Genomic DNA, 57,671 nt, shown 5'->3' on the forward strand with positions numbered 1-57,671 from the left:
CCACGGCAGCAGCTCGCAGTCGAGGAGCAGCCAGTCGGTGCCCAGCTCGGCCCAGAGGCCCGCAGCGGTGACCGCCGCGCGGACCCGGGCCAGCACCCGCTGGGGCGCCCGCCGGCCGCAGGGCATCCTGCTGTACGGCCCGCCGGGCACCGGCAAGACCATGCTGGCCCGGGCCCTGGCCAACGAGATCGGCGCGGACTTCGTGGAGATCCGCACCCCGGAGATCCTCGACAAGTTCCTCGGCGGCTCCGAGCGCAACATCAAGCGGATCTTCCGGGAGGCGCGCCGCTACCGACGGCCCACCGTCATGCTCTTCGACGAGTTCGACAGCATCATCAGCTACGCCGGCGCCGGCGGCGACGCGGCCAGCCAGGCGGTCAACGCGGTGGCCGGCATCTTCAAGCAGGAGATGAACACCCTGTTCGAGGAGAACCCGGATGTCATCGTGGTGGCCACCACCAACTTCCCGCAGCGGGTGGACGCCTCGCTGACCCGCTCCGGCCGCTTCGACCTCAAGATCGCCATTCCGGCGCCGGACGAGGCCGGCCGCGCGGAGATCCTCGCCAAGATGATCCGGGAGCTGATCGACCGGCACGAGCGGCCCGGCTTCCGGATGTTCGCCGCCGACGTCGACGCGGCCGCGCTGGCCGCGGCCACCCCCGGGCTCACCGGCGCCGACCTGCGGGAGGTGCTGCGGCGGGTGCAACTCGCCAAGGCGCTCCGGGAGGCGACCGAGGGTGCGCCGCCCGCCCCGATCAGTCAGGATGACCTCCGAGAGGCCGTCGCCGGGCTGCGCCGCGGCTGACGACGGTCGACGGAGGGAGTCCCGTGTCGTCGTCCACCCTGCTGTCCCGTCGCGATCTGGCGTTCCTGCTCCACGACTGGCTGGACGTCAGCCGGCTGACCGAGCGGCCCCGCTACGCCGAGCACTCGCGGGAGACCTTCGACGCGGTGCTGGACCTCGCCGCACAGGTCGCCGCCGAGCAGTTCGCGCCCCACAACCGGGCCGCCGACGCCACCGAACCGAGCTTCGACGGGCAGCGGGTCCGCACGATCCCGCAGGTCAAGGCCGCCCTGGACGTGTTCGCCGGCACCGGCCTGCTGGCCGCCACCATGGACGAGTCGGTCGGCGGCATGCAGCTGCCGCACGCCGTGGCCGCCGCCTGCTTCGCCTGGTTCCAGGCCGCCAACGTGGCCACCGCCGCCTACCCGTTCCTCACCCTCGGCAACGCCAACCTGCTGCTCGCCCACGGCAGCGCCGAGCAGATCGACACCTGGGTCCGGCCGATGGCGCAGGGGCGGTTCTTCGGCACCATGTGCCTCTCCGAGCCGCAGGCCGGCAGCTCCCTGGCGGACATCACCACCCGGGCCGTGCCGCAGGACGACGGGACGTACCGGCTGGTCGGCACCAAGATGTGGATCTCCGGCGGGGAGCACGACCTGGCCGAGAACATCGTCCACCTGGTTCTCGCCCGGATCCCCGGCGGGCCGCCCGGGGTGAAGGGCATCTCGCTGTTCATCGTGCCGAAGGTGCTCCTCGGCCCCGACGGCGCGCTCGGCCCCCGCAACGACGTGGTGCTGGTCGGGCTCAACCACAAGCTCGGCTACCGGGGCACCACCAACACGCTGCTCAACTTTGGCGAGGGCGTGCACCGCCCGTACGGGCGGCCCGGGGCGGTCGGCTACCTGGTGGGGGAGCCGCACCAGGGGTTGGCGCAGATGTTCCACATGATGAACGAGGCGCGCATCGGCGTGGGCGCCGGCGCCACCGCGCTCGGCTACACCGGCTACCTGAAGTCCGTGGCGTACGCCCGGCAGCGCCCGCAGGGCCGGCCGGCCGCCGACAAGGACCCCACGGCCCCGCAGGTGCCGATCGTGGCACACGCCGACGTCCGCCGGATGCTGCTGGCGCAGAAGAGCTACGTGGAGGGCGCGCTCGCCCTGATCCTCTACTGCGGCCGGCTGCTCGACGAGGAGAAGACCGCCCCGGCCGAGGCCGACCGCCGCCGCGCGCACCTGCTGCTGGACCTGCTCACCCCGATCGCCAAGAGCTGGCCGTCGCAGTGGTGCCTGGCCGCCAACGACCTGGCCATCCAGGTGCACGGCGGGTACGGCTACACCCGCGACTACGACGTCGAGCAGCACTGGCGCGACAACCGGCTCAACCCGATCCACGAGGGCACCCACGGCATCCAGGCGCTGGACCTGCTCGGTCGCAAGGTCACCATGCGCGACGGCGCCGGCCTGGAACTGCTGCTGGAGACCATCCGGGCCACCGTGACCCGGGCCTGGAAGGCCGAGGGCGAGGCGGCCGAGCTGGCCGGCCGCCTCGGCGCGGCGGTCGACCGGATCGCCATGGTCACCCGGCGGCTGCACGGCGCCGGCGACCCGGAGCTGGCCCTGGCCAACGCCAGCGTCTACCTGGAGGCGGTCGGGCATGTGGTGATCGCCTGGATGTGGCTGGAGCAGCTGCTCGCCGTCGAGGCGCTGGGCAGCCCGGACGGCCCGGACGCCGACTTCCTGGCCGGGAAGCGGCAGGCCGCCCGGTACTTCTTCCGGTACGAGCTGCCCCGGACCGGCCCGCAGTTCGACCTGCTCGAAAGCCTGGACCGGACCACCCTGGACACCCGGGAGACCTGGTTCTGACCGGCGGCGGACGCCCTAGGACCTGCGGCGGGCGAGCAGCGTCGAGTCGTGGACGTCGACCGTCACGCCGTCGCGGGTCATCGTCCGCGGCCGCTGCTCGACCACGAGGGCCTCGAAGTCGTCCGGCAGCGCGGGCAGCAGTTCCTCGGCGACGAACATGGCCCGGCGCTGGCTCGCGGTCAGGTGGGTGAAGACCTCGGACGGCGCGTGGCCGACGACGAGCAGGCGCCCGCCGGGCGCGACGGCGTCGGCCAGGCGGCGGGTCACCGCCACCATCCCGCCGTCCGGCGGGTGCAGGAAGTGGCTGGTGACCAGGTCGTAGGACCGGCCGTCCGCCGCGAAGGTCCGGGCGTCGACCTGCCACCAGTCGGTGCGGTCGGCGACCCCGGCCTGCTCGGCGTGCCGGGCGGCGCGGGCCAGGCCGTTGGCGGAGAAGTCGGCGCCGGTGACCGTCCAGCCCTGGCGGGCCAGCCAGATCACGTCGCCGCCCTCGCCGCAGCCGACGTCGAGCGCGGTGCCCGGCACCAGCCCGGCCACCTCGGCGACGAGCTGCGGATTGGGGTTCCCGCTCCAGATCTTCTCCGGGCCGGAGTACCGCTCCTCCCAGGCCGGCGGCTCGAACATGGCGGCCGCCTCCTCCTCGGTGAGCTGGTGTCCGTGTCCACTCATGCGGCGGCGTCCTTCCGGTGCTCCGCGGCGGTCAGGTCGTTGGACCCGTTGACGTCCATGCCCACCAGCATCCTGACCGCTCAGGTCGCCGACAACGTTTCTTGCTGATTCGGCAAACGTCAGCGATGGCCGGTGTGGCGGCGGTCGCCCGAGGATGTCGGTGCCGGACCGTAGGGTCCGCGCTGTGAGCGACACCGCCGTGACCCGGCAGACTGCCCAGGACTACGTCGATCGTCTGGAACGCCGCGACTGGCCCGGCGTGGCCGGCCTGCTCACCGACGACGTGGTCTACGAGATGCCGCAGACCCGGGAGCGCATCCGCGGCAGGGATGCCTTCCTGCAGTTCAACGTCGAATATCCCGGTGACTGGCACCTGCGGGTGCGGCGGCTGGTCGCGGACGGCCGGCTGGCTGCCCTGTGGCTCGACGTCCGGGTGGGCGTCGAGCAGCAGGACGCGTGTGTCTGGCTCGAGGTGTCCGACCGTGGACTGATCAGCCGGATCGTCGACTACTGGCCCGAGCCGTACGATCCCCCGCCGGGTCGCGCACACCTCGTGGAGCGGTGGTGAGCGCCGCGAGTGGCCGCCGATTCCCGTGCGAGCATGCGTCCATGAGCAGCGACGTCCCCCTCGAGGTCAGCGCCCTGGCCATCAACGTCACGATCCCCGAGGGGCTCCGCTGGACCGACACCCGACGCGGTGCGGAGTTCACGCTGACCACGCTCAACGTCCGGCTCCTGCCGGACGGACGCCTCGCGGCGAAGGCCTACGGCCGGCCGACCGCCGGCGGCCGCGGCACCTACGTCTCGTTCCCCGTGCCCGACCGGCCCGAGCTGGTGGCCCTGGTCGACGAGGCCGCCAGCCGCGCCGGCGCGCTGTGGGCCGCGCACCGCGGTCTCGGCTGAACCCCTTTCCCACCGGCGAACTCGGGCGGCGGCGGGGTCGAACCACCGGGGCAGGGAGGCTCGCGTTACCCGGTGGCGGGGCCGGCGGCGCGCCGTGCAGGATGACGCGGTGACGCCGCCCGAGCTGGTTCTGTCCGATCTTCGTGACGCCTGGCGTGCCGCGCTGGCCGGCCGGCTCCTGGGGCTCTACGTGCACGGCTCGCTGACCGCCGGCGACTTCGCGGCGGACCGCAGCGATCTCGATCTGCTCGCGGTGCTCGACACCGACCCGGACGAGCGTCTCCTCCACGTGCTCGCCGGACTGCACGCCGACCTCGACCGGCGGCACCCGCGGTGGGCCGGCAGGATCGAGGTGGAGTACGTGTCACTGAACGCCGTGCGCGACGCGGCGCGCGGCCGCATCGGCCACGACCATGTCGTCGCCCGGGTCAGCCCCGGCGAAGCGCTGCACCTGCTCCCCGCCACCACGCACCGCATCGTGACCTGGTCCACCGTCCACGACCACGGCCGTAGCCTGCTGGGACCACCCGCCGACGCGCTGCTGCCGGCCGTCGACGCCGACCTCGTCCGCTCGGCTCTGCTGGACCACGTCCGCGACTGGCCGACCTGGGTGACCGGGATGAACAACCCCGGAGCCCAGTCCTACGCCGTGCTCACCCTCTGCCGGGCCTGGCAGCGCCTCCAGCACGGCCGGCAGCTGTCCAAGCGGCGGGCCGCCGACCGGACCGTCGCCGACCGTCCCCGATGGGCGGACCTCATCGGCTGGGCCCGCGACTGGTGGTACCACTCCGGCCAGGACACCGACCCGGGCCGGGCCGACGACGTCCGGGAGTTCGTGACCGAGCTCAGTGCCGCCATCCTGGCCTCGGAGCGCGGCAGCCCGGCCCCGTCCGAGACCTGCCGGTCGTAGAAGCGGTGGTCGGTCGTTCGCGAGCAGGCGGTCGCGGACCCTCGCGGCGGAGCGGCCGGCTCAGAGCTCGGCGAACTCGACTCCGGCGAGGGAGACGCCACGGTACGCGGCGAGCCGTTCAGCCTGCTCGACGATCGCCCTGCGCCGGGCGTCGGACAGCTTTCGCCAGGGCTGGACGACGGGCTTCAACGCCTTGCCCGACCTGCGGGGACGCCAGCTGCCGACCAGTTCACCGTCGACCAGGACGGCGCCGGGCCGCCCCAGCACCGGCCACAACTCCTTGGCCCGGGCCGGGTCCGGCACCAGGGTTTCCCGGTCCTTGGCCTGCAACAGCAGGTCGAACGGGCCGAGCAGGCGGGTGGCCGGGGCGCCGGCCGACTCCAGCGCCGGGGCGTCGGCGGCCAGGAGCGAGCGCGTTTCGCCGTCGACCGTCACCTCGACGACATCCTCCGGCCAGTGTGCCTTCACCTCCTTGACCGGGGCGTCGAGGTAGCCGGCGACGTGCTTGGGGGTGGCCGGCCCGAGCAGCCGGAGGTAGGCGCGGATGAGGTCGAACCGGTCGCCCGGCGCGGCCGCCTTCGCGAAGCCGGTGATGCGCTGCAGGACCGGCGGCGACGTGTCGAGTTGCAGCTCCAGCCCGGCCCGCACGGCGGCCAGCCGGAACGGCATCTCGTACAGGTGGGTGGCGTTGCACGGTCGGCAGAACCGTAGGTACGGCTCGGGCAGCACCTCGGCCAGGCGGCCGGAGACATCTCCCTTGACGGTCGGCTCGCGGACGACGGCGCGCATCTGGGCGGCCACCTCGTCGAGCGCGGCCAGGTTGCCGATGCCGGCCGCCTTCAACGGCTTGGCGGCGTCGTAGATGCGCTTGCCCGCGTCGGCGTCGGAGAACGGCTCGACCGCGGCGGCCGCCTCCGCCACGTCGGCACGGCGGTAGAGGTGGGGCGCGCCGCGCACCGTCCAGAGCAGGACCAGATCCTCGTCGGACAGCGTTGCCACGTCGACCCCGCGCACGGCCAGGGCCCACCGGCCACCGTCCGGGCCGGTGTCCTGCACGCCGATGTCGAGCACGGCGGTGTCCGCGAGCGTGCCCTCGGCCCGGTCGAGCTGCTGCGCCCGGACGCGGAAGTTCATCACCTGGCGACCGTCGACCACGCTCCCACCCTACGTAGCGGTCAGCCCTCGGCGAGCAGGCGGTCGCGGACCTCGCGGCGGAGGACCTTGCCGATCTGCGAGCGGGGCAGGTCGTCGACCACCACCACCCGGCGGGGCACCTTGTAGCCGGCGAGGTGCTGCCGGCAGGCGGCGCGGACCGAATCGCAGTCGGCGCCCACCCCCGGGTCCAGCACCACGGCGGCCACCACCTCCTCGCCGTCCGCGGCCGGCAGGCCCACCGCGGCGGCCTCGCGGACGCCGGGGATGCGGCGCAGCGCCTCCTCCACCTCGGACGGGTAGACGTTGAACCCGCCCGTGATGATCAGCTCCTTGATCCGGTCGACCACCGTGACGAAGCCGTCGGCGTCCATGGTGACCACGTCCCCGGTACGCAGCCAGCCGCCGGGCAGCAGCACCCGGGCCGTCTCGTCGGGGCGGTTCCAGTAGCCGGCGAACACCTGGGGGCCGCGGACCAGCAGCTCGCCGGCCTCGCCGGGGGCGCGGTCCCGGGTCGGGTCCTCCGGGTCGACGAGGCGCACCTCGGTGGAGGGGAACGGCACCCCCACGGTGCCCGGCCGGCGGGTCGGTGCGACCGGGTTGCCCAGGGTGATCGGGGACGTCTCGGTCATCCCGTAGCCCTCGACGAGCAGGCCGCCGGTCACCGACTCCCACAGCTGCACGGTGGCCGGCGGGAGCGCCATGGCGCCGGAGATGGCGTAGCGGACGGAGGTGAGGTCGACACCGCGTTCCCGGGCGGCGGTGGCGAGGCGCGCGTAGATCGGCGGGACGGCGGGCAGGAAGGTCGGCGGGCGGCGGCGCGCCGCGTCGAGCACCTGGTCGAGGTCGAACCGGGGGAAGAGCACCAGGGTGGCCCCGATGCTCACCGCGAAGGTCAGGCAGAGGGTCAGCCCGTACGCGTGGAACAGCGGCAGCACGGCGTACACCGTCTCCGCGCCGTCGCGCAGGCCGGGCACCCAGGCGCGGCCCTGCGCGGCGTTGGCCCGCAGGTTGCGGTGGGTCAGCACGGCGCCCTTCGGGACGCCGGTGGTGCCGCCGGTGTACTGGAGCAGCGCGACGTCCGCGGGCCGGGGCGCGGGGTGGTCGGCGGCCACCGGGGCGGCGTCGGCGACCAGTGCGGACCAGGAGAGCGCGCCGGGGGCCGGGGCGGTCATCGCGGCCCGGGCGGCGCGGACCTTGGGCAGCGGCAGCCGCAGCGCCCAGCGCTTGAGCGGGGGCAGCGCCCCGGTCAGGTCGACGGCCACCACCGTCCGCACCGCGCCCCGCCCGGTGACCAGCGGCGCCACCTTGTCCCAGACCACCGCCACCCGGGCGCCGTGGTCGGTGAGCTGGTGGGCCAGCTCGTCGGCCGTGTAGAGCGGGTTGTGCTCGACCACCACCGCGCCGAGGCGCAGCACCGCGTAGAAGGCGACCACGTGCTGCGGGCAGTTCGGCAGCACCAGGGCGACCCGGTCGCCGGGGCCGACGCCGAGCCGGCGCAGCGCCTCGGCCGCGCGGGCCACCTGGTCGGCCAGGTCGGCGTAGGTGGTGGTGGCGCCGTAGAAGTCCAGCGCGACCCGGGAGCCGAACCGGCGGGCGGCGTCGGTGAGCAGGTCCACCAGCGAGCCGGCCGGTTCCGCGATCTCGGCCGGTACACCGGGGGCGTAGCTGCGTGTCCAGGGCCGCTGCGCGGTCGCGTCCATCGCCGTCTCTCCTCGCTGCCGGATGACGGCCCTCAGCCTAACTTAACCACCCGGTAACTTACGGCGGAGTAACTCGCTGAGTTCGTCACACGGCAGCGGTCAGCGGCGTGGGGCGCCGCGCTGCACGACCCGGCGGCCGCGCGCGAAGGCCAGCACGATGAGGACGACCACCGCGATGGCGCCGATGATGAGCAGCCAGCGGGCCGCTTCCAGGAGCAACCCGAGCAGGATGAGCACGCCGGCCACGACGCCGACGATCCAGAGCAACGACCGCATGGCACCCTCCCGGGAGTACGGTGGGCCGCCCGCTTTCCCGCTCCGACGCCCGCCATGCCCGCCCGGCCGCGGCTCAGTGCCGGGCCACGTACACGGTGTTCGCGGCCTCCCGGCCCTGCAACGGGTTGGGGAAGCGGACGACGTGCGCCACCGAGGTCGGGAACACCTCGGTCAGCGTCCGCTGGAACGCCTGGTCGGGCGGGTCGTTCGACCAGAGCGCGAACACCCCGTCGGGGTGCAGCAGCGCGGCGAGCCGGCGCAGCCCGTCGACCGTGTAGAAGTCGGCGTGGCTGGGGTGCAGCACCTGCCGCGGGGAGTGGTCGACGTCGAGCAGCACCGCGTGGAACCGGCGCCCCGGCGCCTCCGGATCGAACCCGGCGCCGCTCGCCACGGCCGCGAAGAAGTCCGTCCGGACGAACCGGGTACGCGGGTCGGCGGCCAGCCCGGCGGCGAAGGGCAGCAGGTCCCGGCGGTGCCAGTCGATCACGTCCTCGATGGCCTCGACCACCAGCAGCGAGCGCACCCGGGAATCCTCCAGCGCGGTGCGCGCGGTGTAGCCGAGGCCCAGCCCGCCCACCACCACGTCCAGGGGCCCGCCGGCCAGCGGGGCCAGCCCGAGCCGGGCGAGTTCGATCTCCGCGACCGGGAAGAGGCTGGACATGAGGAACTCGTCGTCGAGCTTCACCTCGTACACGTCGACGTCGAGTGACGGGTCGCGGCGCCGGCGCAGGCTGATCTCGCCGATCGGCGTCTCCCGCCAGGCCAGTTCCTCGAAGCGTGCGCCCACGGGTGTCCTCTCCGCCGGTCCGTGACCGGATGCTACCGGCCGGTCGCCCGGCGGCCCGAGGATATGGGCCGCGTGGCCGTTTTTCCCGGCCCGGTGGCATCGGCGGGCCGGCGGCGGGTACGCCACGACGACTCCAGCTCGGCGTGCGTCGACCTGGAGCCGTCACCGGTCGAGGAGGCCGGAGAGGGGAGCGAGCGTGGCGGAGATGCTGGCCGGACGGCTGCACGTGGCCGAGCGGGCGCTGCGGATGGAATCGGTGCCGGTGCCCGAGCCGGGGCGCGGCGAGGTCCGGATCCGGGTGGCCGCGGCCGGGGTGTGCCTGTCGGACGTGCACCTGATCGACGGCACCCTGACCCCGCTGTACCTCGGCGGGGACGTGGTGACCCTCGGTCACGAGGTCGCGGGCACGGTGGACGTGCTCGGTGAGGGGGTGCGGGACTGGCAGCCGGGCCAGCGGGTGCTGCTCCAGGCGGGGGAGCGGGACCGTTTCGGCCTCGTGCTCACCCGCGGCGTCGACTACGACGGCGGCTGGGCCGAGTACGCCCTGGCCCGCGAGGACACCCTGGTCCCCGTCCCGGACCTGCTCCCGTTCGAGCAGGCCTGCATCATCCCCGACGCGGTCTCCACGCCCTGGGCGGCGGTGACCGAGACGGCCCGGGTCCGGCCGGCGGAGGCGGTCGCGGTGTGGGGCGTCGGTGGCCTCGGCGCGCACGCGGTGCAGTTGCTGCTGCTCGTCGGCGCGGCCCCGGTGATCGCCGTGGATCCGCTGCCGGCGGCCCGGGACCGGGCGGTCGCCCTCGGCGCGGACGTGGCTCTCGACCCGGCGGACGGCGGCTTCAAGGACGCCGTGCTCGAACTGGTCGGCACTCGGGGGCTCGACGTGGCGTTCGACTTCGCCGGCGTCAACGCGGTCCGCGAGCAGGCCATGACCGTGCTCGGCCGGCACGGCCGGCTGGTGCTCGCCGGCATCGCCAACCAGCCGATCAGCATCCCGTCGGACAGCCGGTTCAGCTACAACCGGCAGGCGGTGCTCGGCCACTACGGCTCCGAGGCCGAGCACGTCGGGCAGTTGGTGACGCTCACCGGGCTGGGCCGGCTCGACCTGTCCGCGTCGGTCAGCGACGTGCTGCCGCTGGTGAACGCGCCGGAGGCGGTGCGCCGGGTGCAGGCCAAGGAGGGCAACCCGATCCGGCTCGTCCTGTGCCCGTGAGTCGGGCGCCGTACCCGCCTGACGTCGGCCGGAGTGTGCCGGCCGGGCCGGTCAGTCGACCGGCCGGGTGGCCACGACGACCGTGTCGAGCGCGTCGACGGTGCCGCCGTCGCTGGTGGCCACCGGGCGGCGGGCGGTTTCGGCGCGCCGGATGTGCAGCCCGGCCAGGCCGTCGACCACCGCCTCCGGGGTGAGCAGGACGGTCGGGTCCTGCGGCCCGCCGGTGCCTCCGGTCAGGTTCGCCAGGTCGTGGCCGATCACCACGAGGCTGCCGCCGGGGCGCAGCGCCTGCTTGGCCGCGGCCAGCACCCGGGCGAGGTCGTCGGCGGCCAGGTGGAGGTAGCTGATCAGCACCAGGTCGTAGCTGCCCGGCACCGGTCGGTACGCGGTGACGTCGGCGACCCGCCACTCGACCTCGACGCCGCGCCCGGCGGCCAGTTCGCGCCCCCGGCCCACGGCGACCGGCGAGAAGTCCACCGCGGTGACCCGCCAGCCCTGCTCGGCCAGCCAGACCGCGTTGCGTCCCTCACCCGCGGCGAGGTCCAGCGCGGCGCCGGGGGTGAGCCCGGTGACGGACTCGACCACGAAGCGGTTCGGGTCAGCGCTCCACACCAGACCCGGCGTGCTCGCGTACCGGCTGTCCCAGGCGCTGCTGTCCACTGTGTCTCCTTCTCCGGCGGCCCCGCACCGCCATGGTGACCGTACCGGCTGCGGCGAGCCCTCCCAGGGTGAGTCCCGCGAGCGGGGACAGCTGCTGGGCGAGGACGAAGATGCCCATCACCACCACGAACCAACCGAACGACCTGCGCAGGACGTCCGCGGGGATCTTCCCGGCGAGGCGACCGCCGAGGACGCTGCCGACGATGGCGGCGGCGGTGACCGCGAGTGCGAGGCCCCAGTTGATGGTCACGCTGGAGAGGTAGCCGGCCAGGCCGGCGAAGGACTTCATCGCGATGACCACCAGGGAGGTGCCGACGGCGACCGGCATCGGCAGGCCGCCGAGCAGGGCCAGGGCGGGCACCACCAGGAAGCCGCCGCCCGCGCCGACCAGGCCGGTGACCAGCCCGACGACGATCCCGTCGAGGATCACCCGGAACACCGGCAGCTCGTGCGGCACCGGCCGGCCCTCGGTGGCGCGCCGGCCTCGGATCATCGCAATCGCGGTGGCCAGCATCATCACCGCGAAGCCGGTGAGCAGGACTGCGGCCGGGACGAACTCCGCGAGCCGGCCGCCGGCGTACGCGCCGGTCATGCCGGCGAGGCCGAAGATCAGCCCGGTACGCCAGCGGACCCGTCCGGCGCGGGCGTGCGGCAGCACGCCGACGGCGCTGGTGGCGCCCACGACGAGCAGGGAGGTGGCGATCGCCTCCTTGGCCGGCAGGTCGGCGACGTACACCAGCAGCGGAACGGCGAGGATCGACCCGCCGCCGCCGAGCAGCCCGAGGCTCACCCCGATCAGCACGGCCAGGCCGAGGGTGAGCAGCAGGGGAGCGGTCATGCCCGCTCCCCGTTGCTCTCGCGCAACTGGCCGACGACGGTGTCGAGGTCGCAGCCGGCGCCCCGGTTGTACGGCAGCTTGCTGAGCAGCATGCCCATCGCGCAGGTGTTGGTCACCGCGGCGAAGGTGAGGCCGGCGCCGATGAACGCGGCGACCCACTTGAGGCCCGGGACGAACACCGAGCCGACGACGCTGAGCAGGACGATCGAACCGGCCACCAGGCGGACCTGACGCTCCAGGTCCCAGCGGGCCGCGCCCTGCTTCGTCGGCGCGTCGGCCGCCTGCCAGGCGAGCATGCCGCCGTCGAGCACCTTCAGGTTCGGCAGGCCGACCCCGGCCAGTGCCTGCTCCGCCTGGTTGGCGCGGGCGCCCGAGCGGCAGATCAGCACCACGTCCACGTCGAGGTGGTTGCGCAGCTCCTCGCGGTGCTCCTTGAGCAGGTCCAGCGGGACGTTGTAGGCGCCGGGGATGTGCACGGTCTCGAACTCGGCCGGGGTGCGGACGTCGAGCAGTCGGGGGGCGCGCCCGGAGTCGATCAGTTCCCGCAGGGAGGTGGCGTCGAGGGTGGCCGGGCCGGTGGTCTCGGAAGTGCTCATTTCTCCTCGTTCTGGGACGAACCGCTGTGGCGGCGGCAGGGTGGGGCGCCGGCCGGCGCGCGGTGGCGCCGGCCGGTACTCGGATACGGGTCAGGCGTTGTCGGCCATGGCGACGCCCGCCGCCTCGGCCCGGTCGAACCTGTCGTCGATGACGACAACCTCGCGACCGGCGTTGGCCAGCAGCGACGCGGCGGCGGTGGCCCGGTAGCCGGAGCCGCAGTGCACCCAGACCGCGCCCACCGGCACGTCGGCGAGCCGCTTGGGCAGGTCGGGCAGCGGGATGTGCACGGCGCCCTCGACGCGGCCGGCGCGCCACTCGTTGGTCATCCGCACGTCGAGGACGACGTCCGGGGCGGGCAGGCCGGCCGGCGTGTTCCCGGTGCGGGCCGCGGCGAGGGCCGGGAAGTCGGCCATCCGCAGCTCACGGAGCTGCCCGGGCTCGGTGGTCCACCGCTCGGCCGCTCCGGTGGCCTGGGCGGCGGGCCGGTCGATGCCGATCCGGACCAGTTCCCGCTGGGCGTCGGCGACCTGCTCCGGCGTTTCGGCCAGCAGCGTGATCGGCGTGCCCCACTCGATCAGCCAACCCAGCCAGGTCGACATGGGGCCGTCCAGCCCGAGACTGACCGTGCCGGCCAGGTGCGAGGCCGCGTACGCCTTGCGGTGCCGCAGATCCACCACCCACTCCCCGGCGGCGATCCGGTCGCGGAGCTGAGCCGCGTCGGCCCGGGTTACCGGGGTGAGGTCCAGCGGCGCGGGCCCGGCCTGGTTCGCCACGCCCATGTGGGCGTAGTACGCCGGGTAGGCGTCCAGGCCGGCGAGGGTCTGGGTGACGAACTCGTCCGCGGCCAGCCGCAGCACCTCGTTCGCCTGCTTCTCCCGCCCGATGGTCGAGTCGGGGGCGTCGGCCTGGCTGGCCGAGCAGAAGCTGCCGAAGCCGTGCGTGGGCCACACCTGGGCCCCGTCGGGCAGCAGGTCGGCCAGCCGCCGCGCCGAGGCGTGCTGGTGGTGGGCCAGCTCGTGGGCGTGCTCCTGGCCGAGCAGGTCGGTGCGTCCGGTGGTGCCGAACAGCAGCGAGCCGCCGGTGAAGACGCCCGCCGGCTGCCAGCCGCCGTCGGTGGCCTCGTCGAGGACGTACGACAGGTGGTGGAAGGTGTGGCCGGGGGTGGCGACCACGCGGAGCCGCAGGTTGTCGGAAACGGGCATCGTGTCGCCGTCGGCGACCGGCATCCGGTCGAAGTCGACCTCGTCGGCGGCGGCCACCAGATACCGGGCGCCGGTGATCCGGGCGAGTTCCAGGCCGCCGGAGACGTAGTCGTTGTGGATGTGCGTCTCCACCACATGGGTGATTCGCACCCCCTTGGCCCCGGCGAGGTACAGGATCCGGTCGATGTCGCGCTGCGGGTCGACCACGATCGCCACCTGACCGTCGGAGGCCAGGTAGCTGCGGTCGCCGAGCGAGGACGTCGCGATGACGGACACCTCGACTGACATGCGTTCTCCTTCCTTTTCCCATATACCCCGGGGGGTATGTGGGAGACAGACTCCGGCCCGGGTCACGGGCGTGGGTTACCCGCCCTCGCCGCGATCACGCGGCGAGGGCGGTGAATTCCTCGGTCAGGCCAGGGCGAGGAAGAGCTTCTCCAGCTCCTCCTCGGTCATCTCCGGCTCCTCGCCCCGGTCCCGGGCGGTGCCGCAGTGCCGCATGCCGGACGCGATGATCTTGAAGCCGGCCCGGTCGATGGCCTTGGACACGGCCGCGAGCTGGGTCAGGGCGGCCCGGCAGTCCTCGCCGTTCTCCATCATTTCGATGACGGCGTTGAGCTGGCCTCGGGCTCGCTTGAGCCGGGTCAGCGCCTCGCTGGTCATCTCGGGTTGAAGCTTCACCGTGCACCTCCTGGAGCCAACATACCCCGGGGGGTACCCGGTCCGCCACCACGTCCCCGGAACCACTCCGACCCGCCGGTCGGGCGGCTGAGGCGCCGGCCGGACACGGAGGGTCCCCGGGGGATCGACGGAGCGCTTATCCTGTGCGCCGACGATCGTTCTCGGAAGGGATCCGATGCCGTCCCGGCAGGACCAGCTCCACTCCTACCAGTTCACCGTCCAGCGGGCCGTCGCCGCGCTGGTGATGCGCGAGACCGACCCCGCGCAGTCGCCGTTCCGCCGGCTGGCCGGCGCGGGCCTGGCCAGCGTGCTGGTCGCGGTGATCGCGCTCGGCGGGGTCGCCCTCTACGGCCTGTTCGCCGGCGGCGGCAGCGCCTGGCGCGACCCGGACGCGGTGATCGTGGAGAAGGAGTCCGGGGCACGGTTCGTCTACCGGGAGGAGAAGCTGCACCCGGTGCTCAACTACGCCTCGGCGCTGCTGATCATCGGGGCGGAGCGGCCGAAGACCGTGCTGGTCTCCCGCCGCTCCAACGAGGGGGTGCCGCGCGGCCTGCCGCTCGGCATCGCCGACGCACCCGACTCGCTGCCCGCGCCGGGGCGGCTCGTCCACGGGGCGTGGACGGTCTGCTCGGTCGCCGCCGCCGAGGCGGGCCGCGTTGAGGCCCGCTCGGCGCTGCTGATCGGCCGGGACGCCACGGGCGGCCGGCCCCTCGGCGACCAGGGCCTGCTGCTGCGCGACCCGGACGGCAGCCTGCACCTGCTCTGGCACGAGCGGCGCTACCTGCTCCGCGACACCGACCGGGTGCTCGCCGCGCTGGCCGCCACCCGGGAACGGGCCGTGCCGGTGGCCCCGGCGCTGCTGCACACCGTGCCGGCCGGCGCCGACCTGGCCCCGCCCGCGCTGCGCGACCTCGGCGCCCCCTCCGAGGGGGTCACCGGCGCGACCGTCGGCGACGTCTACCTGGTCCGCAACTCCGGCGGCGGCCGGCAGTACGCGGTGGCCGGGCGGGCCGGGCTGGCCGGCATCACCGAGTTGCAGGCCGCCCTGCTGCTCGCCCGCACCGGCCAGGGCGACCCGGAACCGATCACCCTCGGCCGGTTCGCCGCCCTGCCGAAGCTTCCCGACCTGGTGCCCACCGGGCCGACCGCCCCGCCCGCCGTCCCGCCCGCGCTGGCCACGACGGAGGGCGGCGCGCTCTGCGCCCGGGCCGACGACGACACCGGCGCACGCGAGGTCCGGCTCGGCGTCGTCCCGCCGGATCTCTCCGCCGCCGCGCGAACGCCGGCCGGCCGGGGTGGGCTGGCGGACCAGGTGCTGGTGGAACCGGGGCGGGGCGCGCTGGTGGAGTCGGTGGCGGCGCCCGGCGCCACCGGCGGGGCGGTCTGCGTCGTCACCGACCTCGGCCGGCGCCACGTGCTGGCCGGCGCCGACGTGCTCGGCATGCTCGGCTACTCCGGTGTGCGTCCGGTCCGGCTGCCGGCGGGCCTGGTCAGCCTGGTGCCGGCCGGCAGCCCGCTCGACCCGGCCGCCGCCCGCACGGTCGCCGCCCCGGCCTGACCCCGCATTGCGGGCGCGGTGCCGGGCGGGATCAGGAGGCCGGCTTGCGGAACACGGTCACCGCGAACTCCGCGTCGTCGTGCCAGGGGCGCAGGTCCCAGGTGGCGAAGCGGTGTTCGAGGCGGAGCCCGGCGGCCACCGCGTCGGCGTCCAGCTCGGTGACCGGGTAGCCGCGGTCGGTGCCGAAGCCGACCACCACCCGGCCGTCCGGCCGGACGTGCGCGGCGATCCGGGTCAGCACCGCGCGCTCGGTGCCGGGGGCGACGAACACCATCACGTTGCCGGCCACCACGGCCGCGTCGAACGGCTCCGGCTCGCCCTGCCCGGCCAGGTCCAGCTCGGCCAGATCGGCGACCAGGAAGCGCGGGCCGGGGTGGTCGGCGCGGGCGGCGTCGATGAGCGCCGGATCGGCGTCCGCGCCCACCACGGTGTGGCCCCGGGCGGCCAGCGCGGCGGCCACCCGGCCGGTGCCGCAGCCGGCGTCCAGGATCCGCGCGCCCGGCGGGACGAGCGCGTCCAGCAGCCGGGCCTCGCCGGCCAGGTCCGCCCCTTCGGCGGCGAGGCGGCGGAACCGGTCGATGTACCACTGCGAGTGTCCCGGATTGGTCTCGGTCACCCAGCGGGTCGGCTTGCCCATGCCGCCACCGTAGCTGATCTTGTGCGAGCGGTCCGCGGAACCTCAGCCGAGGGCCAGGAAGGCTCCGGCGGCGAGCGGGGCGCCGGTGACGGCGCCGGCCACCACCTGCGGCCAGGTGTGGTCCCGCAGCACCACCCGGGACCAGCCGACCGCGGCCACCAGCAGCCAGCCGACGTGCAGCGCGGGGCCGAACAGCAGCACCAGGACCGCCATGGTGGCGGCCGCGACCGCGGCGTGGATGCTCAGCTTCCACCAGTGGTTGACCAGGGTGCAGGCGGCGCCGACCACGAAGATCACCACGATCACGGCGAACAGTTCGGCGGGGGCGCGCAGCCCGGCCAGCAGGGCCGTCCCGACCGCCACCGAGGCCAGGCCGGTCAGCAGGGGTCGGGCCCGCTGGGTACGGTCGCCGACGTGCCGGTCGGTGAGCCGGCCGCGGCGTACCCCGTGGACGATCACGCCGACCGGGACCACCGCGCAGAACAGCAACGCCGTGCCGCCCCAGAGCAGGAACTGCTGCGGGGAGCGGCTGACCCGGGCGGCCGCCACCAGCGGCAGGGCGGTCACCAGGACGCCCGGTGCGAGCACCTCGGTGACCAGCCGGGCCAGCCGCCCGCCGACCGTCCGTTCCTCAGCCGCCCGCACCCGGGTCATCCTGGTCCCGCCGCCTGCCCAAGGTCAACTGCGGGCAGCGTGGCGGTCAACCGGCGGTCAGGACGAGCTGGGCGGTCCGCTCCGGCTGGTCGACCTGCACGAAGTGGCCCGCGTTCGGCAGCAGGTGCAGGTCCGCGCGGGGGAAGAGCTGCGCGAAGCGGCGCGCGACCCGGGGGTTGAGGGAACGGTCCTCGACACCGAAGATCACCCGCACCGGCGGGCCGAACCGGCGCAGGTCGGGTATCCGGCGCCGGCGCGTCAGGACGGTGCCGAGCAGGTCGTCGTTGAGCCGCCAGAACGCCGGCTGGACCGCGACGAAGTCGTCGCACAGGCGCTCCACCACCGGGCCCCGGCGGCGGTCGTCGCGGATGAACCTGCCCACCTGCCAGGTGTAGAGGCGTCGAGCGAGCTCCGACCCGCGGCCCGCCAGCTTCCGGGCCGCGATGCGCAGCAACGGCGTCGAGTACAGCGCGATGACCGGTGGTCGGCGCAGCGACGCCGTCTGGTGGTAGTAGGTGTTGAGCAGCACCAACGCGGAAACCCGGTGCGGGTAGAGCAGGGCCCAGTCGATCGCCGGCGGCCCGGACGCGTCGTGGGCCACCAGCACGACCCGCCGCAGCCCGAGGTGGTCGATCACCGCCGCGAGGTCTCCGGTCATGTTGTCCGCGGAGTACGGGTAGCCCGCGGGCTTGTCGGAGCGGCCCCAGCCCAGGAAGTCGAAGCGGACGACCCGCCGATCGCCGAGGTGCGGCATCAGTTCGTCGTAGAGGCCGAGGTTGTCGGGGAAGCCGTGCATCAGCACCAGCGGCACCCCCGTGCTGCCGCTCACCTCGACGTGCAGCAGGTGCCCGGCCCGGGGGACCTTGAGTGTCTCGCGTGCGTCTGGCATCCCACCCCGATCCCCGATGACCGAAGCGACAGTAACCCACGAATCGGGCATCTCGTGCCGAGATGCGCCGCTGCCAGGTGCCCGGTGGGAGCTCCCGGCACCTGGCAGCGGCGGATCAGCCCTTCTCCGCGCCGCTCGTCAGGCCCTCGGTGAGCAGCCGCTCGCTGGCGAAGAAGAGGATCACGATCGGCAGCGTGAGGATCACCGAGCCGGCCATCAGCACCGTCTTCGGCACCTCGACGCCGTCGGAGAGCAGCGACAGGCCCAGCGAGACGGTCCACCGGTTGGGCCGGTCGACCAGGAAGAGCAGCGCGAAGAGGAACTCGTTCCAGGCGATCATGAAGTCGTAGAGGGCGACCGCCATCACCGACGGCGCGGCGAGCGGCAGGCTGACCCGGCGGATGATGCCGAGCCGGCCGGCCCCGTCGATGGCCGCGGACTCCTCCAGGCTGACCGGGATCGTCTCGAAGTAGTTCTTCAGCATGTAGACCGAGACCGGCAGGGTCTGCGAGATGTAGACCAGCACCAGCCCGACCAGCGACCCCCGCAGCCCGGCGCGGGTGAAGACCACGAAGAGCGGGATCGCGATGACGATCGACGGGAACAGGTAGACCGCCAGGAACAGCGCGCTGACCTGCCGCCGGCCGAAGAACCGCAGCCGGGACACCGCGTACGCGCCGGGGATGGCGATCACCAGGGTGAGCGCGGTGGCCGCCAGGGCCACGATGCCGCTGTTGCGGATGAAGGCGAGGAAGCCCTGCCCGCCGTCCTCGACGGACTTGAGCACCTCGGCGTAGGTGGCGACGGTCAGCTCGCCGAACGGCACGAGCAGCGAGCCGGGGTCGAGCAGCAGCCGCTCGATGGGGCGTACCGACAGCACCAGCATGTACCAGAACGGCAGCAGGGTGACCAGCAGGAAGCCCGCGATCACCAGCCGGCGCAGCCAGCGCAGGCTCACCGTCTCGATCCGGTCCCGGTCCATCACGCCTCCTCCCGTCGGCCGCTGAAGAAGCGCAGGTAGATCGCGACGAAGACGATCAGCACCACGGCCAGCACGACCGCCTGCGCCGCCGCCGCGCCGATGTCGGTCCGCGCGGTGAGGAACTGGTAGACCCGGACGCTGACCACCTCGGTGCCGGCCGAGCCGCCGGTGAGCAGGTAGACGTCGTCGAACTTGTTGAAGGTCATGATGAACCGGAGCACCCCGATCAGCGCGATCACCGGCATGAGCTGGGGCAGCAGGATGTGCCGGAAGCGCTGGGTCGGGGTGGCCCCGTCGACCCGGGCGGCCTCCTCCAGCTCGGCCGGCACGGCCTGGAGCCGGGCCAGCAGGAACAGGAAGGCGAACGGGAAGTAGCGCCACGCCTCGAACGCGATGACCGTCCAGAGCGCGGTGGACTCCTGGGACAGGAACGGCACGGGCGCGTCCCAGCCGAGGAACCGCCGGCCCCAGTCGTTGACGAAGCCGATCTGCGGGTCGAGCATCACCTGCCAGACGAAGGTCATGGCGACCACCGGCGCCACGTACGGCAGCAGCATGGACGCGCGGACGATCGTGCGGCCCCGGAACGGCCGGCGGACCACCAGCGCCGCCACCAGGCCGACCAGGATCGAGCCGACGGTCCCGCCGGCGCTGTAGACGACGGTGGTCCACAGCGTGTCGGCGAAGCCGGGGGTGTGCAGCACCCGGTCGACGTTGTCCAGGGTCAGCTCGCCGAAGAGGCCGGTGCGGCGCAGGGTCGCGAGGCGTACCCGTTGGAAGGCCAGGACCACGGTCCAGACGATGGGGATGCCGATCACCGCGACCACGACGAGCAGGGTCGGGGTGACCAGCGCGAGCCCCGCGCGGGACTCGCGGCGGCGCAGGGTGAGCGGGCGTCTGCCGGGCCGGCGCGGCCGCTCCCGGGTGGGGGAGCGGCCGGCCTCCGGCGCGGTGGTGGTCAATTCACGCCCTTGGCGATCGCGTCGACGTCCTTCTTCGCCCGCCCGGCGGCGGCCTGGGCGTCGGACTTCCCGCCGATCACGTCGGCGAGCGCCTTGGGCACCGGCAGCTCGCCGAGGATCGCACCGACCAGCTTCCCCTGGCCCTGGGTCAGCCCCCAGCGCTGAAAGGTGTCCGGGCTCTTGCGCAGGGTGGCGAGCACGTCCTCGCCGTAGACCGCCGACAGCGGCTGCTTGCGGTCCACCCCGGCCTGGCTGGTGTTCCAGGCGGTGAGGAACTTCTGCTTGTCCTCCGCGGTGCCGGTACGCACCGGGAAGCGCCCCTCGGGGGACATGCCGAACCAGCGCGGGTAGCCGTCGGAGAGCATGTACTCCACGAAGGACGACGCGGAGTCGCTCGCGCCGTCGAGCACCGCCCAGGAGCTGATCTCGCCGTACTGGGCCGGCTCGGCGCCGTTCGGCCCCTTGATGGCGGTGACGAAGCCGCTGTTCTTCGCCAGCCACGCCGGGTCGGACTGGCACTGCGGGCAGGTCGGCTTGGCGTCGTTGCGCAGCCCGGCCAGCTCGTCGAGGATGAACGGCGACCAGATCAGCATGGCCGCCTTTCCGGCGAAGTAGGTGGCCCGGGTGGTGTCCACGTCCTGCGCGCCCTTGACCGAGTTGTTCCGCATCAGGTCGCCGTAGAAGCGGAACGCCTCGACGCACTCGGCGGAGTCCAGCGTGACCTCGCCGGCGTCGTCGGTGAGCTGGCAGTTGTTGGCCAGGGCGAGGTGCTCGAAGGTCTGCTGGGTGAAGACGTCGCCGGGAGCGGTCGCCGCCGTGATGCCGGCGACGCCGCCGGTGTTCAGCTTCGCCGCCGCGGCGGCGATCTTCTCGTACGTGTCGGGGGCGGCCAGGCCCGCCGCGGCGAACAGGTCCTTGCGGTAGACCAGCAGCTGGCCCCACCCGTCGCTGGGGACCGCGAGCTGCTTGCCGTCCTCGCTGGTCAGTTCGAGGGCGCGCGGGGAGAACGTGTCCCGGCCGAGCTTGTCGACGACCCGCTTGTTGGCGTCGGGCTCGAGCAGGTCGTTGCCGGCGAGCGTGCGCACCCCGGCCAGGGAGACCGAGCCGACCACGTCGGGCAGGTCGCCGGCGGCGGCGCTGGATGCGATGAGGGAGGGGAACTGGTCCTCGTTGACGGTGACCAGGTTGACCTTGACGCCGGTCTTGGCGGTGTAGTCCGCGATGATCGCCTTGGTGGCGTTCACCCGGTCCGCCACGTCTTCCAGGCTCCACACGGTTATCTGGGAACTGTCGGATTTCGGCTCGTCGTCACCGCAGGCCAGCAGGGATGTCCCGGCAAGTGCCATGATCAGGGTGGAGGCGAGGATCCGCATCGAGGGTGATGGCATCGGTGGCACTCCTCTCGAAGGGTACAACAGGGATTTAACGCCCTCGATTGATCGTTTACAAGACAATTACCAATATTTCGGTTTAGAATTGGCTCCGGCACTTTCCTCGGAGCGACGCCATGGCCAACTGGGTTGTCTCTCTGGCCGGGCCCCGGCGGGTGAGCCTGGAGCCCTGCCCCCCGGATCCGCTCGGCCCCGGCCAGGTCCGCGTCCGCACCTGCTACTCCGGCATCTCCGCCGGCACCGAGCTGACCCTCTACCGGGGCAGCAATCCCCGGCTCAGCAAGGACTGGGACGACGCCACCCGGATGTTCGTGCCGCGGCAGGCCGCGCCCGCGTACCCGGTGGTGGGCTTCGGCTACGAGGAGGTCGGCGAGATCGTCGAGGTCGCTCCCGACGTCGCCGACCGCCTGCCCGGCCAGGTCGTCTGGGGCATGTGGGGGCACCGCGCGGAGGCCGTGCTGGCGTCCGGCGCGGTCACGCCGCTGCCGCCCGGGCTCGACCCCCTGGTCGCCGTCTTCGCCCGCCCCGGCGCCATCGCGCTGACCGCCGTGCTCGCCGGCGACCTGCACCTCGGCGACTGGGTCGGGGTCTTCGGGCAGGGGGTCATCGGGCTGCTCGGCACCCGGCTCGCCGTCCTTTCCGGAGCCCGGGTGGTGGCCGTCGACCGGGTGCCGGACCGGCTCGCGCACGCCACCCGACTCGGCGCCCGCCGGGTGGTCGACGCCACCGTCGACTCCGCCGCCGCCGCGCTGCACGCGGCCACCGGCGGCCGCGGCGCGGACGTCTGTCTGGAGCTGTCCGGGTCGTACCCGGCGCTGCACGAGGCGATCCGCGCCACCGCCCACGCCGGCCGCGTCGTGGCCGCCGGCTTCTACCAGGGGTACGCCCACGGGCTGGGACTCGGCGAGGAGTTCCACCACAACCGGATCCAGCTGGTGGCGGCCCAGATCTCCGGGCCCACCCCGGCACCCGGCACGGCCGGCCGGTGGACCGGGACCCGGATCGCCCACACCTTCATGGAGCTGGTGGCCGAGGGCAGCGTCGACCCGCTGCCGCTGGTGAGCCACGTCGTCGACGCGGGCGCGGTGGCCGACGCGCTGGCGTTGCTCGACCGCGGTGACGGTGACGTCCTCCAAGTCGTGCTGAGGTTCTCATGACCATCCCACTCGCCTGCCAGGAGCAGTTGCTCCCCGGCGCCGGCCTGTCCGAGAAGTACGCCCTCGCCGTCTCCCTCGGCTACCAGGGCATCGAGCTGCGCGGCCGGGGCGACCTGGCCCTCGCCCGGCGGCTGCCGGAGTTGCGCCGGGCCCGCGCCGAGGGCGTGGTCATGCCGACCGTCTGCGTCGAGATGGACCACTTCATCGGCGACTTCGACCCCGAGCGCTCCCGGGACGCGGTGCGCAACCTGCGCTCCCAGCTCTCGGTGATCGCCGAGCTCGGCGGGATCGGCGCCATGACGCCGGCCGCCTGGGGGATGTTCTCCCGCCGGCTGCCGCCGTTCGAGCCGCCCCGCCCGCCCGAGGGCGACCGGCAGGTGCTGGTCGACGCCCTGGGCGAGCTGGGCGAGCACGCCCGCGCCGAGGGGGTCGCCCTCTTCCTGGAACCCCTCAACCGGTACGAGGACCACATGGTCAACCGGCTCGACGAGGCGGTCGCCCTGTGTCGGGCCGTCGGCCTGCCCTCGGTCCGGGTGGTCGCCGACACCTACCACATGAACATCGAGGAGGACGACGCCGGCGCGGCGCTCCGCGCGGCCGCGCCGTACCTGGGGCACGTGCAGGTCAGCGACTCCAACCGCTACCAGCCGGGGGCCGGGCACCTGGACTGGCGGGCGCTGCTGGCCACCCTGGACGAGATCGGCTACACCGGCTGGCTGGCGCTGGAGTGCCGGCTGCGTGGCGAGCCGGTCGCCGCCCTGCGCCAGGCCGCCACCGTCCTGGCCCAGGCTCGGCCGCGGCGGGCGGCGGCGTGAGCGCGGGCATGCCCGGCGGCACGGCCGGGGTGCGGGCCGGCGACCCCGGCCGCACGGACGCCGAGCGGGCCGCCCGGCTGCGCCGGCTGGCACTGGCCACGCTGGACGCCAACTGGGAACACGACCACACCGTCCCGTCCCGCACCCTCTATCCGCACCAGTGGAGCTGGGACTCGGCCTTCATCGCGGTCGGGCTGGCGCACGCCCGCCCCGACCGGGCCTGGCGGGAGCTGCGCACCCTGTTCGCTGCGCAGTGGGCCGACGGGCGGGTGCCGCACATCGTGTTCAACCCGGCGCTGCGGGTCGGCGCGTACTTCCCCGGGCCCGAGTTCTGGGATTCGGCCCGGGCCGACGGCGCCCCGGCGCCGGCCACCTCGGGGATCGTCCAGCCGCCGGTGCACGCCCCGGCCGCCTGGCTGATGCACCGCCGCGCCCCCTCCGAGACGTCGGTCGCGGCGCTGCGCTGGCTCTACCCGCGGCTGGTCGCCCAGCAGCGCTACCTGACCGGGCGGCGGGACGTCGGCGGCGGCGGGCTGGCCGCCGTCGTGCACCCGTGGGAGTCCGGCCTGGACAACAGCCCCGCCTGGGACGCCCCGATGGCCGCGGTGCCCGCCGACGAGGCGGTGATGCGGGCGTACCGCCGGCACGACACCGCGCACGCCGACGCGGCGCACCGCCCCACCGACCTGGACTACGCGCGCTACGTCGCGCTCGTGGACTCCTACCGGGCGGGCGGCTACCGGGACGAGGGGCTGCTGGGCCGGCATCCGTTCCTGGTGGAGTGCCCGCTGGTCAACGCGGCGCTCGGGGTCTCCGAGCGGGCCCTCGCGCGGATCGCCAGCGTGGTCGGCGCCGACCCGGGGCCGCACCGGGACCGCGCGGTGAGGATCACGCAGGCCCTGGTCGACCGGCTCTTCGACCCGGTCACCGGGACCTTCCGCCCGCGCGACGTGCGGACCGACCGGCTCGTCCCGGCCCGCACGGTGCTCGGGCTGATGCCGCTGATCCTGCCCGACCTGCCGCCCCGCCAGGTGCGGGCCGTGCTCGCGGAGGCGTGCTCGCCCCGGTTCGGCCTGGCCGCCCGGATGGATCGCCCGCTGCCCACCCACGACCGCACCGCGCCGGACTTCGAGCCGCTGCGCTACTGGCGCGGCCCGAGCTGGCTGAACACCAGCTGGCTCCTGTGGCGCGGCCTGCGCGGCCACCGCCGCGGCGACCTGGCCGCCGGGCTGCGGGGGTCCATGCTGGACCTGGTCGACGGGGCCGGCTGCCACGAGTACTTCCACCCGGACACCGGGGCCGGGCTCGGCTCGCCGGCGTTCAGTTGGACCGCCGCGCTGGTGCTGGACGTGCTCGCCGAGGGCTGAGCCGCCGGCGGCGCCGTGGGCGGCGACGCCGGCGGCCCTCCCACACGGCTGAGGGCTCATCCCTGCTTCGCCGATGGCGGCGGGAGTGTTCGCGGTCGCGCCCCGGTTCCTCGGTTGCCGATCGGAACATCGACGGCTGCCACGGCGGCTCATTGTGTCCAGGCTCGACCGCGCCCAGTGTCGGAGCCCGCCGAGCTGCCCGGTGCGCGTTCCCCCTGGCTCCCGCTGCTGACCGGGTCGGCCACCGGCGCTCGCGTGTCTACAGGCGAGCTTGACGTCGGCCTGCGATTGCGCTGGCGGCAAGCGTGATCACCATGACCGCCGCGAGGATGAGGATCGCGGTGATGGAGACCTCCATTTCCCACCCTGCCTGTTGGGAACAGAGCAGGTAGGTGGCTTGCGCCAAGGCTGGCGCCAGGAGAAGCACCAAGGCGACGATGGGCATCCGTGCATCGATGGGCGCGGTGATGACGGCCAGTGCGGCGAACGCGCACAGGGACATCAGTGGTGCGTCCGACCAGCCGTTGATTGGGCTCGGCGCCAGAAGGAGGGCTGCCGCTGCCCCGAGGACGGGCCAGGTCCACGGTTTGGTCACGGGCGTTCGGGGCGCGCGGAGCAGTCGCAGCAACGCCAGCGAAGCTAGCAGCGCCGGCCAGAACTGGGGAACCATCGCGTCCTGGAGGTCATAGACCGACGAGAACCAGAACGACGGGTCCCATCCGTTCGCCGATCCATGTTGCGCGGCCACGGTCAAGATCGCCGCAGCGATTGCCAGCCGGTAGAAACCCCAGGCCGCCGCGAAAAGCGCGATCGTCAGCAGCGCCGGGATGACGATGAACCACCAAGTGCCGGGGTTGTACGGGCCCTCCGACAGCACCGTCACCAAGAGTGAGATGGGACCTCCGGCCCAGAGCGTCAGGCCGTACACGAGCAGGGACAGCGCGGACAGTCGCAGCGCGGAGTGTCCCAGCGCCGATCGCGAGCCGAGCCGGTCTGCACCGGTGCGGGCGCGTAGCCCTCCCACCACGAGGGCTGCCGCTTCCCGAAGGCTCGGCCGCCGCGCGTTGTCAGCCGTGGCGAGCAGGGTTTCGAGCATCTCGTCGGCGCGATACTGCCGGTAGGCGCGAGGGTAGGCCCGCAATAGCCACCGGTAACGGCGCTCCAGCTCAGTCATGCCGGCACCACCCAACCCGCCGCAGGCGTCGAGCGGACGGAACGATCACGAACGACGCTCGCCGCCGCAGCCATCCGCTCCGCTTCCGCACGCAGCGCGGACATACCTCGCTGGGTCAGCTCGTAGGTGCGGCGGGCGCGGCCGTTGACCACCGCCTCCTCGGCCACCCGCACCATCTCCTCACCGGTGAGCCGGTCCAAAGCGGCGTAGAGGGTGCCCGTCGTGAGGCGCACCCGCCCGTTGGACAACTCCTGCGCCCGCTTGACGATCGCGTAGCCGTGCAAGGGTTCGTCCTGCAACGCGGCCAAGATGAAGTAGGTGGGTTCGCGCATCGACGCGAAGGAACCAGTCATGCCGTCGACATAAGCAGATGATCGATGTATAGGTCAAGACTCGATGGACTCGCGGCTACCCTCACCGGTCCAACTCGCGGAGACCTTCTATCCGTAGCTCACCAAAGATGGGCCAGGGTCGGATGAAGGCCGATACGACGCCAGCCAGCACCGGAGGCCCTGGGAGGATGTCGGCATGGACTCGCTGACCGAGAGCCTGCGCGACGCGGAGCGCCGTCTACAGGCTGCTCAGCTTGCAGCTGATGCGGAAGCCCTTGACGAGCTGATCGATGATCGGCTGATCTTCACCGGCCCGGGTGGACGGCTCTACAGCAAGGCCGATGACCTGGCGCTCCAGCGCTCGGGACAGCAGCGGCTCACTCAGGTCACGGAGGAGGAGCTGTTCGTCCTGGCCGCCGGAACAACGGGTGTCACCTGGTTTCTCGGAACGCTCTCCGGAGTATTTCAGGGGCGGGCTTTTACGGCGCGTCTGCGCTACACCCGCACCTGGACCCATGCGCCGCAACGTGGATGGAGACTCCTCGCGGCACACGTCAGTGAGGCACCATAGACCCCGCCTACCACCGCGAGCGGAGGAGGTAACCCGAGATCTCTTCGAGCATTGGCTGACGGTCTCCGGCTCGAAGTAGTACGGCCGGACGCCTTGGTCGATAACCATCACTCGGGCTACCGCTTCCCGAGCGAGCATGTCTTCGACGCTGTGGTTCTCGATGGCTGCCCTGTCCGGCCGGGCGGGGCTCAGGCGATGCCGGCGGGGGTCCCGCCGCCGGCCCGCAGCGCGGCCATCGGGGCGTCGTCGATCGCGTAGCCGAGCGCGTCGACCACCTCGACCACGCCGCTGACCTGCCGGGCCAGCCGCAGCGCGAGGCGCACCGTGGACCAGCGGTCGAGCTGCCCCGTGAGGGTCACGATGCCGCCGTGCACGGTCACGTCCACCACGCCGTCGGGCACGCCGAGGGTGCGGCGCAGCACCTCGTCGCGGACGTCCCGCCGGATGTCGCCGTCCGGCCGCAGGTGCACCTTGAGCAGGTCACCGCGGGTCACGATGCCGACCAGCCGGCCCAGGTCGTCGACCACCGGGAGCCGCTTCACGCCCCGGGCGTCCATGACCCGGGCCGCCTCCACAAGCGACGCGTCCGGCGTGACGGTCACCGGGGGAGCGGTCATCAGATCGGCGGCCAGGGTCGCGCCGGCCTTCGCGCGCGCCTCCCGCCGGTGCCGGTCGGGCAGGATCCGTCGCGGCTGCGGCTGCCCCTGCAGCTCCACCTTGTACATGAGGTCCGCCTCGGAGACCACCCCGAGGACCCGCCCCGCCCCGTCCACCACCGGCGCCGCCGTGACGTGCCGGCCGGTCAGCACGTCGACGATCTCCCGGTACGCCGTGCCCTCCCGTACCGTCGCGACGTCGATGGTCATCACGTCCTGCACCTGCCACGTACGCATGGCGACCTCCTCTTTCCGTCTCCCACGCTAAGGACGGGCGGTGGTCGGGAGCAGGGGCGCACGGACCCCGCCGGCGGGCCGGAAGTCCCGGCTCAGCCGGCCGGGACGGCCGCCGGGTCGGCGGGTGCGGCCGGGGACGGCACGGCCGGCGCGTCCGCGGGCGGCTCGGGGGTCAGCAGCTCGGCCGGCACCGGCTCGACCTCGACCCGACAGTCGTGGAACGTCGGAGCCTCGCCCAGGTCGGTGTCGCGCACCGCGGTGACCGCGTTGACGGTGGCCCGGCCCGGGCTCAGCCGCGCCCAGTACGCCTTGTAGGTGAAGGCCAGCCCCGGCCGGGTCGCCTCGTCCACCGCGACCGCCGCGAGGAACGCGCCGCGGTCGTTGTGTACCCGCACCGCGTCGCCGTCGGCGAGGCCGCGCGCCGCCGCGTCGTCGGGGTGCAGGTGCACCCGGGGCGGCCCGGTCCGCCGGGTGTGCCAGGGCAGCGAGGCGAAGGTTGAGTTCATCAGGAACCGGCCGGCCGGGGCGAGCAGCACCAGCGGGAACCGGCGGGCCAGCTCGGGGTCGGCCGCCTCCACCGGCGGGGTGTGCCCGGGCAGCGGGTCCACCCCGAGCCGGGCCAGCGCCGGGTCGTGCAGCCGGGCCCGGCCGTCCGGGGTGCGGAAGCCGCCCGCGGCGAACGGGGCGGCGCCGACCGGCACCCCGGTGATCCGGGCGTACGTCCGCTCGCGCAGCTCCTCGAAGCTGACCGGCGTGCCGGCCAGCAGCTGCCGGGCAAGGTCCTCGTCGGTGTCGGAGAACCGGGGGTGGTCGATGGCGAGCGCGGCGGCGATCCGCCGGAAGATCTCGGTGTTCGGCAACGCCTCCCCGGGCGCCCGGGTGACCGGCAGGTTCAGCGTCGTGTAGTGGTGGCCGTAGGAGGAGTGCAGGTCGAGGTGCTCCGGCTGCATGGTGGCCGGCAGCACCACGTCGGCGTAGTCGCAGGTGTCGGTCCAGCGCTGTTCGAGCACGACGGTGAACAGGTCGGCGCGGCGCAGGCCGGCGAAGAGCCGGTTCTGGTCGGGGGCGGTGGCGGCCGGGTTGGCGTTGAACACCACGAGCGAGGTCACCGGCGGGTCGGCCTCCCCGGTGAGCACGGTCGCCAGCCGGCTCATGTTCACCGACCGGGCCGGCGGGGCCGGCATTCCGGGCGGCCGGACCACGGCGTCCTCGTCGATCGGGTGGTGCCCGCCGGTCGACACCAGGGCACCGCCACCCGGGTACCGGAAGTCGCCGGTGACCAGCGGCAGCGCGCAGATCGCCCGGATCGCCTGGCCGGCGCCGTGGTGCCGTTGCAGGCCCAGGCCCACCCGGACGGCGGTGGGTCGGGTGGTGGCGATCCGGTCGCCGAGCCGGCGGACCACCTCGACGGGCAGGCCGCAATCGGCGGCCGCCCGCTCCACCGGCCACTCGTCGAGCCGGGCGGCCAGCTCGGGCCAGCCGACGGTGTGCGCGGCCAGCCACTCCTCGTCGGCCGCCCCGGCGTCGCGCACGTGCCGCATCAGGCCGAGGGCGAGAGCCGCGTCGGTGCCGGGCAGCGGGGCGACGTGCTCGTCGCTGCGGGCCGCGGTGTCGGTGCGCAGCGGGTCGATGGTGACCAGGTACGCGCCGCGCTCCCGGGCCTGCTGCACGAACGGCCACAGGTGCAGGTTGGTGGCGAGCGGGTTGGCGCCCCACAGCACGACGAGCTTCGCCGCCACGATGGACTCCGGCTCGAAGCCGACCGAGCTGCCGTAGATCGAGCGCAGCGCCGCCCGGGCCGCGCCGGTGCAGATGGTGGTGTCCAGCCGGGACGCCCCCAGGTGGGCGAAGAGCCGCTGGCCCATCGTCCAGCCCTGCACGTGCCCCATGGTGCCGGCGAAGTAGTACGGCAGCACCGCCTCGGGGCCGTCCCGCTCGATGCTGGCGCGCAGCCCGGCGGCCACCCGATCGACCGCCTCCGCCCAGCTCGCCGGCCGGTAGGCGACCCGCCCGACACCCTTCGGGCCGGTGCGCACGTAGGGCGTGGTCAGCCGGTCGGGGCCGTTGACGGCGTCGAGGTAGCGGTTGACCTTGCCGCAGAGCGCGCCCCGGGTGAACGGGTGGTCGCGGTCGCCGCGCAGCGCGACCGCCCGGCCGTCCTCAACGGTGAGCTGCCAGACGCAGGTGTCCGGGCAGTCCAGCGGGCAGGCGCCGGGATGGGTGGTGCGGGCCATGCGGCGAGCCTACCGAGCGGCGGGCCGGCCCGGCCCCCGCCGCGGCGGCCAGGCGGATCACACGATCGGCCGCCAGTCCGGCCCGTCCGGTCGTCCGGTGGAGGTGAGCGCGGCGAGCATCACGTCCTCGACCTGTTCGGGCGTCAGGTGTTCCCGGCGGTCGGCGCCCGGCACGTAGGCGCCCCACGCCCGGCCCTCCGGCTCCTGCATGACGACACCGACCGGGTCGCGGCGGTCGCTCACCGCGGCGATGACTCCCCACGGCCGGCGGATGTGCACCTGTTGCTGGAGGTCCGGGTCGAGGTCCCGCAGCCACCGCCGGACGGTCTCGCGATCGTCCAGCCCGACCGTCTCCGTGGTGGTGCGGAAGAGGCTGTAGGTGGTCAACAGCTCCGCGACGTCCTGCCGGGCCGAGTCCGGCCCACCCAGCAGTCTTCCCAGCCACCCCATCCGGCTACTCCGTCCCGCGTCGGCGCCCGGCCGTTCGAGCATCATTGCGGAAGTGCCCCGTCGCGGAACGGCGGCAAACACGGAACCACGATGAACAGGAGCCCGAGGAGCACATGCCCGAGATCGACAAGGTCGCCTGGATCCGGATCGAGGACGGCCGGGTGCTGAGCACCCGGTCCCGGGGCAAGGACGTCTGGTACCTGCCCGGCGGCAAGCGGGAGGCCGGTGAGACCGACCTGGCGACCCTGGTCCGGGAGATCACCGAGGAGTTGGCCGTGGCGGTGGTGCCGGACTCCGCCGTCCCGCTCGGCGTCTTCACCGCGCAGGCCCACGGCCACGGCGCCGGCACGCTGGTCCGGATGACCTGCTACGCCGCCGACTACCGTGGCACGCTGCGGCCGGCGAGCGAGATCGCTGAGCTTGCCTGGCTCGGCTACGCCGACCGGGACCGGGTCTCCCCGGTGGACCAGCTCATCTTCGACCACTTCCGGTCCCTCGGCGCGCTGCGCTGACCTCCGCTCAGGCGGGCATGAGCCGGGCCAGGGCGCGCAGTGCGGTGCGCACCGTCGGGTCGTCGGCGCTGAGGCTGACCCGCAGCCCGGCCGGGGCGCCGCGCCGGGCGGCGAACTCGTCGGTTCCGGCCACGGCGACACCGCGCCGCCGGGCGAGCGAGGTGACCGCCTCGGCGTCGCGGTCGAGGCGTACCCAGGCGAACGGGGCCGGCCCGGGCGCGTCGACCCGGTCGCCGAGCAGCTCGCGGGCGAGCGTGGCCCGGCCGGCCAGCTCGGCGGAGCGGTTGGCGGCGAGCTGGTGCGCGTGCCCGCCGAGCACGAGCTGGGTGGCGATCTCGGCCACCAGGGGAGCGGGCGCCCAGGCGAGGGCGCGGGCCGCGGCGCGCAGCGGTTCCGCGAGGGACGGCGGGGCGTACCGGTAGCCGATCCGCAGCCCCGGGGCGAGGGTCTTGGTGATCCCGCCCAGGTGGACGGTCCGGGCGTGCCACGCGGCCACCGGGGGCGGCCGGTCGGGCAGCAGCGGGCCGAACGGGTCCTCCTCGATCACCACGAGGTCGTGGGCGGTGGCGACGGCGGCGAGTTCGCGGCGGCGGTCGGCGGGCACGGTGAGCCCGGTCGGGTTGTGCAGCGTGGGATGCAGGTGCAGTGCGGCGACCCGGCGGCGGGCGCAGAGCCGGTCGAGGGCGTCGGGCCGCGGGCCGGCCGCGTCGCTGGGCACGGTGGCCAGCTCGACCCGGAGCAGCCGGGCGGCGGCGAGCAGGCCGGGGTTGGTCAGCTCGGTGGTGACCACCACCTGCCGGGGCGGGGCGAGCGCGGCCAGCGCGGCGGCCAGGCCGTGCTGACCGCCGGCGGTCACCTCGATCCGGTCCGGTTCGGGCCGCCAGCCCGCGTGGGCCAGCCAGCGCGCCCCGGCGACCCGGTGCCGGACCGCGTCGGCGTCCTCCGCGCCGACCGCGTGCGGGTCGGCGGCGAGCCGGTGCAGGATCGGCGCCACGGCCCGGTGCACCGGCCCGTGGCCGGCCGGGTGCACGGCGGCCAGGTCCAGCACGGGCGCCGCGCCGGTCGGCGGCGGGGCGGGCGCCGGGGCGACGAAGGTGCCCCGGCCGACCTCGCCGGCGAGCAGGCCGCGCCGGGCCGCCACCTGGTAGGCCCGGCCGACGGTGGCGACCGTGACGCCGAGCCGCCGGGCCAGGTCCCGCTGCGGCGGCAGCCGGTCGCCGGGGCCGAGCCGGCCGGCCGCGATGTCGGCGCCGATGGCGTCGGCGAGCGCCAGATAGCGGGGCCCGGTCCCGGCCAGCCCCGCCGGCTCCCAGATTGTCACCGTGACAATCTAGCCGCCGCGCGCCTCGCCCGCCGCCGGATTGTCACCGTGACAATCCGCGCCACCCGGTTCCCCGGGTACGCGCCGGAGGCTGCCCGCATGACGGTCACCTCCGCCGCCCTCTGGCGGCACGCCACCTTCCGCCGGCTCTGGCTCTCCGACGCGGTCAGCACCCTGGGCACCCACGTCACCACGGTGGCGCTGCCCCTGGCCGCGCTGACCGCGCTCGGCGCGGGCACCACCGGGGTCGCCGTGCTGACCGCCGCCACCACGCTGCCGTACCTGCTGCTCGGCGTGCCGGCCGGGGCGCTGGTGGACCGGCTGCCCCGCCGCGCCGTGCTGGTCGGCGCCGACCTGGCCCGGGCCGTGCTGCTGGCCAGCGTCCCGCTCGCCTGGGCGGCCGGGCTGCTGAGCCTGGCCCACCTCGTGGCGGTGGCACTGCTGGCCGGCTGCGCGACCGTGCTGTTCGACGTGGCGTACTTCGCCGCCGTGCCGGCGGTGGTGCCAGCCGCCCGGCTGGCCGACGCCAACGCCCGCCTCGAGGCGACCCGGGCGGTCGGGCAGACCGCCGGCCCGGGCCTGGCCGGCGTGCTGGTCGGCGTCCTCGGCGCGCCGCTGGCCCTGCTGGTCGACGTGGCCAGCTTCGTCACCTCGGCGCTCTTCCTGGCCGGTACGCCCCGGCTGGCCCGCACCGCGACGCCCGGCGCCGGCGGGCTGTGGCGGGACGCCGCCGGGGGGATCCGCTTCGTCTTCCGCGACCCGGTGGTGCGGGCGCTGACCCTGTGCTCCGGCCTGACCAACCTCTGGCACGCCGGCTTCCTCGCCATGCTGCTGGTCCACGCGGTCCGCGAGCTGCGGCTGCCAGCCGCCACGGTCGGCCTGCTGGTCGCCGGCGCCAACGTCGGCTACCTGCTCGGCGCGGCGGTCGCCGGCCGGGCCCGGGCCCGCCTCGGTGTCGGCCGGGCGGTCACCGGGGCGGCGGTGCTCCAGGCCGGGGCGGCGCTGGTGCTCTGGCCGCACCCGGTCGGTATCGCCCTCGGGCTGGCGGTGAACGCCTTCGCCAGCGGGCTCTACAACGTCAACGCGGTCAGCCTCCGGCAGGCCGCCACCCCGCCCGCGCTGCTGTCCCGGATGACCGCGACCAGCCGGTTCGTCATCTGGGGGGCGATGCCGCTCGGTGCGGCGCTGGGTGGCGCGCTGACCGGGCTGCTGGGCGCGCCGGCGTACCTCGCGCTGGCCGCGGCGGGGATGGCCGGGGCGGCGCTGGTCACCCGCTGCTCGCCGGTCTGGCGTACCCGGGACTTCCCGATCCCCGACGCGCCGCCGGCGGCGGTGCCCGCCGCGCGGTGACGGCCGTTTGCCGCCGCCGGGCGCGGGTAACCGCGGGCGCGACGTTCCGGGCCGCGAGGCGCGGACGGGTCGGACACCCGGCGGCGGCCGGCGACGACAGGAGTAGGGCTGTGCGGTTTCCCCGATTCGTCGAGGCGGTGTCCCGCCGCGCCGAGCTGCCCACCGAGCAGGCCGCCACGATCTCCCGGGCGGTGTTGCAGACCCTCGCCGAGCGGATCACCGCCAGCGAGACGGCGGACCTTGCCGCGCAGTTGCCGGACGAGGTCGGCAGCTACCTCGCCGCGCCGGGCGAGGGCGGCACGACCGGCGGCGCGGTCGCCTTCCTGTACCGGGTCGCCGAGCGGGCCGGAGTGGACCCGGCGGTCGCCGAGGTGGGTGCCCGCGCGGTGCTCGCGACCCTGCGCGAGACGGTCACGGTCGGCGAGTTCCAGGATCTCGTGGCGCAGCTCCCCAAGGGATTCGACGCGATGGTCGACCCGATCCCGCGTCCGCCGTACGATGTGTAGGCAGGCTCCCCGAGACCCGGGTTGAGCTGCGGCAGAGGGGCCGTGACGGTGAAGATTCCACGGTCCGGAAGTATTTTCACCGTAAAATAACTCGCGAGTAGGCGCTTACGCGGTAAATCGTCTACGCGCTAGAGGGATGATCGGACGGATTCCTCCGCCCGAGCTTCCACGTGTTGTCATCCCTTCGGCTTGACCTGCATCGATGCCCTCCCCATCGAGAGATTGAGCTTTATTCTGACTCCAATGTGAAGTCCTGGGGGGGATCATGATCACATTCACTGAACGCTGCGCGCCTGTCATCCATGGGGAAACATCAGCCCGCTGACATGGCTCAGCCGATGATCATCAATCGTTTCGGCGAGGTCGCGGCGCGTCACGGTGAACGTCCGGCCCTGCTCGGTGAGACCCACGAGGTCGCCTACGCCGAGTTGGCCGCGATGGCCGGGGGGCACGCGGCCGCGCTCGTCGCCGCCGGCATCCGACCCGGCGACCGCGTCGCCCTGCTCACCGCGCACGGCGCCCCGACCGTCGCGGCGCTGCTCGGCGCCCTCGCCGCCGGGTGCGCGTACGTGCCGCTGGACCCGGGCTTCCCGGTCGACCGGCTGCGCCACATGCTCGCCGCCGCCGGGGTCACCGCCGTCGCCTGCGCCGCCGAGCACCGCGAGCTGGCCGGGGAACTCGCCGGCGGGCGGACCGTGCTGCCGCTGGACCAGGTGCCGCCCGCCCCGCTGCGGCCCGTCCCGGTCGACCCGGACGCGCTGGCGTACGTGCTGTTCACCTCGGGCTCCACCGGGGTGCCCAAGGCCGTCGGGCAGACCCACCGCAACCTCGCGCACGTGGTCGACAACCAGATCGCCGCGCTGGCGATCGGCCCGGCCGACCGGCTCAGCCTGCTCGCCTCGTTCAGCTTCGACGCCGCCATCCCCGACCTCTACCCGGCGCTGCTCACCGGCGCCGCGGTGGTCCCCGTCGACCTGCGCCGGCACGGGCTCGCCCACGCCGTCGAGCAGCTCGACCGGCACCGGGCCACCGTGCTGCACTGCACGCCCACCGTCTACCGCTACCTGCTGGACACCCTCGGGGCGCGGCGCCTCGACACGGTCCGGGTGGTGCTGCTCGGCGGCGAGCAGGCCACCTACGCCGACGCGGCCCGCGGCCGGGACCGGTTCGCCCCCGACTGCCGGCTGGTCAACGGCTACGGCGCCACCGAGATGACCTTCGTGGCCCGGCACGAACTCGTCCTGTCCACGGTAGACCCGACCGCCGCCGGCCCGCTGCCGATCGGCACGGCGTTCCCCGGCTACCGGGTGGACCTCGCCCCGGACACCGGCGAGCTGGTGGTGCGCAGCCGGCACCTCGCCCCCGGCTACCTCAACCAGGACAGCGACCGGTTCAGTGTGGACGCCGACGGGGTGCGGTCCTACCGCACCGGCGACCTCGGCCGGCGGCTGCCCGGCGGCGAGCTGGTCTGCCTGGGCCGGCTCGACCGGCAGGTCAAGGTGCGCGGGCACCGGGTCGAGCTGACCGAGATCGAGGCCGTGCTCGCCGCCCAGCCCGGCGTGGCCGGGGCACGCGCCATCGCCCGCGACGGCGAACTGCTGGCGTACGCCCGCCCGGCCGGCGCCCGCCCCGACCCGGCCGCGCTGCGCGCCGCGCTCGCCGCCGCGCTGCCCGGCTACGCGCTGCCCCGGGCCGTCGTGCTGCTCGACGAGTTCCCGCTCACCGTCACCGGAAAGGTCGACGAGCGGGCACTGCCCGGGCCGGCGGCCGAGGTGCCGCCCGGGGAGGCGCCCGCCACCGACACCGAGCGGATCGTGCACGACATCTGGTGCGCCGTGCTGGGCCGCCCGGCGGTCGGCCGCACCGTCAGCTTCTTCGACGCCGGTGGGCAGTCCCTGCTGCTGGGCCAGGTGCAGCAGCGGCTCGCCGAGCGGTTCGGCGTACGCCTGCCCCTGCTGCGCCTCTTCGACCACCCCACGGTGGCCGCCCAGGCGGCGCTGCTCGACGCCCCGCCCGAGGCGGTCCGCGCCCCCGTGCTGCCCGCGCCGGCCGCGCCCGCCGCCGCGGCCCGCGAGTACACCGGCGACGAGATCGCGGTGGTCGGCCTCGCCGGTCGCTTCCCCGGCGCGCCGGACGTGGCCACCTTCTGGTGGAACCTGTGCACCGGGGTGGACTCGATCCACGAGCACACCGACGAGGAGCTGGCCGCCCTCGGCGTCGGGCCGGGGCTGCGCGGGGACCCCCGGCACGTGCGGGCCGTCGGCCGGCTCGACGGGGTCGCCGACTTCGACGCCGAGTTCTTCTCCTTCGGCGCCGACGAGGCCGCCCGGACCGACCCGCAGCACCGGCTCTTCCTGGAGACCGCCTGGGAGGCCCTGGAGGACGCCGGGCACGACCCGGCGCGCTTCCCCGGCCTGGTCGGGGTCTACTCGGCCACCTCCGCCAACCGGTACTTCCTGTTCCACCTCATGGACAACCCGGCCGTGGTCGGCGACGTCGACCCCGACGACTGGGAGGCCCGGCTGATCGGCCGGCAGTTCACCGACCACCTGCCCGGGCAGGTCGCCTACCGGCTCGGGCTCACCGGGCCCGCCCTGGCCGTGCAGAGCGCCTGCTCCAGCTCGCTGGTCGCGGTCTGCCTCGCCGCCCAGAGCCTCGCCGACTACCAGTGCGACCTCGCCCTGGCCGGCGGGGTGACCGTCACCTGGCCCCGGCACCGGCACACCCCTGGCGGGCTGGCCTCCCCGGACGGCCGGTGCCGCGCCTTCGCCGAGGGCGCCAACGGCTCCGGCTTCGGCTCCGGCGCCGGGGTGGTCGCGCTGCGCCGGCTCGCCGACGCGCAGGCCGACGGCGACCGGATCTACGCCGTCCTGCCCGGCTGGGCGGTCACCAACGACGGCGCGGACCGGGCCGGCTTCGCCGTGCCCGGACCGGGCGGGCAGGCCGCCGCGGTGGCGAACGCACTGGCCACCGCCGAGGTCGCCCCCGGCGAGGTGGGCCTGGTCGAGGGGCACGGCAGCGGCACGCCGCTGGGCGACGCCATCGAGGTCGCCGCGCTGCACGAGGTGTACGCCGGCGCCGCACCCGCCGAGACCTGCGCGCTCGGTTCGGTGAAGACCAACATCGGCCACCTCGACGCCGCCGCCGGCATCGCCGGGCTGATCAAGGCGGTGCTCTCCGTGCGGCACGGGGTGATCCCGCCGAACCTGCACTTCACCCGCCCGCACCCGGAGATCGACCTGGCCGCCGGCCCGTTCTACGTGCCCACCAAGGCGCGGGACTGGCCCGAGGGGCCGCGGCGGGTGGCCGGGGTCAGCGCCTTCGGCCTGGGCGGCACCAACGCGCACGTCGTGGTGGAGCAGCCGCCGCCGGCCGAGCCGGCCGACCCGACCGGCGACGGGCCGTGGCTGCTGCCGGTCTCCGCGCGCACCCCGGCGGCGCTGCGGGCCGCGCTGACCCGGCTGCGGGCCCACCTCGGCGGCGACGCCCCGGCGCTGCCCGTGGTGGCCGCCACCCTGGCCCTCGGCCGGCGGGCCTTCACCCACCGGGCCGCGGTGGTCGCCGCCGACCTGCCCGGCGCGCTCGCCGGACTGGACGCGCTGCTCGACACCGACGCCCGGATCGCCGGCGAGGGCGGCCCGCTGCGCGAGCTGGCGGCCGACTGGGTGGCCGGGCGGGACGTCGACTGGGACGCCCTGCACCCCGAGGGCACGGTCCGGCGCACCGGGCTGCCCACCTATCCGTTCCAGCGCCAGCGGTACTGGATCGACCCCGTGCAGAAAGGTCCGCGGTGAACTGGTTCGTCTCCGCCGGAAGCCGACCTCAGGCGCCGGTGCGGTTGTTCTGCCTGCCCTACGCCGGTGCCGGCGCGAGCGCGTTCCGGCGCTGGCAGGAGGGGATCGGCCCGGACGTCGAGGTGCTGCCGGTGCAGCTGCCCGGCCGGGAGAACCGGATCAACGAGGATCCGCGCTTCGACGTCGCCGAGGTGGCCGAGGCCGTCGCGGCCCGGGCCGACCGCCCGTACGCCCTCTACGGCCACTCGATGGGTGGCCGGCTCGGCTTCGAGGTGGTCCGCGAGCTGCGCCGGACCGGCCGGCCGCTGCCGCTGCGGCTCTACGTCGGCGGCGCCCGCGCCCCGCACGTCACCGCGCCCGGCCTCTTCGACGGTCTGTCCCGTGCCGACGACGAGGAGCTGCTGCGCCGGCTGAGCGACGGCGGCGGCCTCCCCGCCGAGCTGTTCGACCACCCGGAGCTGGTCGAGCTGCTGCTGCCGCTGCTGCGGGCCGACTTCGGCCGGGTGGACGACTACCGCTACGTGCCCGGCGAGCCGCTGCCGGTGCCGATCGTCGCGTTCGCCGGGCGGGACGACCGGGCGGTCACCCGCGAGCAGAACGCCGCCTGGGTTGAGCACACCGCCGCCGGGTTCACCCTGCACGAGCTGGCCGCCGGCCACTTCTTCCTGCACGACCGGCTCGCCGAGCTGCTCGCGTTCATCCGCGCCGACCTGACCGGAGCGCTCGGCGCCGCGACCACCCGCGTCGACGTGCCGGCCGCGGGCACGGCCCCGGTGCGCGCCGCCGGCCGCGGGACCGCCGGCAGCGCGCACCGGGTGCCGCTCGGCGACACCGCCTGGTCGGTGTGGCGCGACGCCATCCTGCGGACCACCGGCTTCCCGGCCGACGGCCTGGACCTGTTCACCGCGCCCCGGGCCGCCGCGGCCGCCGACGAGCTGCTCGCCACCGGCATCGGCGAGGACCGGTTCGACAAGGAGTTCGACGAGGCCGTCCGCGCCGCCGCCCAGCGGCTCAGCGAGCTGGCCGCCGACCCGCTGCTGCGCGAGGCGGTCACCTGGCAGAACCGGGGCGCCCTGGTGGCGCTGGACGGGCTGGCCCGGGGCGGCGCGGACGCGCCCCGCAACGTGCGGCGCCGGGACCGGGAGCGGGCCCTGCTCAAGTACTGGCAGCGCTACGGCGGCAAGAACGAGACGGTCGGCTTCTTCGGCCCGAGCTGCTGGGTGACCGTGGACCCCGACCAGCCGGCGACGGCCCGGATCCGCCCCGGCGCCGCGCTCACCCGCCGGCGCTGGGTCTGGTTCGAGTCCTGGGCGCTGGCCGCGTACGCCGAGCGGATCGGCGCCGACCTGGCCGTCCGCCGGTGGTGGCCGCCGGTGCTACGCCCGCACCTCGCGGTCCGCGACCGGACCGTGCTGCGCCCCGGCCGTCCGCCGGTGGCGCTCACCCCGGTGGAGGCCGCGCTGCTCGCCGCCGCCGACGGCCACCGCTGCGCCGCCGACCTGGTGGCCGACCCGGCCATCGGGCTGCGCCGCCCCGAGGACGGGTACGCGCTGCTCGACCGGCTGGTGGAGCGGGAGCTGATCAGCTGGGACGCGGCCCTGCCGGTCAGCCCGGACGCCGAGCGGGTGCTGCGCGAACGGATCGAGGCCGTCGGCGACGAGGCCGCCCGCGACACCGCCCGGGCCGGGTTCGACCGGCTGTGCGCCGCCCGCGACGCGGTGGCCGGGGCGGCCGGCGACCCGGATCGGCTGAGGGCCGCCCTGGACGCCCTCGACGCCACCTTCACCGAGCTGACCGGCGTCCCGGCCGTCCGCCGTGCCGGCCAGATGTACGCCGGCCGGACCATCTGCTACGAGGACAGCGCCCGCGACCTGGACGTGGTCTTCGGCGCGCCGCTGCTGGCCGAGCTGGCCGCCCCGCTGGACGTGCTGCTGCGCGCCGCCCGGTGGATGGCGAACGCCCTGGCCGAGGCGTACGACGAGGTGTTCCGGGGGCTCCACGAGGAGCTGCGCGCCGAGGCGGGCGGCGGTCCGGTGGCCCTGGCGGACCTGTGGTTCCTGGCCCAGGGTCTGTTCTGGGGCGGGGGTGAGCGGCCGGTGGACCTGGTCGCCGCCGACTTCGCCGCCCGCTGGGCCGGGCTGTTCGGGCTGGACGCGCTGCCGCCCGGCGCCACCGACGTGCGGCTGCGGGTGGCCGACCTGGCCGACCGGGTCGACGCGGTCTTCCCGGGCGCCCGGCCGACCTGGTCCAACGCCGTGATGCACAGCCCCGACCTGCAGATCTGCGCCACCGACGCGGCGGCGCTGGCCCGGGGCGAGTACACCGTGGTGCTCGGCGAGCTGCACGCCGCCTGGTCCTCGTTCGACTGCGCGGTCTTCACCCCGTCGCACCCGGAGGTGGAGCGGCTGCGTGCCGCGCTGGCCGCGGACATGGGCGAGCGGCGGGTCCGGCTGCTCTTCCCGAGCGAGTGGCCCCGCCGGACCAGCCGTACCTCGGAGTCGCTGACCGGGCCCACGGACCGGCACCTGGCCTTCCAGGACGCGCCGGGCGGGGACCCGGCCCGGGTGCTGCCCACCGTGGACCTCACCGTCACCGAGGTCGACGGCCGGCTCGTCGCCACCGCCTCCGACGGGCAGCGCTGGCCGCTCAGCGAGGTCTTCGCCGAGCTGTTCAGCGCGCACGCGGTCGACGGCTTCAAGCTGGTGGCCGCCGCGCCGTACACCCCCCGGATCACGCTGGACCGGCTGGTGGTGGCCCGGCAGACCTGGCGAACCACGGTGGGGGACAGCGGCCTGGCCCTGGCCACCGGTGAGCGGCAGCGCTTCCTGGCCGTCCGGGACTGGCGGCGCCGGCTCGGCCTGCCCGAGCAGGTCTACGTCAAGCTCGGCACCGAGACCAAGCCCTGCTTCGTGGACCTCGCCAGCCCGGCCTTCGCCAACATGTTCTGCGCCCTGGTCCGGGCCGCCCGGGTCGACGGCGGCGACGGCGTCTCGCTCACGGTCAGCGAGATGCTGCCCACCACCGACCAGGCGTGGGTGCCCGACGGCGCCGGCCGCCGCTACTTCAGCGAGCTGCGCCTGCACATCGTGGACACCCAGGGGACGGAGAACCGATGAGCCACCTGCTGCCACTGGGGGAGACCGGCTGGTCGGTCTGGCGGGACGTGGTGCTGCGCACCGCCGGGTTCCCGGCGGACGGGCTCGACCGGTTCGCCGCGCCGGAGGCGGCCGCGGTCGCCGACGCGGTGCTGGCCGGCACGACCAGCCCCGAACTGCTCGACAAGACGCTGCGCGAGGCGTTCGCCGGGTCCAGCGCCGTGGTCAACGAGATCGCCGCCGACCCGCTGCTGCGCGAGGCGGTCACCTGGCAGAACCCGGACATGCTGGTCGCGCTCGACGGCCTGCTGCGCACCGATCCCGAGGTGCGCAACGTCCGCCGGCGCAAGCGCGAGTTGAGCCTGCTGCGCTACTGGCAGCGCTACTGCGGCAAGGCGGAGACGATCGGCTTCTTCGGCCCGGTCTGCTGGGGGACCTTCGACCCGGACGAGCCGGGGATCCGGTTGTCGCCCGGCCCGTCGCTGGTCGACCGCCGGCAGGTGGTCTTCGAGGCGTGGGCGCTGATCGCGTACGCCGACCGGCTGGGTGACGACCTGGCGGTACGCCGCTGGTGGGCCCCCGCGCTGCAGCCCCACCTGACCGTCGAGGGACGCCAGCTGCGCTGGCCGCTGCACCCGCCGATCGCGCTGACCCCGACGGAGGCCCGGCTGCTCGCCGCCTGCGACGGGCGGACCCCCGCCCTCGAGCTGGCCGAGCGGATGCGCGCCGACGGTGACGTGCACCAGGCCGCCGACGTCTACCTGCTGCTCGACCGGTGGGTCGACCGGGGTCAGCTCAGCTGGGGCGCCAACCTGCCGGTCAGCCCGGAGGCCGAGCAGGTGCTCGCCGAGCGGATCGCCGCGATCGGCGACGAGGACGTCCGGGCCCGCGTGGCGGCCGACTTCGACCGCCTTCGCGCGGCGCGGGACGCGGTCGCGGCCGCCGCCGGCCACCCCGACCGGCTCGGTGCCACCCTGGCCGCCCTGAACACCGAGTTCACCGCCGTCACCGGCCGCCCGGCCACCCGCCACAGCGGCCAGATGTACGTCGGCCGCACCGTCTGCTACGAGGAGACCGGCCGGGACCTGGAGTTCACCGTCGGCGCGGCCGTTTTGGACGCGCTGGCCGCCCCGCTGGCCGTGATGCTCCAGACCGCCCGCTGGTTCACCGCGGAGGTCGGCACCGGCTGCGAGGAGGTCCTCGGGGAGCTGCACGACGAGCTGGCCGCCGACGGCCGGGTGCGGCTGGCCGACGTCTGGTCGCTGGCCCAGGGGACCCTGCTGGCCCCCGACGGTCCGATCGCCCGGGCGGGCGGGGCGTTCACCCGGCGCTGGGCGGAGCTGTGCGGCCTGCGTGACCTGCCCCCCGGCCAGACGGAGCTGCGGCTGCGCGCCGAGGACCTGGCCGAGCCGGTCCGGCGGCTCTTCCCCGCGGCGCGGCCCGGCTGGCCGTCGGCCCGGCTGCACAACCCGGACGTGCAGCTCGCGGCGGAATCTCCCGAGGCGGTCGCGCGCGGCGAGTTCCTGCTCGTCCTCGGCGAGCTGCACCCGGCCCACCCCGCCTACGACAGTGCCGTGCTCAGTCCGTTCCACCCCGATCCGGCGGCGCTGCGGGCGGCCTACGACACCGACCTCGGCCCCGCCCGGCTGCGGATGCTCTGGCCGGAGAGCTACCCCCGGCGGACCACCCGCACCACGTACGCCCTGACCGGGCCCGCGGACCGCCAGCTCGGCATCGACACCGCCCACGGCGCCGACGTCGACCGGCTGGTGCCGGCCACCGCGGTCACCGTCGAGCGGGACGGCGACCGGCTCGTCGCGGTCTTCCCGGACGGCCAGCGCTGGTCCCTCATGGAGGTCTTCGCCAGCCTGCTCGACGCGCTGCTGCTGGACGCCTTCAAGCTGCTGGACCCGGCTCCGCACATGCCCCGGATCACCATCGACCGGCTGGTGGTGGCCCGGCGCACCTGGCGCACCACGGCGGGCGAGTGCGGCCTGGCCGGGCACGCCGACGAGACCGCGCGCTACCTGGCGGTGCGCCGGTGGCGGGCCGCCGCCGGCCTGCCCGAGCGAGTGTTCGTCAAGGTGGGCACCGAGATCAAGCCCTGCTACGTCGACCTGACCGGCCCGCTGTACGCGCAGTCGCTCTGCGCCATGGTCGACGCCGCCCACCGGACCAGCCCCGACGTGCCGGTCGTGGTCAGCGAGCTGCTGCCCGCCCCGACCGAGGCGTGGGTGACCGACGCGCAGGGCCGGGGCTACGTCAACGAACTCCGCCTCCAGATCACCGACCCGACCGAGCACCGGGGAGACCACGGGTGACCGACATCCTGACCGTGAGCGCCGCGTACGGGGCGGAGCTGCCCTGGCCGGACGCGACCCTGGCCGACCTGGTCGCCGCGCAGGCCGCCCGGACCCCCGACGCGGTGGCGGTACGCCAGTGGGACACCCGGCTGACCTACCGGCAGCTCGTCGACCGGGCCGCCGGGCTGGCCGCCGCCCTGCGCGAGCGCGGGATCGGCCCCGGCGACCGGGTCGGGGTCTGCGGTGCGCGTACCCCCGACCTGGTGGTCACCGTGCTCGGCGTGCTGCTGGCCGGGGCCGCCTATGTGCCGCTGGAGCCGGGCGGGCCCCGGGAGCGGCTGCGCGAGATCGCCCGGGACGCCGGGGTCCGGGTGGTGGCCGGCGACGCCGCGCCGGCCGAGTTCGGCGACGAGCCCGGCGTCGAGGCGGTCGGGCTGCCCGGCCCGGCCCCGCTGGCGCCCTGCCCGGCCCGTCCCGGCGACCCGGCGTACGTGCTGTTCACCTCCGGCTCCACGGGCCGGCCCAAGGGGGTGCTCACCACCCACCGCAACGCCGTCGAGTTCGTCACCGGCGTCACCGCGCTGACCGGCGCCGACGCCTCGGTACGCAGCCTCGGCATCGCCTCGCTCGGCTTCGACGCGGCCACCATGGACCTGTTCGTGCCGCTGCTGCTCGGCGGCGCGGTGCAGCTGCTCGGCGTCGACGACCGGGCCGACCCCGTCCGGCTGGCCCGGTTCATCGCCGCGCACGAGGTGACCTGGGGGTTCATCACCCCGACCGTGCTCGCCCTGCTCGACCCGGCGGAGCTGCCGTCCTGGCGGGTGCTGCTCTGCGGCGGCGAGGCGGTCCCGGCCGAGCTGGTCGCCCGCTGGGCCCCCGGCCGGCGGTTCCTCAACGGCTACGGCCCGACCGAGACCACCGTGCTGGCGGTCAGCGGCGACCTGACCGCCGCCGACACCGACCCGGTGCCGATCGGCCGGCCCCTGCCCAACCACCGGGCCCACGTGGTGGACGCCGAGCTGCGCCCGGTGCCGCCGGGGGAGACCGGTGAGCTGCTGATCGGCGGTCCCGGCCTGGCCGACGGCTACCTCAACCGGCCCGGGCTGACCGCCGAGCGGTTCGTGCCCGACCCGCTCGGCGACCGGCCCGGTGAGCGGCTCTACCGCACCGGCGACCTGGTCCGCCAGGCGCCGGACGGCCGGATCGTCTACCTGGGCCGGACCGACCGGCAGGTCAAGGTGCGCGGCCAGCGGATCGAGCTGGGCGAGGTCGAGGCCGTGCTGGCCGGGCACCCCGGCGTCGACCGGGTCGCCGTGGAGGCGGTGCCCGGTCCGGCCGGCACCGAGCTGGTCGCCTTCCTCACCCCCGCCGACGCGCCCGGCGACGAGGCGCTGCGGGCGTACGCCGGGCCCCGGCTGACCACCGCGATGCTGCCGGCCCGGACGGTGCGGCTGGCCGCGCTGCCGGTCAGCCCGACCAGCGGCAAGCTGGACCGGCCGGCGCTGCGCGCCCTCGCCGCGGCCGCCCCGGAAGCGGGGGAGGAGGTCGACGGCGGCGATCCGGTCGAGACGGCGGTCCGGCGGCTGTGGACCCGGCTGCTCGGCGCGGCCCCCGAGCCGGCCAGCGACTTCCTGGCCGCCGGCGGCAACACGATCGCGGCCATGCGGCTGGTCGCCGCGCTCCGCGCCGAGCTGGGCCGCCGGGTCGACACGCGGGTGCTGTTCAGCGACCGCACCTTCGCCGCGCTGGTCGACCGGGTGCGGGCCGCCGCGCCCGCCGACGGCGACGGGCTGACCACCGGCAACCCGCCCACGCTCTCCCCGCCGCAGCGGCGGCTCTGGTTCATGGACCAGCTCGCCCCGTCCAGCGCGCCGTACAACATCGCCGTCGCGCACCGGCTGCGCGGGCCGCTGGACACCGCCGCGCTCGGCGCCGCGCTGCGCGCCGTGGCCGAGCGGCACGACGTGCTGCGCTGGCGGATCCCGCAGACCGGCGGGGTGCCGTACGCGGTCCGCGAGGAGCCGACCGACGTGGCCGTGCCGGTGGTCGATCTGACCGGCGCCGCCGACGCCGAGGCGGAGCTGGCCGGCATGCTCGCCGCCGGCGCCGGGCACTCGTTCGACCTGGCCACCGGGCCGCCCTGGCAGGTGACCGTCTACCGGCTCGCCGCCGACACCCACGTGCTCGCCCTGACCGTGCACCACGCGGTCTTCGACGGCTGGTCCGAGGCGCTGCTCTACGACGAGCTGGCCGGCGCGTACGCCCGGGCGGTCGCCGGTGCGCCGCCGGCCGGACCGCCGCTCCCCGCCACGTACGCCGACTACGCGGTCTGGCGGGCGGAGCGGGACCGGCACCGCGGCGCGGCCGACCTGGCCTGGTGGACCGACCACCTGGCCGGCGCCCCGACCGTGCTGGACCTGCCCCGCGACCGCCCCCGCCCGGCCGTGCAGACCTACGCCGGCGTCGAGGCCGCCGTGCGGCTCACCGAGGCGGCCGACCGGGCGGTGCGCGAGCTGGCCGCCCGGCGCGGCACCACGGTGGCGGCCGTGCTGCTGGCTGGCTTCGGCGAGCTGCTGCGCCGGCTCACCGGCGGCGACGACCACGTGCTCGGCGCGATCGTCGCCGACCGGCGGCTGGCCGCCTTCGACGACGTCATCGGCTTCTTCATCGACACCGTGCCGGTGCGGGTCCGCACCGGCGGGGCGAGCTTCGCCGGGCTGGTCGACCGGTGCGCCGCCGAGCTGCACGCGGTCACCGAGCACCCCGGCGCGCCGCTGGAGCGGATCGTCGAGGCGCTCGGCGTCGGCCGGGACACCTCCCGCGCCCCGCTCGTGCAGGTGCTGTTCAACGTGCTCAACTTCGTCCCGCCCCGGCTCGCGCTGACCGGCCTGACCGTCGAGCCGCTGCCGGTGCCGAAGCCCGGCTCGCCGTTCGACATCACCGTCTACGTGGTGGAACGCGACGGCCGGGCCGGCGTCGAGGTGGTGCACAACCCGGACCTGTTCGACGCCGCCCGGATCGAGGCGCTCCTGGCCGACCTGGCCGACCTGGTCGGCGCCCTCGCGGCCGACCCGGACGCGCCCGCCGACGAGGTCGCCCCCGAGCTGCCCCGGCCGGCCGTACGGGTGGCGGCGCTCGGCGCGATGACCGTGGCCGCCGCCGAGCCGGCCCGGGCTCCGCTGCCCGCCGGGCCCGACGCGCTCACCGCCACCGAGGAGCTGATCGCCGGCATCTGGCGGGAGGTGCTCGGCCGGGACCGGGTCGGGGTCGCCGACAACTTCTTCGACATCGGCGGCCACTCCATGGCCCTCGCCGCGGTGCACGCCCGGCTCGCCGAGGCCACCGGCCGCTCCCTCACCATGCTCGACCTGTTCCGCCACCCGACCGTGCGGGCCCTCGCCGCCAGCCTCGACGGCGCCGCCGACCGGCCGGAACTGGCCCGTGCCGCGTTGCGGGCCGCCGCCCGGCGCGGCCGCGTTCGCCGTACGCCACCCCGACGACCGAACCAGCCGTGACGCCGCAACCCTCCCCGACGCACCGCGTGAGCTAAGGACAACCCGGATGCAGAACGACATTCCCACCACCGACGACGGCATCGACCCGATCGCGATCGTCGGGCTGGCCGCCCGCCTACCCGGCGCGGCCGACGTCGACGAGTTCTGGCGCAACCTGGTCGACGGCGTCGAGTCGGTGACCGAGCTGACCCGCGAGGAGCAGATCGCCCGCGGCGCCACCCCCGAGGAGGTCGACGACCCCGGCTGGGTGAGCCGGGCCCCGCTGGTCGACGGCTACGACGAGTTCGACGCCGGCCTGTTCGGGATGACCGCCCGCGAGGCCGAGATCACCGACCCGCAGCACCGCCTCTTCCTGGAGACCTGCTACACCGCGCTCCAGGACGCCGGCTACGACCCGGCCCGCTACGACGGCGCGGTCGGCGTCTACGCCGGCACCGGCGGCAACACCTACCTGCACCGCAACGTGCTGCGCAACAAGCGGGTCGGCGGCAGCCCGCACGGGGCGGTCTCCCTCGCCACCGGCAACTCGCCGAACTACGTGGCCACCAACGTCTCCTACCGGCTCGACCTGCGCGGGCCCAGCCTCACCGTGCACACCGCCTGCTCCACCTCGCTGGTGGCGTTCCACCTCGCCTGCGAGGCGCTGCGCAACGGCGAGTGCGACATGGCCCTGGCCGGCGGGGTCAACATCGAGCTGCCGCACATCGGCTACCTCGGCATGGACGGCTTCACCTCCCCGGACGGCCGCTGCCGCCCGTTCGACGCCGGGGCCAACGGCACGGTGTGGGGCAGCGGCGTCGGGGTCACCCTGCTCAAGCGCCTCTCCGACGCGATCGCCGACGGCGACACCATCCGCGCCGTGGTGCTCGGCAACGCGATCAACAACGACGGCGCCGGCAAGGTCGGCTTCACCGCCCCCAGCATCGACGGGCAGATGGAGGCGGTCGCCCAGGCGGTCGGCCTGGCCGGCATCGACCCGCGCACGATCAGCTACGTCGAGGCCCACGGCACCGGCACGGCGCTCGGCGACCCGATCGAGATCGCCGCCCTCTCCGCGGTGTACACCAAGGACACCGACGACCGGGGCTGGTGCGGCATCGGCTCGGTGAAGTCCAACATCGGCCACCTCAGCCAGCCCTCCGGCATCGTCAGCGTCATCAAGACGGTGCTCGCCATGGAGCACGGCCTGATCCCGCCGACCATCAACTACGAGACCCCGAACCCGGCCATCGACTTCGCCGACACCCCGTTCTACGTGGCGAACACGCTGACCAAGTGGGACACCGACGGCGGGCCGCGGCGCGCCGGGGTCAGCTCGTTCGGCATCGGCGGCACCAACGCGCACGTGGTGCTGGAGGAGGCGCCGGCCGCGTACCGGACCGAGCGGCGGGTCCGCCCGGCGCACCTGCTCCAGGTCTCGGCGAAGACCCCGACCGCGCTGGACACGGCGGTCAAGCGCCTCGCCGACCACCTGGAAAGTGGCAGCGGAGGCGGCACCGAACTGTTTGGCGCCGCCGGAGGCGGCGCAGGACTGCTCGCCGACGTCGCGCACACCCTGCGGGTCGGCCGCCAGCACTACCCGCACCGCGCCGCCGTGGTTGCCACCGACCTGCCGTCCGCGGCGGCCGCCCTGCGCGACAAGCGCAAGGGCCACCGGGGTGCCCTCGACGGTCCCGCCCCGCGGGTCGCCCTCCTGTTCAGCGGCCAGGGCTCCCAGTACGCCGGCATGGGTGCCGAGCTCTACGCCGAGGACCCGGCGTTCGCGGCCATCGTGGACGAGTGCGCCGAGCTGCTCCGCCCCGAGCTGGGCCTGGACATCCGGGACCTGATCCTCGGCCGCGACCCGGAGGCGGGGGAGAAGCTCACCCAGACCCGCTACACCCAGCCCGCCCTGTTCACCGTCGAGTACGCCCTCGCCACCGCCTGGCAGCGTGCCGGCGTCGCCCCGGCCGCGATGATCGGTCACTCCATCGGCGAGTACGTCGCCGCCACGGTGGCCGGCGTGCTCAGCCTCCCCGACGCGCTGCGGGTGGTCGCCGCCCGGGGCCGGCTCATGCACTCGCTGCCGGCCGGCTCGATGCTCGCCGTGACGCTGGACGAGTCGGCGGTCGCCGACCGGCTGCCCGCGGGGCTGTCGGTGGCCAGCGTCAACGGCCCGGGCACCTGCGTGGTGGCCGGCGAGACGGCGCTGGTCGAGGAGTTCGCCGCGAGCCTGGGCGGCAAGAACAAGTCCAAGCTCCTGCGCACCTCGCACGCCTTCCACTCGCCGATGATGGACCCGATCCTCGACGAGTTCACCGCGCTGATGGCGAGCGTGCCGCTGCGCCCGCCGGCGGTGCCGTTCCTGTCCAACGTGACCGGCACCTGGATCACCGCCGAGCAGGCCACCGACCCGGCCTACTGGGCGGCGCACCTGCGCCGGCCGGTCCGCTTCGGCGCCTGCGTGGCGACGCTGCTCGCCGAGGGCACCTGGGCGCTGGTCGAGTGCGGCCCCGGCCGGCAGCTCGCCAACCTGGCCCGGATGCAGGTCGCCAAGGCGGCCGAGGCGCAGCGGAAGCTGACCCCGCTGGGCAGCCTGCCCGGGCCGGGCGAGCCCACCGGCGACCTGGCCACCCTGCTCGGCAGCGCCGGGGCGCTCTGGTGCGCCGGGGTGCCGGTGACCCTGGCCGCCGACCCCGACGCCCGGCGGGTGCCGCTGCCCACCTACCCCTTCGAGCGGCGCCGCTACTGGGTCGACCCGGACCCGGTGGAGCAGGCGGCGGCCCCGGTGGAGACCGGGCCCCGGCCGCTGCCGGAGTGGTTCGCCGTGCCGGTGTGGCGGCAGGCCGCCCCGGTCCGGACCGTCGTCCCGCTGGGCCGGTGCCTGGTGCTGGCCGACGGCCCGCGCGGCGAGGCGCTCGTCGCCGCGTTGCGCGCCGCCGGCGACGACCCGGTCGAGGTACGCGCCGGCGACGCCTTCGCCGCCACCGCCACCGGCTTCCGGCTGCGCCCCGGCGTCCGGGAGGACCACGAGGCCCTGGTCGCCGCGCTCGGCGCCGACCTGCCCCGCCGGATCGTGCACGCGTACGCCCTGGACGGAGAGCCGGCCGGCACCGACATCGCCGCGGCCTGGGCCGCCCAGGACCGGGGCTTCTTCAGCGCGCTGCACCTGGTGCAGGCGCTCGCCGGCGCCGGGCTCACCGCCGACGAGGAGGGGATCCGCCTCGACCTGGTCACCGCCGGCACCGGCGACGTCCGCGGCGACGACCTGGTCCGGCCCGAGCACGCCACCCTGGCCGGCCTGGCCCGGGTGCTCCCGGTCGAGCTGCCCGGGCTCGCCGTCCGGCTGGTCGACGCGGACACCGCCGCGCGCGGGGCCGCCGCGCTCGCGGCCGAGCTGCGCGGCCCGGCCGACCCCGAGCACACGGAGGTGGCGCTGCGCCGTGACCGCCGCTGGGTGGCCGGCTACGAGCAGGTCACCGTGGACGCCGAGGGTGACCCGGGCGTGCTGCGCGAGGCGGGCCGCTACCTGATCACCGGCGGTCTCGGCGGCATCGGCGTCACTCTGGCCGAGGACTTCGCCCGCCGGGCCCGCGCCAAGCTGGTGCTGCTGGCCCGCTCCGGCCTGCCCGAGCGGGACCACTGGGACGAGCACCTGGCGGTGCACGGCGGCGCGGACCGGGCCGGCCGGGCCATCGCGGCGATCCGCCGGATGGAGGCGGCCGGGGCCGAGGTGCTGGTGCTCGCCGCCGACGTCACCGACCCGGACGACCTGCGCCGGGTACGCGAGGCGGCGGTGTCCCGGTTCGGCGGGCTGGACGGCATCGTGCACGCCGCCGGCCTGCCCGGCGGTGGCATGGCCGAGATCAAGGAGCGGGCCGAGGCGGAGCGGGTGCTCGCCCCGAAGCTCGCCGGCACCCTCGCCCTGGCCCAGGTCTTCGGCGACCTGCCGCTGGACTTCGTGGTGCTCTGCTCCTCGATCACGGCGGTGATCGGCGGCTTCGGCCAGGTCGACTACTGCGCGGCGAACAACTTCCTGGACGCCTGGGCGCGCTCCGGCGCCGGCTTCCGCGCCCCGGTGGTGTCGCAGAACTGGGGCGGCTGGGCCGAGGTCGGCATGGCCGTGGAGACCAACGCGCCGGCCGCCTTCCGGGCCGCCGGGCGGGACACCGTCACCAGCCCGGTGGACCACCCGGTGCTCACCACGAAGGTGACCGGCCCGGACGGCACGCTGCTGCACGGCCTGGTCTCCGCCGCCACCCACTGGCTGCTCGACGAGCACCGGATCGGCGGGGTGCCGGTGGTGCCGGGCACCGCCCACCTGGAGTCGGTGCGGGCCGCGGTGACCGCCGCGCTGCCCGCCCCGGCGCCGGACGCCGCCGTGGAACTGCGGGACGTGGTCTTCCTGGAGACCTTCTCGGTGCCGGACGGCACGGTCGCGCAGTACCGGGTGGAGCTGACGCCGGCCGAGGACGGGGTGGACTTCACCGTGGCCAGCCTGGCCGCCGGCCAGCTCCGCACCCACGTGCGCGGCGCCGCGGGCTGGACCACCGAGCCCGCCCCGCCGGCCGGCACGCCCGCCGTCGCGGGGCGCCGGGTCGACGACGACGCCTCGTTCGGCCGGGGCCGCACCAGCATGCTCACCTTCGGGCCGCGCTGGGCCGCGCTGGCCGAGCACCACCTGGCCGAGGGGGAGGAACTGGCCCGGGTCGAGGCGCCCGCCGCCGCGCTCGGCGACCTGCCCTCCTGGGGGCTGCACCCGGCGCTGCTGGACGTGGCCACCGCGTTCGGTCGCGGCCAGGGCTCCGGCACCTACCTGCCGCTGTCGTACGGGCGGATCGTGGTGCGCGGGGCGCTGCCGGCGACCTTCCACAGCCACCTGCGGCACCGGCCCAGCGCCACCGAGGAGGTGGTCGCGGCCGACCTGTCGCTGCGCGACACCGAGGGCCGGGAACTGGTCGCCATCGGCGACTTCGTGCTCCGCAAGGTGGACCAGGGCGCCGTCACCGGCGGCCTCGCCGACACCCCGGCCGCCGCCGAGGCCGCGCCGGCCCCGGTCACCGAGGACATCCGGCCGGTCGACGGTGCGGAGGCGTTCCGCCGCAGCCTCACCGCCGGCCTGGGCGCGCAGGTGGTCATCACCACCCGCACCGTCGCCGACATCCGGCGGCGCTCGGCCCGGGTGACCACGGACAGGCTGGAGGCGGAGACCGACGCCCCGGCCACCGCGGCGGCCGGCACGGGCGGCGGCTCGGCCGCCCCCTCGACCGAGCTGGAGAAGACCATCGCCCAGGTGTGGCGGGACGGCCTCGGCGTGACCGAGGTCGGCGTGGACGACGATTTCTTCGCCCTGGGCGGCAACTCGCTGGTCGCGGTGCAGCTGATCGCCGCGATGCGCAAGGCCACCGGGGTGCGGCTGCCCATGCGCAGCCTCTTCGAGACCCCCACGGTCGCCGGGCTGGCCGCCCGGATCGAGGAGCTGCGGGCCAGCCGGCCCGACGACGAACCGGCCGCGCCGGCGGCGATCCCGGCCATCCCGCGGCTGCCCCGCGCCTGACCACGAGAACAGGAGACACCGCATCATGAGCGACACGATCGCCACGCTCCCGGTGGTCGTCGAGAACGACGGCCGGGCCCTGACCGACCTGATCGCGGCCCGCCGCGCCGAGCTCCGCGCCACCCTCGTCGAGCACGGCGGGCTGCTGTTCCGCGGTTTCGACGTCGGCGGGGTGGACGGCTTCGACGGGGTGGTCCGTGCCCTGTCCGGCGAGCCGCTGACCTACACGGAGCGTTCCTCGCCCCGGCACTCCATCAAGGGCCGGGTGTACACCTCGACCGACTACCCGCCGGACGAGGAGATCTTCCTACACAACGAGAACTCGTACCAGGCGCGCTGGCCGCTGACCCTGTTCTTCTACTGCATCACCGCGCCGGAGACCCAGGGCGCCACCCCGCTGGCCGACGTCCGCCGGGTCCACGACCTGATCGACCCGGCCGTGCGCGAGGAGTTCGTCCGGCGGCGCTGGATGCTGGTGCGCAACTTCCACGGCGACTTCGGCACCCGCTGGCAGGAGGTGTTCAACACCGAGAACCGGGCCGAGGTCGAGGCGTACGCGGCGGCCAACGGGATCACCGTGGAATGGGTCGGCAAGGACGGCCTGCGCACCCGGGCCGTGCGCGACGTGGTGCACCACCGGCCCGGCTCGGACACCCCGCGCTGGTTCAACCACGCCACCTTCTTCCACGTGAGCACCCTGCCGAAGGACTACCAGGAAGGGCTGCTGGCCATGTTCGGCGCCGACGGGCTGCCGTCGAACACCTACTACGGCGACGGCGCCGAGATCCCCGCCGACGTCATGGACCACCTGCGCGCCGCCTACCGGGCGGCCACCGTCCGCTTCGACTACCAGCGCGACGACGTGCTGGTGGTGGACAACATGACCGCCGCGCACGGCCGGGAGCCCTTCACCGGCCGCCGCAGGATCGCCGTGGCGATGGCCGAGCCGCACACCCCCGACACCCCTGGAGCGAACTGAGATGGCCGACCCCCGATTCCTGGTCGTTCGCAACGACGAGGAGCAGTACTCGATCTGGTCGGCCGACCGGGACCTCCCCGCGGGCTGGCACGACACCGGCTTCGCCGGCACCCGCGAGGAGTGCCTGGCCCACATCGACACGGTCTGGACCGACATGCGTCCCCGCTCCGTCCGCGAGGCCAGTCAGTGAGCGCGAGGAGTGCAGCGAAGCGGAGCCCCGCAGTCGCGAACGGAAGGCGGCAACGATGAGTCAGGAATGGACCTTCCCGGCCTCCTACGCCCAGGAGCGGGTATGGATGGCCAACCAGCTCGACGCCGGCTCGCCGGTGTTCAACGTGTCCATCCCGTGGCGCTTCCCGGCCGGCATCGACGCCGACACGGCCGGCGACGTGGTCAACCGGGTGGTGGCCCGGCACGAGGCACTCCGTACCCACCTGCGGGAAGACGACGGCGCGCTGGCGCAGGTGGTCCGGGCCCACGAGCCGGCCCGGCTGCCCACCACCGACCTGCGCCACCTGCCCGAGGCCGAGCGGCTGGCCGCGTTCGAGGCGATCCGGGCCGAGCTGGCCCGCATCCCGATCCCGCTGGACACCCCGCCGCTGTGGCGGGCCCGGCTGGTCCGCCTCGACGACGCCTGGGCGCTGGTCTTCGTGGTGCATCACGCCGTCTTCGACAGCCACTCGGCGGTGCTGTTCCACGCCGAACTCGCCGCGTTCAGCGCGGCCGCGCAGACCGGCGCCGAGCCCGCCGTGGCCGAGCTGCCGATTCAGTACGCCGACTTCGCGGTCTGGCAGCGCGACCAGCTCGGCGGCGCGGAACTGGACCGGCAGCTCGCCTTCTGGACCGGCCACCTGGCCGGCGCCCCGCCGGTGACCAACCTGCCGCTGGACCGGCCCCGCCCCACCCAGCTCGGCTTCGCCGGCGACGAGGTGCGCTTCGACCTGCCCGACGGCCTGCTCGACCGGGTCGGCCGGCTGGCCGCCGGCGCGACGGCCACGCCGTACATGGTGCTGCTGGCGGGCTTCGCGGCGCTGCTGTCGCGGATCTCCGGCGACACCGACGTGGTGGTCGGCGTCTCCACGGCGGGCCGGGACACTCCCGAGCTGGCCCCGCTCATCGGCATGTTCGTCAACCCGGTGGCGCTGCGCTGCGACGTCTCCGGCGACCCGGCCTTCGCCGCGCTGCTCGGCCGGGTCCGGGACGGCCTGGTCGACGCCATGGAGTACGGGCAGACCCCGTTCCAGAAGATCGTCGAGGCGGTCGACCCGCAGCGCGACCCGTCGGTGCAGCCGATCTTCCAGACCGCGCTGAACTACATCCCGGACTCCGGCCTCGACCCGGTCGAGCTGGGCACCACGAAGGACGACCTGGCCTTCGACATCACCGCCGGGGAGTGCCGCCTGGTCTACCGGACCGCGCTGTTCGACCGGGCCACCGCCGAGACGGTGGTGCGGCGGTACGTCCGGCTGCTCACCGCCGCCGTGGCCGACCCGGAGCGCACCGTCGCCGCGCTGCCGCTGCTCACCGACGCCGAGCGCGACCTGGTGCTGGGCGCCTGGAACGACACCGCGCGCGAGGTGCCGCCGGCCACCGTGGTCGACGAGGTGCAGCGGCGGGCCGCTGCCACCCCGGACGCCACGGCCCTGGTCTGCGACGGCGTGCCGCTGACGTACGCCGAGCTGAACACCGCCGCGAACCGGCTGGCCCGGCTGCTGGTGGCCCGCGGCGCCGGCCCGGAGACCCGGGTCGCGCTCGCCCTGCCCCGCTCCTGCGAGCTGGTGGTGGCGATGCTCGCCGTGCTGAAGTCCGGCGCCGCGTACGTGCCGGTGGACACCGGCTATCCGGCCGGGCGGATCGCCTACCTGCTGGAGGACGCCGCGCCGGCCCTGGTGGTGGCCACCCCGGACACCGCCGCCCTGGTGCCCGGCGACGCGCTGGTGCTCGACGGGGAACTCGGCGCGGACCAGCCCGACGGCGACCTGACCGACGCCGACCGGCGGAGCCCGCTGCGCCCCGAGCACCCGGCGTACGTGCTCTACACCTCCGGGTCCACCGGCCGGCCCAAGGGCGTGGTGGTGGAGCACCGGGCGGTGACCGCCTACCTGGCCTGGGCCCGGGACACCTATCCGGGACTGACCGGCACCGCGCTGCTGCACTCGCCGGTCTCCTTCGACCTCACCGTCACCGGCCTGCTCGGCACGCTCACCGCCGGCGGCACGGTCCGGCTCGCCGCGATCGACGACGCCGCCGCCCGGGCCGGTGGCCGGCCGGCCTTCCTCAAGGTCACCCCGAGCCACCTGTCGCTGCTCGACGGCGAACTGTCGCCCACCGCCGACCTGGTGATCGGCGGCGAGGCGCTCACCGGCGAGCAGCTCGCCGGTTGGCGGGCCGCCCACCCCGACGTGGCGGTGGTCAACGAGTACGGCCCGACCGAGGCCACCGTGGGCTGCGTGGCGGCCCGGATCGCCCCGGGCGAGCCGGTCGGGCCCGGCCCGGTGCCGATCGGCACGCCCACCTGGAACACCCGGGCGCTGCTGCTCGACGCCGCCCTCCAGCCGGTGCCGCCGGGCGTGGTCGGCGAGCTGTACGTGACCGGCGCGCAGCTCGCCCGCGGCTACCACCGCCGCCCCGGCCTCACCGCCGAGCGCTTCCTGCCCTGCCCCTACGGCCCGCCCGGGGCCCGGATGTACGCCACCGGCGACCTGGCCCGCTGGCGGCCCGACGGCACGCTGGACTACCTGGGCCGCCGGGACGACCAGGTCAAGGTGCGCGGCATGCGGATCGAGCTGGGTGAGGTCGAGGCCGCGCTGCTGGCCCACCCGGACGTCCGGGCGGCCGCCGCGGCGGTGCGCACCGACGGCGGCGAGCCGACCCTGGTCGGCTACCTGGTCGGCCCCGCCCACGAGGACTCGGTCCGCGCCGAACTGGCCCGGGAACTGCCCGCGCACCTGGTGCCGGCGGCCCTGGTCCGGCTCGACGCGCTGCCGCTGACGCCGAACGGCAAGCTGGACCGGGCCGCGCTGCCCGCACCGGCCGCCGCCGCTCCCGCCGAGGACGCCTACGTGGCGCCGCGCACCGAGGCCGAGTCCCTGGTCGCCGAGGTGTACGCCGAGATCCTCCAGGTGGAGAAGGTCGGCGCCCTGGACGACTTCTTCACCCTCGGCGGCAACTCGCTGCGCGGCATGCGGGCCATGGCCCGGATCCGCGCCGAGGTGGACGTCGACCTGCCCATGCGGGCGCTGTTCAGCAGCCCCGTGGTGGCGGACCTGGCCGCCCAGATCGAGCAGCGGATCGCCGCGGAACTCGACGGGCTCTCCGACAGCGAGGTCGCCGCGCTGCTCGCGGCGGAAGAGGAAAGCAGCTGATGACCGACCTGAAGGATCCGGCCCGCGAGGCGGCCCGGCAGGCGCTGATCGCCAAGCGGTTGCGCGCCCGCCAGGCCGCCCCCGCGGCCCGGATCACCCCCCGGCCCGCCGGCGCCGAGGTGCCGCTGTCGTACGCCCAGGAACGGGTCTGGTTCATGGACCAGCTCGCTCCGGGCGAGGCGGCGTACCACATCGCGGTGCCGCTGCGGGTGCGCGGCCCGCTCGACGTCGAGGCGCTGCGCGGGGCCCTGGCCGCGCTCGGCGCCCGGCACGAGTCGCAGCGCACCCGCTTTCCGGCCGACGCGGACGGCCGCCCCACCGTGGTGGTGGAGGAGTCCGTCGAGGTGCCGCTGACCATCGTGGACGCGCCGGACGAGGCGAGCGCGCAGGCGCTCGTGGACGCGGCCGCCGCCGAACCGTTCGACCTGGCCGACGGGCCGCTGCTGCGTGCCCTGCTGATCCGGCTGGCTAACGACGATAATCCGGCCTCCGCGCCGCAAGACGGCACTCCGGACCGGATGAGCGTCGCCGACGACCACGTGCTCTTCCTCGGTCAGCACCACATCGTCGGCGACGGCTGGTCGGTGGACGTGCTGCTGCGCGACCTGATCACCCTCTACCGGGGCGGCGAGCCGCCCGCCCTGCCGATCCAGTACGGCGACTTCGCCGTCTGGGAGGCCGAGGAGCTGGACGGCCCGCAGGCCCGAGCGCACGTCGACTACTGGAAGCAGCGCCTCGCCGGCATCACCCCGCTGGAACTGCCGCTGGACCGGCCCCGCCCGGCCACCCAGACCTACCGGGGCGACTTCGTCGAGTTCCAGCTCGACCCGGCGGCCACCGAGGCGCTCAACGCGCTCACCCGGGCGAGCGGCGGCACGCTGTTCATGACGCTGCTCGCCGCCTACCAGGTGCTGCTGGCCCGGCACGCCGGCCAGGACGACTTCGCGGTCGGCGCCTCGGTGGCCGGCCGGTCCGCGCCCGAGCTGGAGAACGTCGTCGGCATGTTCATCAACATGCTGCCGCTCCGCGCCGAGCTGGCCGGCGACCCCACCTTCGCGGAGCTGCTGGCGCGCACCCGGCGCAGCGTGCTCGACG

The 57,671-nt window shown here is 75.0% G+C and carries 45 protein-coding genes and 1 pseudogene (1 of these 46 running past the window's edge); 23 read left to right on the forward strand and 23 right to left on the reverse strand.

Annotated elements, in window-relative coordinates; genetic code table 11:
* A partial coding sequence (locus ABZV78_RS04925; RefSeq protein ID WP_355635540.1) for a hypothetical protein occupies positions 1-162 on the reverse strand: 162 nt, incomplete at its 3' end.
* Here ABZV78_RS04925 and ABZV78_RS04930 point away from each other — a divergent pair.
* Together ABZV78_RS04930 and ABZV78_RS04935 are read left to right on the forward strand one after the other, a co-directional pair.
* Positions 98-805: pseudogene (locus tag ABZV78_RS04930) on the forward strand (ATP-binding protein); the annotation flags it as partial. The gene ABZV78_RS04925 and the pseudogene ABZV78_RS04930 sit on opposite strands and share 65 nt — an antisense overlap.
* A gap of 23 nt (positions 806-828) precedes the next feature.
* Entirely contained in the window at positions 829-2,646 is a 1,818-nt protein-coding gene (locus ABZV78_RS04935; RefSeq protein ID WP_355635454.1) for an acyl-CoA dehydrogenase, read from the forward strand.
* Between the two features lie 15 nt (positions 2,647-2,661).
* Here the strand turns inward: ABZV78_RS04935 and ABZV78_RS04940 are convergent, their stop codons facing one another.
* Positions 2,662-3,315: a class I SAM-dependent methyltransferase gene (locus ABZV78_RS04940; RefSeq protein ID WP_355635455.1), complete on the reverse strand. Its 654-nt coding sequence runs from the start codon at positions 3,313-3,315 to the stop codon at positions 2,662-2,664.
* 154 nt (positions 3,316-3,469) lie between these two features.
* On the opposite strand from ABZV78_RS04940, the gene ABZV78_RS04945 reads away from it, so the two are divergent.
* From ABZV78_RS04945 to ABZV78_RS04955, 3 genes are all read left to right on the forward strand, one after another.
* A complete protein-coding gene (locus ABZV78_RS04945) occupies positions 3,470-3,883 on the forward strand; it encodes a nuclear transport factor 2 family protein (protein WP_355635456.1) in 414 nt (137 codons plus the stop codon).
* 41 nt (positions 3,884-3,924) lie between these two features.
* A complete protein-coding gene (locus ABZV78_RS04950) occupies positions 3,925-4,218 on the forward strand; it encodes a hypothetical protein (protein WP_355635457.1) in 294 nt (97 codons plus the stop codon).
* Between the two features lie 109 nt (positions 4,219-4,327).
* On the forward strand, positions 4,328-5,128 hold the full coding sequence (locus ABZV78_RS04955) for an aminoglycoside adenylyltransferase domain-containing protein (RefSeq protein WP_355635458.1): 801 nt from the start codon (positions 4,328-4,330) through the stop codon (positions 5,126-5,128).
* A 60-nt stretch (positions 5,129-5,188) separates the two neighbouring features.
* On the opposite strand, the gene ABZV78_RS04960 is transcribed toward ABZV78_RS04955, so the two are convergent.
* The 4 genes from ABZV78_RS04960 to ABZV78_RS04975 form a co-directional block, all read right to left on the reverse strand.
* On the reverse strand, positions 5,189-6,283 hold the full coding sequence (locus tag ABZV78_RS04960; protein ID WP_355635459.1) for a winged helix DNA-binding domain-containing protein: 1,095 nt from the start codon (positions 6,281-6,283) through the stop codon (positions 5,189-5,191).
* Between the two features lie 20 nt (positions 6,284-6,303).
* On the reverse strand, positions 6,304-7,983 hold the full coding sequence (locus ABZV78_RS04965; RefSeq protein ID WP_355635460.1) for a long-chain-fatty-acid--CoA ligase: 1,680 nt from the start codon (positions 7,981-7,983) through the stop codon (positions 6,304-6,306).
* Between the two features lie 99 nt (positions 7,984-8,082).
* Entirely contained in the window at positions 8,083-8,259 is a 177-nt protein-coding gene (locus tag ABZV78_RS04970) for a hypothetical protein (protein ID WP_355635461.1), read from the reverse strand.
* 73 nt (positions 8,260-8,332) lie between these two features.
* The gene (locus tag ABZV78_RS04975; RefSeq protein WP_355635462.1) at positions 8,333-9,046 is read right to left on the reverse strand and encodes a spermidine synthase; all 714 of its coding nucleotides are present in this window, start codon (positions 9,044-9,046) and stop codon (positions 8,333-8,335) included.
* 205 nt (positions 9,047-9,251) lie between these two features.
* On the opposite strand from ABZV78_RS04975, the gene ABZV78_RS04980 reads away from it, so the two are divergent.
* On the forward strand, positions 9,252-10,256 hold the full coding sequence (locus ABZV78_RS04980; RefSeq protein ID WP_355635541.1) for a zinc-binding dehydrogenase: 1,005 nt from the start codon (positions 9,252-9,254) through the stop codon (positions 10,254-10,256).
* Between the two features lie 51 nt (positions 10,257-10,307).
* Here the strand turns inward: ABZV78_RS04980 and ABZV78_RS04985 are convergent, their stop codons facing one another.
* The 5 genes from ABZV78_RS04985 to ABZV78_RS05005 all read right to left on the reverse strand — a co-directional run bounded on the left by ABZV78_RS04985 (position 10,308) and on the right by ABZV78_RS05005 (position 14,234).
* The gene (locus tag ABZV78_RS04985) at positions 10,308-10,916 is read right to left on the reverse strand and encodes a methyltransferase domain-containing protein (RefSeq protein WP_355635463.1); all 609 of its coding nucleotides are present in this window, start codon (positions 10,914-10,916) and stop codon (positions 10,308-10,310) included.
* Positions 10,855-11,754, reverse strand: coding sequence for a sulfite exporter TauE/SafE family protein (locus ABZV78_RS04990; RefSeq protein WP_355635464.1), 900 nt, complete (start codon positions 11,752-11,754; stop codon positions 10,855-10,857). The genes ABZV78_RS04985 and ABZV78_RS04990 overlap by 62 nt, the downstream gene beginning before the upstream one ends.
* Complete coding sequence (locus ABZV78_RS04995; RefSeq protein ID WP_355635465.1) at positions 11,751-12,350, reverse strand: rhodanese-like domain-containing protein; 600 nt, start codon at positions 12,348-12,350, stop codon at positions 11,751-11,753. The genes ABZV78_RS04990 and ABZV78_RS04995 overlap by 4 nt, the downstream gene beginning before the upstream one ends.
* A 90-nt stretch (positions 12,351-12,440) precedes the next feature.
* Positions 12,441-13,841, reverse strand: a complete 1,401-nt coding sequence (locus tag ABZV78_RS05000) for an MBL fold metallo-hydrolase (protein ID WP_355635466.1) — start codon at positions 13,839-13,841, stop codon at positions 12,441-12,443.
* A 123-nt stretch (positions 13,842-13,964) separates the two neighbouring features.
* Entirely contained in the window at positions 13,965-14,234 is a 270-nt protein-coding gene (locus tag ABZV78_RS05005; RefSeq protein WP_154225993.1) for a metal-sensitive transcriptional regulator, read from the reverse strand.
* Positions 14,235-14,409: 175 nt separating this feature from the next.
* Between ABZV78_RS05005 and eccB the strand changes: the two genes are divergently transcribed.
* The gene (gene eccB / locus ABZV78_RS05010; protein ID WP_355635467.1) at positions 14,410-15,792 is read left to right on the forward strand and encodes a type VII secretion protein EccB; all 1,383 of its coding nucleotides are present in this window, start codon (positions 14,410-14,412) and stop codon (positions 15,790-15,792) included.
* 31 nt (positions 15,793-15,823) lie between these two features.
* Here eccB and ABZV78_RS05015 read toward each other — a convergent pair whose 3' ends face one another.
* From ABZV78_RS05015 to ABZV78_RS05040, 6 genes are all read right to left on the reverse strand, one after another.
* Entirely contained in the window at positions 15,824-16,429 is a 606-nt protein-coding gene (locus ABZV78_RS05015) for a class I SAM-dependent methyltransferase (protein WP_355635468.1), read from the reverse strand.
* Positions 16,430-16,471: 42 nt separating this feature from the next.
* Positions 16,472-17,074, reverse strand: coding sequence for a phosphatase PAP2 family protein (locus ABZV78_RS05020; protein ID WP_355635469.1), 603 nt, complete (start codon positions 17,072-17,074; stop codon positions 16,472-16,474).
* 55 nt (positions 17,075-17,129) lie between these two features.
* Complete coding sequence (locus ABZV78_RS05025) at positions 17,130-17,972, reverse strand: alpha/beta hydrolase (protein WP_355635470.1); 843 nt, start codon at positions 17,970-17,972, stop codon at positions 17,130-17,132.
* 115 nt (positions 17,973-18,087) lie between these two features.
* Complete coding sequence (locus tag ABZV78_RS05030) at positions 18,088-18,954, reverse strand: carbohydrate ABC transporter permease (RefSeq protein ID WP_148431877.1); 867 nt, start codon at positions 18,952-18,954, stop codon at positions 18,088-18,090.
* Positions 18,954-19,916, reverse strand: coding sequence for a sugar ABC transporter permease (locus tag ABZV78_RS05035; protein ID WP_355635471.1), 963 nt, complete (start codon positions 19,914-19,916; stop codon positions 18,954-18,956). The genes ABZV78_RS05030 and ABZV78_RS05035 overlap by 1 nt, the downstream gene beginning before the upstream one ends.
* Positions 19,913-21,304 (reverse strand): extracellular solute-binding protein, encoded by a 1,392-nt coding sequence (locus ABZV78_RS05040; RefSeq protein WP_355635472.1) that lies wholly within the window; start codon positions 21,302-21,304, stop codon positions 19,913-19,915. The genes ABZV78_RS05035 and ABZV78_RS05040 overlap by 4 nt, the downstream gene beginning before the upstream one ends.
* Before the next feature lie 119 nt (positions 21,305-21,423).
* On the opposite strand from ABZV78_RS05040, the gene ABZV78_RS05045 reads away from it, so the two are divergent.
* Genes ABZV78_RS05045 through ABZV78_RS05055 form a run of 3 tightly spaced genes read left to right on the forward strand, consistent with a single transcriptional unit; the run spans position 21,424 to position 24,646 of the window.
* Entirely contained in the window at positions 21,424-22,464 is a 1,041-nt protein-coding gene (locus tag ABZV78_RS05045) for a zinc-binding dehydrogenase (RefSeq protein WP_355635473.1), read from the forward strand.
* Complete coding sequence (locus ABZV78_RS05050; RefSeq protein ID WP_355635474.1) at positions 22,461-23,279, forward strand: sugar phosphate isomerase/epimerase family protein; 819 nt, start codon at positions 22,461-22,463, stop codon at positions 23,277-23,279. Before ABZV78_RS05045 ends, ABZV78_RS05050 begins: the two co-directional genes overlap by 4 nt.
* 8 nt (positions 23,280-23,287) lie before the next feature.
* A complete protein-coding gene (locus tag ABZV78_RS05055) occupies positions 23,288-24,646 on the forward strand; it encodes a hypothetical protein (RefSeq protein WP_355635542.1) in 1,359 nt (452 codons plus the stop codon).
* A gap of 259 nt (positions 24,647-24,905) precedes the next feature.
* Here ABZV78_RS05055 and ABZV78_RS05060 read toward each other — a convergent pair whose 3' ends face one another.
* Both ABZV78_RS05060 and ABZV78_RS05065 read right to left on the reverse strand, forming a co-directional pair.
* Positions 24,906-25,820 (reverse strand): hypothetical protein, encoded by a 915-nt coding sequence (locus ABZV78_RS05060; protein WP_355635475.1) that lies wholly within the window; start codon positions 25,818-25,820, stop codon positions 24,906-24,908.
* Complete coding sequence (locus ABZV78_RS05065) at positions 25,817-26,173, reverse strand: PadR family transcriptional regulator (protein ID WP_355635476.1); 357 nt, start codon at positions 26,171-26,173, stop codon at positions 25,817-25,819. The genes ABZV78_RS05060 and ABZV78_RS05065 overlap by 4 nt, the downstream gene beginning before the upstream one ends.
* Before the next feature lie 175 nt (positions 26,174-26,348).
* Between ABZV78_RS05065 and ABZV78_RS05070 the strand changes: the two genes are divergently transcribed.
* A complete protein-coding gene (locus tag ABZV78_RS05070; RefSeq protein ID WP_355635477.1) occupies positions 26,349-26,723 on the forward strand; it encodes a nuclear transport factor 2 family protein in 375 nt (124 codons plus the stop codon).
* A 188-nt stretch (positions 26,724-26,911) separates the two neighbouring features.
* On the opposite strand, the gene ABZV78_RS05075 is transcribed toward ABZV78_RS05070, so the two are convergent.
* The 3 genes from ABZV78_RS05075 to ABZV78_RS05085 form a co-directional block, all read right to left on the reverse strand.
* Positions 26,912-27,616 carry a CBS domain-containing protein gene (locus tag ABZV78_RS05075; RefSeq protein ID WP_355635478.1) on the reverse strand — a complete coding sequence of 235 codons (705 nt, stop codon included), beginning with the start codon at positions 27,614-27,616 and terminating at the stop codon, positions 26,912-26,914.
* A gap of 92 nt (positions 27,617-27,708) precedes the next feature.
* Positions 27,709-29,850: a molybdopterin-dependent oxidoreductase gene (locus tag ABZV78_RS05080; RefSeq protein ID WP_355635479.1), complete on the reverse strand. Its 2,142-nt coding sequence runs from the start codon at positions 29,848-29,850 to the stop codon at positions 27,709-27,711.
* 57 nt (positions 29,851-29,907) lie between these two features.
* Positions 29,908-30,300, reverse strand: coding sequence for a hypothetical protein (locus ABZV78_RS05085; protein ID WP_355635480.1), 393 nt, complete (start codon positions 30,298-30,300; stop codon positions 29,908-29,910).
* A 113-nt stretch (positions 30,301-30,413) separates the two neighbouring features.
* On the opposite strand from ABZV78_RS05085, the gene ABZV78_RS05090 reads away from it, so the two are divergent.
* Positions 30,414-30,812 (forward strand): NUDIX domain-containing protein, encoded by a 399-nt coding sequence (locus ABZV78_RS05090; protein ID WP_355635481.1) that lies wholly within the window; start codon positions 30,414-30,416, stop codon positions 30,810-30,812.
* A 7-nt stretch (positions 30,813-30,819) separates the two neighbouring features.
* Here ABZV78_RS05090 and ABZV78_RS05095 read toward each other — a convergent pair whose 3' ends face one another.
* Positions 30,820-32,133, reverse strand: coding sequence for a PLP-dependent aminotransferase family protein (locus ABZV78_RS05095; RefSeq protein WP_355635482.1), 1,314 nt, complete (start codon positions 32,131-32,133; stop codon positions 30,820-30,822).
* Between the two features lie 99 nt (positions 32,134-32,232).
* Between ABZV78_RS05095 and ABZV78_RS05100 the strand changes: the two genes are divergently transcribed.
* The 11 genes from ABZV78_RS05100 to ABZV78_RS05150 all read left to right on the forward strand — a co-directional run.
* Positions 32,233-33,483, forward strand: a complete 1,251-nt coding sequence (locus tag ABZV78_RS05100) for an MFS transporter (RefSeq protein WP_355635483.1) — start codon at positions 32,233-32,235, stop codon at positions 33,481-33,483.
* A gap of 110 nt (positions 33,484-33,593) precedes the next feature.
* Positions 33,594-33,989, forward strand: a complete 396-nt coding sequence (locus tag ABZV78_RS05105) for a DUF2267 domain-containing protein (protein WP_355635484.1) — start codon at positions 33,594-33,596, stop codon at positions 33,987-33,989.
* Between the two features lie 338 nt (positions 33,990-34,327).
* Complete coding sequence (locus ABZV78_RS05110; RefSeq protein WP_355635485.1) at positions 34,328-37,783, forward strand: AMP-binding protein; 3,456 nt, start codon at positions 34,328-34,330, stop codon at positions 37,781-37,783.
* Positions 37,780-40,899, forward strand: a complete 3,120-nt coding sequence (locus ABZV78_RS05115) for a thioesterase domain-containing protein (protein ID WP_355635486.1) — start codon at positions 37,780-37,782, stop codon at positions 40,897-40,899. Before ABZV78_RS05110 ends, ABZV78_RS05115 begins: the two co-directional genes overlap by 4 nt.
* Positions 40,896-43,199 carry a lantibiotic dehydratase gene (locus tag ABZV78_RS05120; RefSeq protein WP_355635487.1) on the forward strand — a complete coding sequence of 768 codons (2,304 nt, stop codon included), beginning with the start codon at positions 40,896-40,898 and terminating at the stop codon, positions 43,197-43,199. Before ABZV78_RS05115 ends, ABZV78_RS05120 begins: the two co-directional genes overlap by 4 nt.
* Positions 43,196-46,696, forward strand: coding sequence for an amino acid adenylation domain-containing protein (locus tag ABZV78_RS05125; RefSeq protein ID WP_355635488.1), 3,501 nt, complete (start codon positions 43,196-43,198; stop codon positions 46,694-46,696). The genes ABZV78_RS05120 and ABZV78_RS05125 overlap by 4 nt, the downstream gene beginning before the upstream one ends.
* A gap of 46 nt (positions 46,697-46,742) precedes the next feature.
* The gene (locus ABZV78_RS05130; protein WP_355635489.1) at positions 46,743-52,232 is read left to right on the forward strand and encodes an SDR family NAD(P)-dependent oxidoreductase; all 5,490 of its coding nucleotides are present in this window, start codon (positions 46,743-46,745) and stop codon (positions 52,230-52,232) included.
* Positions 52,233-52,257: 25 nt separating this feature from the next.
* Positions 52,258-53,211: a TauD/TfdA family dioxygenase gene (locus ABZV78_RS05135; protein ID WP_355635490.1), complete on the forward strand. Its 954-nt coding sequence runs from the start codon at positions 52,258-52,260 to the stop codon at positions 53,209-53,211.
* Position 53,212: 1 nt separating this feature from the next.
* Complete coding sequence (locus ABZV78_RS05140) at positions 53,213-53,401, forward strand: MbtH family protein (RefSeq protein WP_355635491.1); 189 nt, start codon at positions 53,213-53,215, stop codon at positions 53,399-53,401.
* A gap of 55 nt (positions 53,402-53,456) precedes the next feature.
* On the forward strand, positions 53,457-56,576 hold the full coding sequence (locus ABZV78_RS05145) for an amino acid adenylation domain-containing protein (RefSeq protein WP_355635492.1): 3,120 nt from the start codon (positions 53,457-53,459) through the stop codon (positions 56,574-56,576).
* A protein-coding gene (locus ABZV78_RS05150) for an amino acid adenylation domain-containing protein (RefSeq protein ID WP_355635493.1) crosses the window boundary here: on the forward strand, positions 56,576-57,671 show its beginning. It continues 4,460 nt past the right edge of the window; the window shows 1,096 of its 5,556 coding nt (coding positions 1-1,096); it begins with the start codon at positions 56,576-56,578; its stop codon lies beyond the right edge, outside the window. Before ABZV78_RS05145 ends, ABZV78_RS05150 begins: the two co-directional genes overlap by 1 nt.

It is taken from the genome of Micromonospora sp. NPDC004540 (assembly GCF_040610095.1).
Taxonomy (GTDB): Bacteria; Actinomycetota; Actinomycetes; order Mycobacteriales; family Micromonosporaceae; genus Micromonospora.

Excerpts from the sequence above, each read along its gene's own strand:
- ABZV78_RS04940 (WP_355635455.1), bottom strand. The coding sequence starts at position 3,315 with ATGAGTGGACACGGACACCAGCTCACCGAGGAGGAGGCGGCCGCCATG.
- ABZV78_RS04995 (WP_355635465.1), bottom strand. The coding sequence starts at position 12,350 with ATGAGCACTTCCGAGACCACCGGCCCGGCCACCCTCGACGCCACCTCC.
- ABZV78_RS05080 (WP_355635479.1), bottom strand. The coding sequence starts at position 29,850 with ATGGCCCGCACCACCCATCCCGGCGCCTGCCCGCTGGACTGCCCGGAC.
- ABZV78_RS04990 (WP_355635464.1), bottom strand. The coding sequence starts at position 11,754 with ATGACCGCTCCCCTGCTGCTCACCCTCGGCCTGGCCGTGCTGATCGGG.
- ABZV78_RS05090 (WP_355635481.1), top strand. The coding sequence starts at position 30,414 with ATGCCCGAGATCGACAAGGTCGCCTGGATCCGGATCGAGGACGGCCGG.
- ABZV78_RS05145 (WP_355635492.1), top strand. The coding sequence starts at position 53,457 with ATGAGTCAGGAATGGACCTTCCCGGCCTCCTACGCCCAGGAGCGGGTA.
- eccB (WP_355635467.1), top strand. The coding sequence starts at position 14,410 with ATGCCGTCCCGGCAGGACCAGCTCCACTCCTACCAGTTCACCGTCCAG.
- ABZV78_RS05110 (WP_355635485.1), top strand. The coding sequence starts at position 34,328 with ATGATCATCAATCGTTTCGGCGAGGTCGCGGCGCGTCACGGTGAACGT.
- ABZV78_RS05045 (WP_355635473.1), top strand. The coding sequence starts at position 21,424 with ATGGCCAACTGGGTTGTCTCTCTGGCCGGGCCCCGGCGGGTGAGCCTG.
- ABZV78_RS05100 (WP_355635483.1), top strand. The coding sequence starts at position 32,233 with ATGACGGTCACCTCCGCCGCCCTCTGGCGGCACGCCACCTTCCGCCGG.
- ABZV78_RS05055 (WP_355635542.1), top strand. The coding sequence starts at position 23,288 with ATGCCCGGCGGCACGGCCGGGGTGCGGGCCGGCGACCCCGGCCGCACG.
- ABZV78_RS05070 (WP_355635477.1), top strand. The coding sequence starts at position 26,349 with ATGGACTCGCTGACCGAGAGCCTGCGCGACGCGGAGCGCCGTCTACAG.
- ABZV78_RS05050 (WP_355635474.1), top strand. The coding sequence starts at position 22,461 with ATGACCATCCCACTCGCCTGCCAGGAGCAGTTGCTCCCCGGCGCCGGC.
- ABZV78_RS05140 (WP_355635491.1), top strand. The coding sequence starts at position 53,213 with ATGGCCGACCCCCGATTCCTGGTCGTTCGCAACGACGAGGAGCAGTAC.
- ABZV78_RS05085 (WP_355635480.1), bottom strand. The coding sequence starts at position 30,300 with ATGGGGTGGCTGGGAAGACTGCTGGGTGGGCCGGACTCGGCCCGGCAG.
- ABZV78_RS04980 (WP_355635541.1), top strand. The coding sequence starts at position 9,252 with ATGCTGGCCGGACGGCTGCACGTGGCCGAGCGGGCGCTGCGGATGGAA.
- ABZV78_RS05135 (WP_355635490.1), top strand. The coding sequence starts at position 52,258 with ATGAGCGACACGATCGCCACGCTCCCGGTGGTCGTCGAGAACGACGGC.
- ABZV78_RS05025 (WP_355635470.1), bottom strand. The coding sequence starts at position 17,972 with ATGCCAGACGCACGCGAGACACTCAAGGTCCCCCGGGCCGGGCACCTG.
- ABZV78_RS04965 (WP_355635460.1), bottom strand. The coding sequence starts at position 7,983 with ATGGACGCGACCGCGCAGCGGCCCTGGACACGCAGCTACGCCCCCGGT.
- ABZV78_RS05130 (WP_355635489.1), top strand. The coding sequence starts at position 46,743 with ATGCAGAACGACATTCCCACCACCGACGACGGCATCGACCCGATCGCG.
- ABZV78_RS05065 (WP_355635476.1), bottom strand. The coding sequence starts at position 26,173 with ATGACTGGTTCCTTCGCGTCGATGCGCGAACCCACCTACTTCATCTTG.
- ABZV78_RS05015 (WP_355635468.1), bottom strand. The coding sequence starts at position 16,429 with ATGGGCAAGCCGACCCGCTGGGTGACCGAGACCAATCCGGGACACTCG.
- ABZV78_RS04970 (WP_355635461.1), bottom strand. The coding sequence starts at position 8,259 with ATGCGGTCGTTGCTCTGGATCGTCGGCGTCGTGGCCGGCGTGCTCATC.
- ABZV78_RS05030 (WP_148431877.1), bottom strand. The coding sequence starts at position 18,954 with ATGGACCGGGACCGGATCGAGACGGTGAGCCTGCGCTGGCTGCGCCGG.
- ABZV78_RS05120 (WP_355635487.1), top strand. The coding sequence starts at position 40,896 with ATGAGCCACCTGCTGCCACTGGGGGAGACCGGCTGGTCGGTCTGGCGG.
- ABZV78_RS05040 (WP_355635472.1), bottom strand. The coding sequence starts at position 21,304 with ATGCCATCACCCTCGATGCGGATCCTCGCCTCCACCCTGATCATGGCA.
- ABZV78_RS05060 (WP_355635475.1), bottom strand. The coding sequence starts at position 25,820 with ATGACTGAGCTGGAGCGCCGTTACCGGTGGCTATTGCGGGCCTACCCT.
- ABZV78_RS04945 (WP_355635456.1), top strand. The coding sequence starts at position 3,470 with ATGTCGGTGCCGGACCGTAGGGTCCGCGCTGTGAGCGACACCGCCGTG.
- ABZV78_RS04950 (WP_355635457.1), top strand. The coding sequence starts at position 3,925 with ATGAGCAGCGACGTCCCCCTCGAGGTCAGCGCCCTGGCCATCAACGTC.
- ABZV78_RS05000 (WP_355635466.1), bottom strand. The coding sequence starts at position 13,841 with ATGTCAGTCGAGGTGTCCGTCATCGCGACGTCCTCGCTCGGCGACCGC.
- ABZV78_RS05075 (WP_355635478.1), bottom strand. The coding sequence starts at position 27,616 with ATGCGTACGTGGCAGGTGCAGGACGTGATGACCATCGACGTCGCGACG.